This window comes from Roseateles noduli (assembly GCF_050626985.1).
Lineage (GTDB): Bacteria > Pseudomonadota > Gammaproteobacteria > Burkholderiales > Burkholderiaceae_C > Roseateles > Roseateles noduli_A.
This window is the reverse complement of the sequence record NZ_CP192463.1, coordinates 6,558,249-6,613,332: the sequence shown is the minus strand read 5'-3', so window position 1 is coordinate 6,613,332 and position 55,084 is coordinate 6,558,249. Positions and strand designations below refer to the sequence as shown.

At 68.6% G+C, this 55,084-nt stretch carries 52 protein-coding genes (1 of these 52 running past the window's edge); 28 read left to right on the top strand and 24 right to left on the bottom strand.

The genetic code is table 11. The features are described from left to right. Positions 1-119: 119 nt before the first annotated feature. From ACQ4L4_RS28820 to ACQ4L4_RS28810, 3 genes are all read right to left on the bottom strand, one after another. Complete coding sequence (locus ACQ4L4_RS28820) at positions 120-1,385, bottom strand: HipA domain-containing protein (RefSeq protein WP_431102192.1); 1,266 nt, start codon at positions 1,383-1,385, stop codon at positions 120-122. Then, positions 1,382-1,702: a helix-turn-helix transcriptional regulator gene (locus ACQ4L4_RS28815; RefSeq protein WP_431102191.1), complete on the bottom strand. Its 321-nt coding sequence runs from the start codon at positions 1,700-1,702 to the stop codon at positions 1,382-1,384. The genes ACQ4L4_RS28820 and ACQ4L4_RS28815 overlap by 4 nt, the downstream gene beginning before the upstream one ends. Positions 1,703-1,889: 187 nt before the next feature. Further along, complete coding sequence (locus ACQ4L4_RS28810; RefSeq protein ID WP_431102190.1) at positions 1,890-4,322, bottom strand: UvrD-helicase domain-containing protein; 2,433 nt, start codon at positions 4,320-4,322, stop codon at positions 1,890-1,892. Between the two features lie 37 nt (positions 4,323-4,359). Here ACQ4L4_RS28810 and ACQ4L4_RS28805 point away from each other — a divergent pair, with 37 nt between their 5' ends. The 3 genes from ACQ4L4_RS28805 to ACQ4L4_RS28795 all read left to right on the top strand — a co-directional run bounded on the left by ACQ4L4_RS28805 (position 4,360) and on the right by ACQ4L4_RS28795 (position 7,347). After that, positions 4,360-4,815, top strand: coding sequence for a YchJ family metal-binding protein (locus tag ACQ4L4_RS28805; protein WP_431102188.1), 456 nt, complete (start codon positions 4,360-4,362; stop codon positions 4,813-4,815). Between the two features lie 411 nt (positions 4,816-5,226). Further along, entirely contained in the window at positions 5,227-5,913 is a 687-nt protein-coding gene (locus ACQ4L4_RS28800) for a pseudouridine synthase (RefSeq protein ID WP_431102187.1), read from the top strand. 471 nt (positions 5,914-6,384) lie between these two features. Further along, positions 6,385-7,347, top strand: a complete 963-nt coding sequence (locus tag ACQ4L4_RS28795; RefSeq protein WP_431102186.1) for an IS110 family transposase — start codon at positions 6,385-6,387, stop codon at positions 7,345-7,347. 76 nt (positions 7,348-7,423) lie between these two features. On the opposite strand, the gene ACQ4L4_RS28790 is transcribed toward ACQ4L4_RS28795, so the two are convergent. Together ACQ4L4_RS28790 and ACQ4L4_RS28785 are read right to left on the bottom strand one after the other, a co-directional pair. After that, positions 7,424-8,506, bottom strand: coding sequence for a WD40/YVTN/BNR-like repeat-containing protein (locus ACQ4L4_RS28790; protein WP_431102185.1), 1,083 nt, complete (start codon positions 8,504-8,506; stop codon positions 7,424-7,426). 97 nt (positions 8,507-8,603) lie between these two features. Further along, positions 8,604-8,873, bottom strand: coding sequence for a MoaD/ThiS family protein (locus ACQ4L4_RS28785; protein WP_431102184.1), 270 nt, complete (start codon positions 8,871-8,873; stop codon positions 8,604-8,606). A 201-nt stretch (positions 8,874-9,074) separates the two neighbouring features. On the opposite strand from ACQ4L4_RS28785, the gene rarD reads away from it, so the two are divergent. Continuing rightward, the gene (gene rarD, locus ACQ4L4_RS28780) at positions 9,075-9,980 is read left to right on the top strand and encodes an EamA family transporter RarD (protein ID WP_431102183.1); all 906 of its coding nucleotides are present in this window, start codon (positions 9,075-9,077) and stop codon (positions 9,978-9,980) included. Between the two features lie 61 nt (positions 9,981-10,041). Here rarD and ahpF read toward each other — a convergent pair whose 3' ends face one another. The 3 genes from ahpF to lysA all read right to left on the bottom strand — a co-directional run bounded on the left by ahpF (position 10,042) and on the right by lysA (position 13,864). After that, positions 10,042-11,595, bottom strand: a complete 1,554-nt coding sequence (gene ahpF, locus ACQ4L4_RS28775; RefSeq protein ID WP_431102182.1) for an alkyl hydroperoxide reductase subunit F — start codon at positions 11,593-11,595, stop codon at positions 10,042-10,044. A 209-nt stretch (positions 11,596-11,804) separates the two neighbouring features. Further along, the gene (gene ahpC / locus ACQ4L4_RS28770; RefSeq protein WP_067283909.1) at positions 11,805-12,368 is read right to left on the bottom strand and encodes an alkyl hydroperoxide reductase subunit C; all 564 of its coding nucleotides are present in this window, start codon (positions 12,366-12,368) and stop codon (positions 11,805-11,807) included. 233 nt (positions 12,369-12,601) lie between these two features. Continuing rightward, positions 12,602-13,864: a diaminopimelate decarboxylase gene (lysA, locus tag ACQ4L4_RS28765; RefSeq protein ID WP_431102181.1), complete on the bottom strand. Its 1,263-nt coding sequence runs from the start codon at positions 13,862-13,864 to the stop codon at positions 12,602-12,604. Positions 13,865-13,989: 125 nt separating this feature from the next. Here lysA and ACQ4L4_RS28760 point away from each other — a divergent pair, with 125 nt between their 5' ends. Further along, on the top strand, positions 13,990-14,976 hold the full coding sequence (locus tag ACQ4L4_RS28760) for a LysR family transcriptional regulator (protein WP_431102179.1): 987 nt from the start codon (positions 13,990-13,992) through the stop codon (positions 14,974-14,976). A gap of 37 nt (positions 14,977-15,013) precedes the next feature. Here the strand turns inward: ACQ4L4_RS28760 and dxs are convergent, their stop codons facing one another. From dxs to ACQ4L4_RS28745, 3 genes are read right to left on the bottom strand one after another with little or no spacing between them, the layout of a single operon-like run. After that, complete coding sequence (gene dxs / locus ACQ4L4_RS28755; protein WP_431102178.1) at positions 15,014-16,981, bottom strand: 1-deoxy-D-xylulose-5-phosphate synthase; 1,968 nt, start codon at positions 16,979-16,981, stop codon at positions 15,014-15,016. 49 nt (positions 16,982-17,030) lie between these two features. Further along, positions 17,031-17,918, bottom strand: coding sequence for a polyprenyl synthetase family protein (locus ACQ4L4_RS28750; protein ID WP_431102177.1), 888 nt, complete (start codon positions 17,916-17,918; stop codon positions 17,031-17,033). Then, positions 17,919-18,179: an exodeoxyribonuclease VII small subunit gene (locus tag ACQ4L4_RS28745; RefSeq protein ID WP_431102176.1), complete on the bottom strand. Its 261-nt coding sequence runs from the start codon at positions 18,177-18,179 to the stop codon at positions 17,919-17,921. Between the two features lie 295 nt (positions 18,180-18,474). On the opposite strand from ACQ4L4_RS28745, the gene ACQ4L4_RS28740 reads away from it, so the two are divergent. The 4 genes from ACQ4L4_RS28740 to ACQ4L4_RS28725 all read left to right on the top strand — a co-directional run bounded on the left by ACQ4L4_RS28740 (position 18,475) and on the right by ACQ4L4_RS28725 (position 22,148). Further along, positions 18,475-19,593, top strand: coding sequence for an aromatic ring-hydroxylating oxygenase subunit alpha (locus ACQ4L4_RS28740; RefSeq protein ID WP_431102175.1), 1,119 nt, complete (start codon positions 18,475-18,477; stop codon positions 19,591-19,593). Positions 19,594-19,731: 138 nt separating this feature from the next. Next, positions 19,732-20,628, top strand: coding sequence for a DMT family transporter (locus ACQ4L4_RS28735; RefSeq protein WP_431102174.1), 897 nt, complete (start codon positions 19,732-19,734; stop codon positions 20,626-20,628). Positions 20,629-20,634: 6 nt separating this feature from the next. Then, positions 20,635-21,561 carry a sulfurtransferase gene (locus tag ACQ4L4_RS28730; RefSeq protein ID WP_431102173.1) on the top strand — a complete coding sequence of 309 codons (927 nt, stop codon included), beginning with the start codon at positions 20,635-20,637 and terminating at the stop codon, positions 21,559-21,561. A gap of 134 nt (positions 21,562-21,695) precedes the next feature. Continuing rightward, entirely contained in the window at positions 21,696-22,148 is a 453-nt protein-coding gene (locus ACQ4L4_RS28725; RefSeq protein ID WP_377156870.1) for a universal stress protein, read from the top strand. Between the two features lie 53 nt (positions 22,149-22,201). Here the strand turns inward: ACQ4L4_RS28725 and ACQ4L4_RS28720 are convergent, their stop codons facing one another. Next, the gene (locus ACQ4L4_RS28720) at positions 22,202-22,978 is read right to left on the bottom strand and encodes a ZIP family metal transporter (protein WP_377156871.1); all 777 of its coding nucleotides are present in this window, start codon (positions 22,976-22,978) and stop codon (positions 22,202-22,204) included. Positions 22,979-23,066: 88 nt separating this feature from the next. After that, positions 23,067-23,912, bottom strand: a complete 846-nt coding sequence (locus tag ACQ4L4_RS28715) for a dienelactone hydrolase family protein (protein ID WP_431105038.1) — start codon at positions 23,910-23,912, stop codon at positions 23,067-23,069. A 225-nt stretch (positions 23,913-24,137) separates the two neighbouring features. On the opposite strand from ACQ4L4_RS28715, the gene ACQ4L4_RS28710 reads away from it, so the two are divergent. Beyond that, positions 24,138-25,652: an exopolyphosphatase gene (locus tag ACQ4L4_RS28710; RefSeq protein ID WP_431102171.1), complete on the top strand. Its 1,515-nt coding sequence runs from the start codon at positions 24,138-24,140 to the stop codon at positions 25,650-25,652. Positions 25,653-25,881: 229 nt separating this feature from the next. On the opposite strand, the gene ppk1 is transcribed toward ACQ4L4_RS28710, so the two are convergent. Together ppk1 and ACQ4L4_RS28700 are read right to left on the bottom strand one after the other, a co-directional pair. Then, positions 25,882-27,942 (bottom strand): polyphosphate kinase 1, encoded by a 2,061-nt coding sequence (gene ppk1, locus ACQ4L4_RS28705; RefSeq protein ID WP_431102170.1) that lies wholly within the window; start codon positions 27,940-27,942, stop codon positions 25,882-25,884. Between the two features lie 134 nt (positions 27,943-28,076). Then, positions 28,077-28,937, bottom strand: coding sequence for a UDP-2,3-diacylglucosamine diphosphatase (locus ACQ4L4_RS28700; RefSeq protein ID WP_431105037.1), 861 nt, complete (start codon positions 28,935-28,937; stop codon positions 28,077-28,079). 81 nt (positions 28,938-29,018) lie between these two features. Between ACQ4L4_RS28700 and ACQ4L4_RS28695 the strand changes: the two genes are divergently transcribed. Next, positions 29,019-29,951 (top strand): hypothetical protein, encoded by a 933-nt coding sequence (locus ACQ4L4_RS28695; protein WP_431102169.1) that lies wholly within the window; start codon positions 29,019-29,021, stop codon positions 29,949-29,951. After that, on the top strand, positions 29,948-31,696 hold the full coding sequence (recJ, locus tag ACQ4L4_RS28690; RefSeq protein ID WP_431102168.1) for a single-stranded-DNA-specific exonuclease RecJ: 1,749 nt from the start codon (positions 29,948-29,950) through the stop codon (positions 31,694-31,696). Before ACQ4L4_RS28695 ends, recJ begins: the two co-directional genes overlap by 4 nt. 14 nt (positions 31,697-31,710) lie before the next feature. Here recJ and trxC read toward each other — a convergent pair whose 3' ends face one another. Then, positions 31,711-32,169 (bottom strand): thioredoxin TrxC, encoded by a 459-nt coding sequence (trxC, locus tag ACQ4L4_RS28685; RefSeq protein WP_431102167.1) that lies wholly within the window; start codon positions 32,167-32,169, stop codon positions 31,711-31,713. Between the two features lie 188 nt (positions 32,170-32,357). On the opposite strand from trxC, the gene ACQ4L4_RS28680 reads away from it, so the two are divergent. From ACQ4L4_RS28680 to ACQ4L4_RS28665, 4 genes are all read left to right on the top strand, one after another. Further along, a complete protein-coding gene (locus tag ACQ4L4_RS28680; protein WP_377156882.1) occupies positions 32,358-32,819 on the top strand; it encodes a host attachment protein in 462 nt (153 codons plus the stop codon). A 107-nt stretch (positions 32,820-32,926) separates the two neighbouring features. After that, on the top strand, positions 32,927-34,765 hold the full coding sequence (locus ACQ4L4_RS28675) for a bifunctional diguanylate cyclase/phosphodiesterase (RefSeq protein ID WP_431102166.1): 1,839 nt from the start codon (positions 32,927-32,929) through the stop codon (positions 34,763-34,765). A 101-nt stretch (positions 34,766-34,866) separates the two neighbouring features. Further along, entirely contained in the window at positions 34,867-35,733 is an 867-nt protein-coding gene (locus ACQ4L4_RS28670) for a 3',5'-nucleoside bisphosphate phosphatase (RefSeq protein WP_431105036.1), read from the top strand. 133 nt (positions 35,734-35,866) lie between these two features. Then, complete coding sequence (locus ACQ4L4_RS28665) at positions 35,867-36,517, top strand: L-threonylcarbamoyladenylate synthase (protein WP_431102164.1); 651 nt, start codon at positions 35,867-35,869, stop codon at positions 36,515-36,517. A gap of 96 nt (positions 36,518-36,613) precedes the next feature. On the opposite strand, the gene ACQ4L4_RS28660 is transcribed toward ACQ4L4_RS28665, so the two are convergent. From ACQ4L4_RS28660 to ACQ4L4_RS28650, 3 genes are read right to left on the bottom strand one after another with little or no spacing between them, the layout of a single operon-like run. Further along, on the bottom strand, positions 36,614-36,964 hold the full coding sequence (locus ACQ4L4_RS28660) for a RidA family protein (RefSeq protein WP_377156888.1): 351 nt from the start codon (positions 36,962-36,964) through the stop codon (positions 36,614-36,616). After that, a complete protein-coding gene (gene plsY, locus ACQ4L4_RS28655; protein WP_431102162.1) occupies positions 36,961-37,716 on the bottom strand; it encodes a glycerol-3-phosphate 1-O-acyltransferase PlsY in 756 nt (251 codons plus the stop codon). The genes ACQ4L4_RS28660 and plsY overlap by 4 nt, the downstream gene beginning before the upstream one ends. Before the next feature lie 6 nt (positions 37,717-37,722). Then, positions 37,723-38,226 carry an aminoacyl-tRNA deacylase gene (locus ACQ4L4_RS28650; RefSeq protein ID WP_431102161.1) on the bottom strand — a complete coding sequence of 168 codons (504 nt, stop codon included), beginning with the start codon at positions 38,224-38,226 and terminating at the stop codon, positions 37,723-37,725. A 202-nt stretch (positions 38,227-38,428) separates the two neighbouring features. Between ACQ4L4_RS28650 and ACQ4L4_RS28645 the strand changes: the two genes are divergently transcribed. Next, positions 38,429-39,538, top strand: coding sequence for a DNA alkylation repair protein (locus ACQ4L4_RS28645; protein WP_431102160.1), 1,110 nt, complete (start codon positions 38,429-38,431; stop codon positions 39,536-39,538). A 15-nt stretch (positions 39,539-39,553) separates the two neighbouring features. Here the strand turns inward: ACQ4L4_RS28645 and ACQ4L4_RS28640 are convergent, their stop codons facing one another. Beyond that, complete coding sequence (locus ACQ4L4_RS28640) at positions 39,554-40,612, bottom strand: aldo/keto reductase (RefSeq protein WP_431102159.1); 1,059 nt, start codon at positions 40,610-40,612, stop codon at positions 39,554-39,556. Between the two features lie 266 nt (positions 40,613-40,878). On the opposite strand from ACQ4L4_RS28640, the gene ACQ4L4_RS28635 reads away from it, so the two are divergent. From ACQ4L4_RS28635 to ACQ4L4_RS28620, 4 genes are all read left to right on the top strand, one after another. Then, positions 40,879-41,430 carry a DUF2975 domain-containing protein gene (locus tag ACQ4L4_RS28635; protein ID WP_431102158.1) on the top strand — a complete coding sequence of 184 codons (552 nt, stop codon included), beginning with the start codon at positions 40,879-40,881 and terminating at the stop codon, positions 41,428-41,430. A gap of 25 nt (positions 41,431-41,455) precedes the next feature. Then, positions 41,456-41,698 (top strand): helix-turn-helix domain-containing protein, encoded by a 243-nt coding sequence (locus tag ACQ4L4_RS28630; protein WP_088408757.1) that lies wholly within the window; start codon positions 41,456-41,458, stop codon positions 41,696-41,698. Further along, a complete protein-coding gene (locus ACQ4L4_RS28625; RefSeq protein WP_431102156.1) occupies positions 41,685-42,368 on the top strand; it encodes a hypothetical protein in 684 nt (227 codons plus the stop codon). The genes ACQ4L4_RS28630 and ACQ4L4_RS28625 overlap by 14 nt, the downstream gene beginning before the upstream one ends. Before the next feature lie 155 nt (positions 42,369-42,523). Further along, positions 42,524-43,372, top strand: coding sequence for a hypothetical protein (locus ACQ4L4_RS28620; protein ID WP_431102155.1), 849 nt, complete (start codon positions 42,524-42,526; stop codon positions 43,370-43,372). 93 nt (positions 43,373-43,465) lie between these two features. On the opposite strand, the gene ACQ4L4_RS28615 is transcribed toward ACQ4L4_RS28620, so the two are convergent. Further along, positions 43,466-45,232, bottom strand: a complete 1,767-nt coding sequence (locus ACQ4L4_RS28615) for an acyl-CoA synthetase (protein ID WP_431102154.1) — start codon at positions 45,230-45,232, stop codon at positions 43,466-43,468. 222 nt (positions 45,233-45,454) lie between these two features. On the opposite strand from ACQ4L4_RS28615, the gene arsC reads away from it, so the two are divergent. Beyond that, the gene (arsC, locus tag ACQ4L4_RS28610; protein WP_431102153.1) at positions 45,455-45,805 is read left to right on the top strand and encodes an arsenate reductase (glutaredoxin); all 351 of its coding nucleotides are present in this window, start codon (positions 45,455-45,457) and stop codon (positions 45,803-45,805) included. A gap of 15 nt (positions 45,806-45,820) precedes the next feature. On the opposite strand, the gene ACQ4L4_RS28605 is transcribed toward arsC, so the two are convergent. Continuing rightward, positions 45,821-46,315 carry a GNAT family N-acetyltransferase gene (locus ACQ4L4_RS28605; RefSeq protein ID WP_431102152.1) on the bottom strand — a complete coding sequence of 165 codons (495 nt, stop codon included), beginning with the start codon at positions 46,313-46,315 and terminating at the stop codon, positions 45,821-45,823. A gap of 97 nt (positions 46,316-46,412) precedes the next feature. On the opposite strand from ACQ4L4_RS28605, the gene ACQ4L4_RS28600 reads away from it, so the two are divergent. Both ACQ4L4_RS28600 and ACQ4L4_RS28595 read left to right on the top strand, forming a co-directional pair. Beyond that, positions 46,413-47,141: a CPBP family intramembrane glutamic endopeptidase gene (locus ACQ4L4_RS28600; RefSeq protein ID WP_431102151.1), complete on the top strand. Its 729-nt coding sequence runs from the start codon at positions 46,413-46,415 to the stop codon at positions 47,139-47,141. A gap of 191 nt (positions 47,142-47,332) precedes the next feature. Beyond that, on the top strand, positions 47,333-48,259 hold the full coding sequence (locus ACQ4L4_RS28595; RefSeq protein ID WP_431102150.1) for an alpha/beta fold hydrolase: 927 nt from the start codon (positions 47,333-47,335) through the stop codon (positions 48,257-48,259). A gap of 90 nt (positions 48,260-48,349) precedes the next feature. On the opposite strand, the gene ACQ4L4_RS28590 is transcribed toward ACQ4L4_RS28595, so the two are convergent. After that, positions 48,350-48,835, bottom strand: coding sequence for an acyl-CoA thioesterase (locus ACQ4L4_RS28590; RefSeq protein ID WP_431102149.1), 486 nt, complete (start codon positions 48,833-48,835; stop codon positions 48,350-48,352). Positions 48,836-49,057: 222 nt separating this feature from the next. Between ACQ4L4_RS28590 and ACQ4L4_RS28585 the strand changes: the two genes are divergently transcribed. Continuing rightward, positions 49,058-49,921 (top strand): plasmid replication/partition related protein, encoded by an 864-nt coding sequence (locus tag ACQ4L4_RS28585; protein ID WP_431102147.1) that lies wholly within the window; start codon positions 49,058-49,060, stop codon positions 49,919-49,921. A gap of 257 nt (positions 49,922-50,178) precedes the next feature. Here ACQ4L4_RS28585 and ACQ4L4_RS28580 read toward each other — a convergent pair whose 3' ends face one another. Next, on the bottom strand, positions 50,179-50,568 hold the full coding sequence (locus ACQ4L4_RS28580; protein WP_431102146.1) for a DUF4212 domain-containing protein: 390 nt from the start codon (positions 50,566-50,568) through the stop codon (positions 50,179-50,181). Between the two features lie 88 nt (positions 50,569-50,656). Between ACQ4L4_RS28580 and prfB the strand changes: the two genes are divergently transcribed. The 3 genes from prfB to ACQ4L4_RS28565 all read left to right on the top strand — a co-directional run. Beyond that, positions 50,657-51,761, top strand: a protein-coding gene (prfB, locus tag ACQ4L4_RS28575) for a peptide chain release factor 2 (protein ID WP_431102144.1) whose coding sequence is annotated in 2 segments (ribosomal slippage) — positions 50,657-50,737 and positions 50,739-51,761 — 1,104 coding nt in all. Because the reading frame shifts where the segments join, the coding sequence is not laid out codon by codon here. Positions 51,762-51,836: 75 nt separating this feature from the next. Beyond that, on the top strand, positions 51,837-54,560 hold the full coding sequence (gene pepN / locus ACQ4L4_RS28570) for an aminopeptidase N (RefSeq protein ID WP_431102143.1): 2,724 nt from the start codon (positions 51,837-51,839) through the stop codon (positions 54,558-54,560). Between the two features lie 73 nt (positions 54,561-54,633). Then, positions 54,634-55,084, top strand: the start of a protein-coding gene (locus tag ACQ4L4_RS28565) for a class 1 fructose-bisphosphatase (protein WP_431102142.1). Its footprint extends 569 nt past the window's final position; 451 of the gene's 1,020 nt are visible here — the first part of the coding sequence; it begins with the start codon at positions 54,634-54,636; its stop codon lies off the right edge, out of view.

The window sequence follows — 55,084 nt, the reverse complement described above, 5'->3', positions numbered from 1 at the left end:
GCCAAGGCCCGAACGCCTCGCTCTCACTGGGGCCGGAATGATTCGGGGGGTTCCCGGAGGGACGCCCCCCGAGTCGTGGAGTGCCCGCGCCAGGCGCTGGCAGGGGTCTTCGAACGCCTCTACTTCGAGATCTCCGAAGCGAGGCCTGCCTGCCGGTCGCTCTCGCCGAGGATCTGGCTGAGCAGGCCCTCGATCACGGAACGCGGCACTTCACCCGCGAGTTCATCGGCCACCACTTCCGCCTGTGCGCGCACCAGCTCGCACAGGCGTTTCAATTCCAGCGTGATGCTGCGGGGTGCGATGTCGCAATCGCGCGCGAAGTCGGCCCATGCCTGCGCATCGAATGCGCGCGCGTTGTGGGCGCCATGGGCGTCATGGGCGTCATGAGTGCCGCAGGCGAAGCCATGCGCCGGCGCCACCCGCAGCCCCCCGTGATCGACGAAGAACGACAGGTCTTTCGCCGCCGAGCCCTCGCAGCCGATGAGCTGGCGGAACATCGTCCAGCGCAGCAGCGCGCGGCTGTCGACCAGCGGCGTGGGGCTGTGCGCCAGCAGCGAGAAGAGCTGCGCCAGCGACACCCCCTCACGGTCAGCTGGCGGCACGCCGAGTGCCTGGCAGGCGCTGATCGCATGCAGACGCTGCACGCGGCCGTCTTCGAGCCGCTGCCGATCGAAGCGTTCGACCAACAGCACCGGTTCCGGCACGCGGTGCAACTCGACCGGTGTCACGTCCAGGCCCACGCGCGCGGCGAGTCGCAGGCAGAAGAATTCGTCGAAGGGCTGATCGCCCGCCCCTTGCGCGTCGGACGCCGGCTTGAGCACATGCGTCGACGCCATCTGCGGTCCGTCGACGAAGTGCCAGCCGCCGTCCCGCTCAACGTAGACCGCAAGCTTGTCCCGCTCGCCGCCGAGCGCGCCGCGCACCTGTCCGTCCCAGACCGGAAAGGGCAACTCATCGCGATGGCGGATGCGCTCCGACAGTTCGTCGCGTGCGATCGCCCGTTGCACCGGTCCTGCCGGTCGTTGAAGTCCGTCCGCGATCAGCCGCACCGCGCCGGCCAGATCCCGCCCCATGAGGCGCATCGCGCCGAAGCTGTCATCGGCCCTGAGTCCCAGCGCGGCCAAGGTCCGCGACCGGGCGTCTCCGGCGGGCAGCAGATGATCGAAGAACGCGAGCACGGCATCCGCCGTGGACTCGCTGCCCGGCCCGCCGCGCGGCGGCATCGGCAGCGAAGGTGCCAGCGCAAAGGCCAGCACTTCCGAGGTCCATCGTTCGAGGTAAGCCAGCGACAGCCTGCGCGGCGCCTCCGTCTGCCCAAGCGGCGCATCAGCCGCTCTCAGCCAGCCCACTTCATGCTCGTCGAGCCAGACCTCCAGACCGTTCATGCATCGTCATCCAGGTCGGAGAACTTCGAGTCGCGTGCGGTGCGGATCGCGCGTCTGACGACCTCCCGCTGCTGCGACGGGACGGCGAACAGACTCACGCCGAGCGCCCTCGCCGCCTTGAGCACGGTGGACAGGCTGACGCCGCCCTGGCCGGTCTCGATGTTGATCAGCGTCTGGCGCGACATGCCCAGCGCCTCGGCGGCTTCGACCAGCGGCAGCCGCGCGGTGGTGCGCGCGGCGCGGACGGCGGCGCCCAGCGCCAGCGCGTCCTCGATCATCGGGTCGTCGGGCGGATCAATCGGTACAACAGTGCGCATGGAGATTCCAGGATCAAAGACGTATTCGCCGGATCTCCCTCCCGGGCAATCGTGATTCCTGTTTGCTGGAATCTTTATCGCTCACCGCCCATTCTGCGCCTGGAGACACGCCTCCCGGCGTGCTCCGTACGATGTCCGCTCAATCGTTCAGGTCTCGTCCCTGAGCACCGTTCCGACGGTCACCGTCTCAATCGATCGGCGTGAGCTTGGCGACGCTGAGCGCCAGCCACTTCGTGCCGTGCCGGCCGAAGTTGACCTGCGCTCGCGCGTCCGGTCCGGTGCCCTCCAGCGTGAGCAGCACGCCCTCGCCGAACTTGTTGTGGAACACGCCCTTGCCGACGCGCAGTCCGCCGTGTTCGTTGCCGGTCTTCTCGGCCGCCGACTGCTTCATCGCGCTGGGCACCGGCGCCTGCGGGAACGCGGACGGATCGACGCGACCCGCGCCCACCATCGACTTCAGCCCCGAGCCGCGCTGCCACGCCTGCTGGTAGTCCCGCGCGAAGCCGGAGCCGAAGCCCTGGTTGCGCGGCGTCAACCACTTCAGCGTCTCCTCGGGCAGCTCCTCCATGAAGCGGCTCTTGATGTTGTAGCGGGTCTGGCCGTGCAGCATCCGCGTCTGGCAGAAGCTGATGTACAGCCGCTGACGCGCGCGCGTGATCGCGACGTACATCAGCCGGCGCTCTTCCTCCAGCCCGTCCGAGTCGGACAGCGAGTTCTCGTGCGGGAACAGGCCTTCTTCCATGCCGGTGATGAACACCGCGTCGAACTCCAGGCCCTTGGCCGAGTGCACCGTCATCAGCTGGATCGCGTCCTGGCCGGCCTGCGCCTGGTTGTCGCCAGCCTCCAGCGAGGCATGCGTCAGGAACGCGGCCAGCGGCGACATGATCTCGCCGGTTTCCGCGTCCGGCGTGGCGGCCGCGGCCGGGGCGACCGCCGCCGGCAGCCCGTCCGCGATCGCGCCGGGCGAGTGCTCGTCCACCGGCAGCGCCACCGCGTCCTTGCCGAAGCCCTCCTGCGTCACGAAGGCCTCGGCGGCGTTCACCAGTTCGCCCAGGTTCTCCAGCCGGTCCTCGCCTTCCTTCTCGGCACGGTAGAACGCCGTCAGGCCGGAGTGCTCGATGATGTGCTCGATGATCTCGCGCAGCGTGAGCCCGGCCGTGGCCTCGCGCATCGCGTCGATCAGGCCGACGAAGCCCGCCAGGCTCGCGCCGCCGCGACCGCCGACCGCGCCGATGCTCTGCACCAGCGAGCGTCCGCTCGGACGCGCCGCATCCTGCAGCTGCTCGATGGTGCGCGCGCCGATGCCGCGCGCCGGGAAGTTGACGACGCGCAGGAAGCTGGTGTCGTCGTTCGGGTTCTCGATCAGGCGCAGGTAGGCCAGCGCGTGCTTCACCTCGGCCCGCTCGAAGAAGCGCAGGCCGCCGTACACGCGGTACGGGATGCCGGCGTTGAACAGCGCCGATTCGATCACCCGCGACTGCGCGTTGCTGCGGTAGAGCACCGCGATCTCCTTGCGCTCCAGCCCCTGGCGGTGCAGCGCCTGCGCCTCCTCCAGCAGCCATTGGGCCTCGGCGAAATCGCTGCTGGCCTCGTGCACGCGCACCGGCTCGCCGGGACCGGCCTCGGTGCGCAGGTTCTTGCCCAGGCGCCGGCTGTTGTTGCTGATCAGCGCATTGGCCGCGTCCAGGATGTTGCCGAAGCTGCGGTAGTTCTGCTCCAGCTTCACGACCTGGCGCACGCGGTACTCGCGCTCGAAGTCGGCCATGTTGCCCACGCGCGCGCCGCGGAAGGCGTAGATGCTCTGGTCGTCGTCGCCGACCGCGAACACGCCCTGCCCGCGCCCGGGCGGCGCGAACATCTTCAGCCACGCGTACTGCAGCTTGTTGGTGTCCTGGAACTCCTCGACCAGCACGTACTGGAAACGGCGCTGGTAGTGCTCGCGCACGGCCTGGTTGTCGCGCATCAGTTCGAACGAGCGCAGCATCAGCTCGGCGAAGTCCACGACGCCCTCGCGTTCGCACTGGTCCTGGTAGGCCTGGTAGATCTCGACCAGCTTGCGGGTCTGCTCATCGCGCAGGTCGATGTCCTTGGGACGCATGCCGTCCTCTTTTGCGCCGGCGATGTACCAGGAGACCTGCTTGGGAACGAAGCGCTCCTCGTCGAGCTTCATCGCCTTGATGACGCGCTTGACCGCGGACAGCGTGTCGCCCGAGTCCAGGATCTGGAAACCTTGCGGCAAGCCGGCCAGTTTCCAGTGCGCGCGCAGGAAACGGTTGCACAGGCCGTGGAAGGTCCCGATCCACATGCCGCGCACGTTCACCGGCAGCATCGCGGACAGGCGCGTGACCATCTCCTTGGCGGCCTTGTTGGTGAAGGTCACCGCCAGCACCGAGGCCGGCGTCGCATGACCCTGGCTCATCAGCCAGGCGATGCGCGTCGTCAGCACGCGCGTCTTGCCCGAGCCGGCGCCGGCGAGGATCAGCGCGGGCTCCTGCCCCAGCGTCACCGCGGCGTACTGCTCGGGGTTGAGGTTGTCCAGCAGGCCGCGCGGCGCGCGCGGCGTGAACAGGTCCTCTTGCGGCGGGGTCGGGCGCTCGTCGCCGAAATCCTGGGAATTCATCCAGCCATTCTAGAGAGGCTGGCATCATGCTGCCCTCATGAAGACAGAAAAATCCAAGACCGCGGCGAACACGGCAGGCAGGAACAGCCGGGCGGGATCAGAGGTGGCCCCGTGCGCCTGCGGCAGCAAGCTCCCGTATGCATCGTGCTGCGGGGCCCTGCACCGGGCCTTCGCCGAGAGCGGCGCGCTCATCGCGGCGGACGCGCAGGCGCTGATGCGCTCGCGGTACACGGCCTACACGATGGATCTGATCGAGTATCTGCTCGCGACGTGGCATCCGAGCACCCGTCCCGCGTCGCTCGAGCGGGGGGAACAGGACCTGAAGTGGTTGGGCCTGGAGGTGCGTCAGCACACGCGCCAGGACGCGGACCACGAGACGGTGGCGTTCATCGCGCGCAGCAAGGTCGGCGGGCGCGCGCACCGCATGCACGAGGTCAGCCGGTTCGTGCGGGAGCACGGGGCGTGGCTGTATGTGGACGGCCAGATCGACTGACGACCCGCACGGCCGGCGTGCGCCGCACCACCCTGCCCAAGACCAGGACGAACCGGTCCAGGAAGGACCGGTGACCGATGTGAAATTCCTGAGGCATGGCGAACTCCTGCTGGCGACTGTGCGTGCGGACCGAGGGGATCGCGCCACCGACCACCGATGGCGCGGAATGCCTGCTGCGATGATGGACAGTCGACATGACAGGATTTTGGCGAACCACCCTGTGGCTGTCCTCTCCCCCCAAACGGGGAAAAGAGGGCAAAAAGCGCTCCAGGCGTGCGCACACCGTCCCCTTCAGCGATGACATCCCCTGCAGTCCCCAGTTCCGTCTCCGGTTCCATCCCCGCTCCCGATCCAGTTGCCGGCCTCGCATCGCCCTCCGCGTCCCTCGCCCCGTCCGTCGAGCCATCGCGCGTGCTTCGACTGCTTCATCTGGATGAGCACCTCGCGGTGATCGACAAGCCGGCCGGACTGCTCGTGCACCGCACCGCGATCGACGCCCATGAAGAGGACGCCGCGCTGCAGCGCCTGCGCGATCAGCTGGGTCGGCCTGTCTGGCCGGCGCATCGACTGGACCGCGGCACCTCAGGCGTGCTGGTCTTCGCGCTGAGCGCCGAGGTGGCGAGCCTGCTCGGCCAGGCGCTGGCCGAGCGCCGCACCCGCAAGCGCTACCTGGCGCTCGTGCGTGGCTGGCCCGCCGGCGATGCCGGGGTCATCGACCATCCGCTGGCGCGCGACCCGGAGCTGGCCTCCGCGGGCCAGCCGCACCTGGACGCGCAGACCGAGTGGTCCTGCCTGCGGCGGCATGAGGTCCCCGTCACCACCGATCCGCGCTTCGCGACGACGCGGCTCGCCTTGCTCGCGTGCGAGCCGGTGCAGGGACGGCGCCACCAGATCCGCCGGCATCTGAAGCACCTCGCGCATCCGATCGTCGGCGATGCCAACCATGGCAAGGGGCCGCTCAACCGCGCGCTCGCGGCGCACTTCGGTCGGCAGCGTCTGTGGCTCCACGCGCAGCGGCTGACGCTGACGCATCCGGTCACGGGCGCCGGACTCGAGCTCGAAGCGCCGCCCGGGCCGGAGTGGGGGCAATTCCTCTGATCGGCGTCGCAGCACTTCCGCCGCGGCTGGCCCTCACCCCTACCCTTGTATGTAGCAAAGTAGCCCAGGCCGTCACAGGCCGACCAGCCCAGGGTAGGCGCTTCGGCGCCATGCCGAGGGAGAGCGAGGGTCGTGGTGGCCGACCTCATTCGCCATGACGGACAGCCCGAACGGTTGTGAGGTCCATTGAGGCCGTATCGAACGCAAGGAAGGGCGCTGTCATGAGCGAAGAGATCTTCATCGGTATCGACGTTTGCAAGGCTTGGTTGGACGTGGCTCAGGTGCCCGCTCCGCCTTGTATGTAGCAAAGTAGCCCAGGCCGTCACAGGCCGACCAGCCCAGGGTAGGCGCTTCGGCGCCATGCCGAGGGAGAGCGAGGGTCGTGGTGGCCGACCTCATTCGCCATGACGGACAGCCCGAACGGTTGTGAGGTCCATTGAGGCCGTATCGAACGCAAGGAAGGGCGCTGTCATGAGCGAAGAGATCTTCATCGGTATCGACGTTTGCAAGGCTTGGTTGGACGTGGCTCAGGTGCCCGCTCCGCCTGCCGACAAGTCCGGTGCGTTGGCCACGAGGGTGGACAACGACGAGCCCGGACGAGCAGTGCTGGTGTCGCAGCTCAAGAAGCTGGGGCCCACGCTGGTGGTGATGGAGGCCACCGGTGGCTTCGAGGCGGCGCTGGCGGGTGAGCTGTGCGCGGCGGGAATCGCCGTGGCGGTGGTCAATCCCAAGAAGGTGCGCGACTTCGCCCGGGCCGCCGGCGTCCTTGCCAAGACGGACCGGCTGGACGCGAAGGTGCTGGCCGAGTTTGCTCAGCGCATGCGTCCGCAGGTGTACGCGCTGCCGGATGAGACGCAGCAGGAAATCATCGAACTGGTGGATCGGCGAGCGCAGTTGGTGACCATGCGCGCACAGGAAAAGAACCGCTTGTCCACGGTCAAGCACGTGGCGCGCACGAGCGTGCGACAGCACATCGAGTGGCTGGATAAGCGGATCAAGGAGATCGACAAGGATCTGGACGGTCGCTTGAAGGACTCGACGATCTACCAGCCCAAGTACGAGCTGCTGGACAGCGTGCCGGGTATTGGCCGAGTCACGATCACGATGCTGCTGGGACGCCTGCCGGAGTTGGGCAGCTTGGACCGCAAGCGCGTGGCGGCGCTGGTGGGCCTGGCGCCGTTTGCCGACGACAGTGGCAAGCGGCGCGGCCAGCGCTACATCCAGGGCGGACGAGCAGACGTCCGCACGGCGATGTACATGGCTGCGCTCACGGCCAAACGATGCAACGGGCCCATCAAGGCGTTGTACGAACGCCTGCGCTTGGCGGGCAAGCCCTTCAAGGTCGCGATGACTGCATGCATGCGCAAGCTGCTGATCATCCTCAACGCCATCCTCAAAACCGGCCAACCCTGGAGAAACGCCGAAGGCGCTTGACACGGTTGCTCTCCCGCAAGCGGGAGAGGGGGTAAAACGGCGCTGCTCTCCCAAAAGCGGGAGAGGGGGTCAGCATTCAGCCGAAGCGCACGGCGTAGATCGGCGGCAGGTGCGCGGACACCAGCGACCAGCGGTCGCCGGCATCGTCCGTGGCCCACAGGTTGCCTGTCGTGCTGCCCATCAGCAGGCGCCGGCCGTCGTCGTGCGCGGCCAGACCGTGGCGGTAGATGAGGTCGTAGCAATGCGCCTGCGGCAGGCCGTTGCGCAGCGTCTCGAAGGTCCTGCCGCCGTCGCGCGTGCGGTTCACCACCAGCGCGCCGTCGACGGGCAGGCGCTTCTCGTCCTTGATGCCGGGCACGAACCACGCCGTGCCGGGATCCCCCGCATGCGCGGCCACCGCGAAGCCGAAGCCCGACAGCGGCGGCTTGATCTCGCTCCAGTTCGCACCGCCGTCGACCGAGCGCCAGACGCCGTTGTGATGCTGGCACCAGAGCACGTCCGGATCCGCCGCGCTGGCGACGATGCGGTGCGGGTCCTGCGTGTTCTCCTCGCCCTGCTGTTCGGGCGGCAGGAAGTCGGCGCGCATGCCCTTGGCGCTGATGTGCCAGGTCGCGCCGCCGTCCTCGCTGCGCCAGGCGCCGCCGCAGGAGATGCCGAGCAGCAGCCGCTTCGGATCACGCGGATCGACGTTGATCGAATGGATGCCCGGCGCGTCGTAGCCGCCACCGAACCAGCCCAGCCGCTCGGGCATGTGCCACAGCGTCTCGACGAGCTGCCAGGTCTCGCCCTGGTCGTCGCTGACGAAGAGGCCTCCGGGGATGGTCCCCGCCCACAGCCGCCCGTCGCCGCCGCGCTCCAAAGCCCAGATCTGCTGAAGCTTCCAGGGCGGGCCCTCGGCGCCTTCCGGCTGCTCGGGGAAAGCCGGCGCCGTGAGTTCACGCCAAGTGATGCCGCCGTCGTCCGACGCCTGCAGCTTGGCCCCGAAGTGCCCGAGATTGAGCGCGGCGAACATCCGTCCGACGCCCTGTGGCGCGGGCAGCACCATGCTGATCGGGTCCCCCACGAAGCTGTGGCGGCCGATCGACCATCCGCCGTTGGCGGGATCGTTCCGGAGTTCGAAAAGGCCCTTGCGGGTCGCGGCCCAGGCGGTGGTGGTCATCGGTGTCTCCTTGCGATGGCTGGCGTTGCGATGGCGGACCTCAACTCTCACGACGTTTGAGCGTCGCGGTTCTCGACACGACGGAGAGCGGCATTGCTCAGCCGCCGGACAGCGCCTGCAGCACGTAGACCTTGGACTGCGGCGTCAGCGGGTCGCTGAGCGCTTGGCGATCCCGCGCGCGGTGGCCGTCGATGAACACGGCGACATGCGTACGCAGGTGGCCCTGCTCGTCCAGGATGTAGCCGCGCAATCGCGGATTGCAGTCGAAGGCGAGCGTCAGCGCCTCCCCCAGCGTCCCGGCGTCGCAGTCCAGCTGGGGGGTGTCGACGAAGCGATGCAGTTGCGAGGTGAATTCGACATGCGCCATGGGGTGCGATCCTGCGACGAAGCAGCCCGCATGAACAGTGGGGCCACCGAGCACGACGAACGGGCGCCCGTCCTTTCGACAACGCCGTGAGCCCGGTGCGGGCAGAATCGCGGGCCACCCTCAGGCGGCCACCACGCGGCCAACACGGGGCCCTTGCGCGGCCCTTGCGCCGCTTCTTGCGCGATTCCCGAAGCTGGACCCATGACCAACGCCCCCTCGACCGCCGCCGACACCCGCCACGCCCGCATCGGCATGCTCTACGCCGCGCTGGCCTACATCGCGTGGGGCCTGTTCCCGCTCTACTTCAAGCGGCTGAGCGACGTCAGCGCGTTCGAGGTCATTGCGCACCGGACGCTGTGGTCCATGGTCTTCGTCGCGATCGTCCTGACGGCGCTGCGCCGCTGGGCGTGGCTGGTGCCGGTGCTGCGATCGCCGAAACTGCTCGGGACCTGCGCCGTGTCGGCGCTGCTGCTCTCGACCAACTGGCTGGTCTATGTGTGGGCGGTGCAGCAGGGGCACGTCGTCGAGGCCAGCCTGGGTTACTTCATCAACCCGCTGGTCAACGTGGTGCTGGGCTTCGTATTCCTGCGCGAGCGGCTGCGGCCGGTGCAGTGGCTGGCGATCGGGCTCGCCGCGGCCGGCGTGATCTGGCTGACGGTCACCGCCGGACGGTTGCCGTGGATCGCGCTCGTGCTGGCGCTGAGCTTCGGGGTCTACGGGCTGATGCGCAAGACGGCGCAGCTCGGCGCGCTCGAGGGACTGACGCTGGAAACGCTGATCCTCTCGCCGTTTGCCGCCGTCGCCCTGGTCTGGTGGACGCACCAGGGCACCAGCGCGCTCGCGACCGGCGACGCCGGTCACATCGCCTGGCTGCTGCTGGCGGGACCGCTGACCGCTGTGCCGCTGCTGCTGTTCGCCGCCGGTGCGCGTCGCATCACGCTGACGACGCTCGGCCTCGTGCAATACCTGTCCCCGACGATCCAGTTCCTGCTCGGCGTCTGGCTGTATCACGAGCCGCTCGCCGGCGCGCGGCTCGTCGGCTTCGTGCTGATCTGGTCGGCGCTGGCCGTCTACAGCGCGGAGAGCCTCTGGCGCAGCCGGCGGTGATCGCCCCCCAAAACGACTGACGCCCCTTTCGGGGCGTCAGTTCAGAGGAGCGCGTTGCTCGTCAGTTGCGGATCAGATGATCGAAGGCGCTGAGTGCCGCCTTCGCGCCGTCGCCGGCCGCGATGATGATCTGCTTGAACGGCACCGTCGTCGCGTCGCCCGCGGCGAACACGCCCGGCACCGAGGTCTGGCCCTTCGCGTCGACGATGATCTCGCCGTGACGCGACAGCTCCACCGTGCCGCGCAGCCACTCGGTGTTGGGCACCAGACCGATCTGCACGAACACGCCTTCGACCTCGACGCGCTTGGCTTCACCGGTGGCGCGGTCGATGTAGTTCAGGCCGTCGAGCTTGCCCGCCGTGCCGGTGAACTCGCTGGTCTGCGCCTGCTTCAGGATGACGACGTTGGGCAGGCTCTCCAGCTTCTTCACCAGCACCGCGTCCGCGCGCAGCTGGTCGCCGAATTCCAGCAGCGTCACATGCGACACGATGCCGGCCAGGTCGATCGCCGCCTCGACACCGGAGTTGCCGCCGCCGATCACCGCCACGCGCTTGCCCTTGAACAGCGGACCGTCGCAGTGCGGGCAGTAGGCCACGCCCTTGTTCTTGTACTCCTGCTCGCCCGGCACGTTGACGTTCCTCCACCGCGCACCGGTCGAGATGATCACCGTCTTGCTCTTCAGCGATCCGCCATTGGCCAGCTTCAGCTCGACCAGCCCGCCCGGCGTGGCCGCCGGAATCAGCTGGTCCGCGCGCTGCAGGTTCATGACGTCGACGCCGTAATCCTTGACGTGCGACTCCAGCGCCATCGAGAACTTCGGACCGTCGGTCGACAGCACGGAGATGTAGTTCTCGATCGCCAGCGTGTCGTTGACCTGGCCGCCGAAACGCTCGGCCGCGATGCCGGTGCGGATGCCCTTGCGGGCCGCATACACCGCCGCCGCCGCGCCGGCCGGGCCGCCGCCGACGATCAGCACGTCGTACGGGTCCTTGGCCGACAGCTTGGCCGCGTCCTTCTCCGCCGCGCCGGTGTCCAGCTTGGCGGCGATCTCCTCGACCGTCATGCGGCCTGAGCCGAACTCCTGGCCGTTCAGGTAGATCGTGGGCACGGCCATGATCTCGCGGGCGTTGACTTCGTCCTGGAACAGCGCGCCGTCCACGACCACCGTCTTGACGCGCGGATTCAGCACCGACATCAGCGACAGTGCCTGCACGACGTCCGGGCAGTTGTGGCAGGTCAGGGACATGTACACCTCGAAGAGGTAGTCCCCGTCCAGGCCCTTGATCTGGTCGATGGTGGACTGTTCCACCTTCGGGGGATGACCGCCCGTCCACAGCAGGGCCAGCACCAGCGAGGTGAACTCATGGCCCAGGGGAATCGCCGCGAAGCGCAGGCTCTGTGCCGTGCCCGTGCGCTTCAGGCTGAACGACGGCTTGCGCGCGTCGTTGCCGTCGAGGTTCAGCGTGATCTTGTCGGACATCGCGGCGATGTCCTGCAGCAGCTGCTTGAGCTCTGCGGAGCTCTCGGAGTCGTTCAACGAGGCTTCGATCTCGAACGGCAGCGTCACCCGCTCCAGGTAGGCCTTGAGCTGCGCCTTCAGGTTGTCGTCCAACATCGTTGCTTCCTTCCAATTTTCTTAAGCGACTTCGAGAACCGGCCTCCCTGTCAGATCAGAGGGGCGGCCGAACACACGCCCGCGGACCGGATCGGTCCACGCGCGGTGCTTCTGCAGTGAGGGGGAGAGGAACGTCCTCATCCGGATCACCGGTCCGGGGGAAGGTCGATCCGGATGGATCGCCTGCTTCCCCCGCCAGGGCGAGATCCTTAGATCTTGCCGACCAGGTCCAGCGACGGGGCGATGGTCTTGTCGCCTTCGTTCCACTTGGCCGGGCAGACCTGGCCCGGGTTCTTGGCGACGTACTGGGCAGCCTTCAGCTTGCGCAGCGTTTCCTTGACGTCGCGGGCGATCGCGTTGTCATGCACTTCCAGGGTCTTGATGACGCCGTCCGGATTGATCACGAAGGTGCCGCGCAGGGCCAGGCCTTCTTCCGGGATGTGCACGCCGAAGGCGTTCGTCAGCGCGTGCGTCGGGTCGCCGACCAGCGGGAACTTGGCCTTGCCGACGGCCGGCGAGGTTTCGTGCCACACCTTGTGCGAGAAGTGCGTGTCGGTCGTGACGATGTAGACCTCGGCGCCCAGCTTCTGGAACTCGCCGTAGTTGTCAGCCGCGTCTTCGACTTCCGTCGGGCAGTTGAAGGTGAAGGCGGCCGGCATGAAGATCAGCACGGACCACTTGCCCTTGAGCGACTCTTCAGTGACCTCGATGAACTTGCCGTTGTGGAACGCTTGGGCCTTGAAGGGTTGGACTTGGGTGTTGATCAGGGACATTGCTTCGTACTCGCTGTCAGGTTGATGGGATGGACGGAATGATAGGGGGCTGAGGCTATCGGCGGGTTTGAATTCCCCAATGCAGCCTATTGCCTATCCCTATTGAGTCAAACTATCAAAAATCGTTTGTGCGATAGCAAAAACTTCATGACTCCGTCACAACCCGCGTGAGCGCGGGCTGTTGCCTGATGTCTCCTGGTGCCGCGTCCGGTGCTTCTCCGCACCTGAAACGTTCACAGCGCCTCAAGCGCGAGCAGTTCCTCGACCGTCTGGCGGCGACGGATCAGGCGGTCCGAACCGCCGTCGACGAGCACCTCGGCGATCAGCGGCCGGCTGTTGTAGTTGCTGGACATGGAGGCGCCGTACGCACCCGTGTCGTGGATGACCAGCAAGTCGCCGACCTGCGCTTGTGGCAATTCCCGCGCCAGCACCACGCCCCCTTCCGCCTGCGTGAACACGTCGCCCGATTCGCAGAGCGGACCAGCGACCACGGTCTCGCGCGTCGGCCGACGCTGGCCGTCCGCGGGAATCAGGCTCATCGCATGGAAGCTGCCGTACATCGCCGGTCGCATCAGTTCATTGAAGCCGGCGTCGACCAGCAGGAAGTGCTGCCGTCCCTGGGCCTTGACCGCGCGAACCTCGGCGAGCAGCACGCCGGACTCCGCCACCAGATAGCGGCCCGGTTCGATCTCGAGTGCCAGGTCGTGGCCGATCACGCCCGCCGCTTCCTTGCGCGCGGCATCCCACAGGCTGAAGTAGTGGGCGGTGTCGATGGACTCGCCGCCCTCCTGGTAGGGGATCGACAGCCCACCGCCGGCCGAGAGCGCGTGCAGGTCCAGGCCCCGCGCCTTCACGATGCGGACCAGGTCGACCATCGCGCCGCTGACGCGCCCCAGGTGGTCGTAATCGACGCCCGAGCCGATGTGCATGTGCAACCCGATCAGCGTCAGCCCGCGGCGCGCGATGACCGCCAGCGCGTCCGTGAGCTGCTCATGCCAGATGCCGTGCTTGCTGTGCTCGCCGCCCGTGTTGGTCTTGTTGCTGTGGCCGTGGCCGAAGCCGGGGTTCAGCCGCAGCCACACCGGGTGACCGGGCGAGACCTCGCCGAGTTGCTCCAGCATGTCGATCGAGCCGGCGTTCACCGGGACGCGGTGTTCGACGACGGTCTTGAGCGTCTCGCGATCCAGCAGGTCGGCCGTGAACACGATGTCCGAGTGCACCGCGTCCGCACCCGTGCCGACGGTGAAGCCGGCGGCGAAGGCGCGCAGCAGCTCGCCGCGCGACACCGAATCGACCTTCACGCCCTGTTCCCGCATCAATCTGAGGATGTGGGTGTTGGAGCACGCCTTCTGGGCGAAGCGCACCGTGTCGAACCCGCCCAGCGCCGTGATGCGCTCGCGGATGATGGCGGCGTCGTACACCCACAGCGGGGTGCCGTATTTCGTGGCGAGCGCTTGCAACTGCTGTTCGCGGGCGGGGGTCAGGGCTTGCGGCATGTCAGGAATCCTTCAGACGGATGCAGATCGGAACTGCCGCAAGCATCCCTCCGGCCAGCCATTCAATCAAATGCTTTGTTTTGGCTGTCGGATTCACAATTGATATGCTCTGATATCCTTCCGCGATGTCCCTGCCGATCACGCACCGCCACATCGAAGTCTTTCGCGCCGTCATGACCGCCGGTAGCGTGACCGGCGCCGCGCAATTGCTGTTCACGTCTCAACCGACCGTCAGCCGGGAGCTGGCGCGGATGGAATCGCTGCTCGGCTACGCCCTGTTCGACCGCACCCCGGGGCGAGTGCGCCCGACCGCGCGGGCGCTGGCGCTGTTCGACGAAGTCCAGCGTGCCTACCAGGGCCTGGACCAGGTTGTCGCCCGCGCCCAGGCGCTGGGGCGCGCCGAAGATGAACGCCTGCGCGTCCTGACGCTGCCGGCGCTGGCGCACGCGCTGCTGCCGGACGCGAGCGCCGATTGGCTCGGCCGGCACCCCCAGGCGGAACTGACGCTGACACCGCAGGAGTCACCGCTGCTCGAGGAATGGATGGCGGCCCAGCGCTTCGACATCGGCCTGAGCGAGGTCTCCGTCGCCGTGCCCGGCACGCGCAGCGAGACGCTGGCTGAGCTCGACGAGGTGTGCGTGCTCCCCGCCGGCCATCGGCTGCTGGAACGGCAAGTCCTGACCCCACAGGACTTCGAGGGCGAGCGCTTCGTCAGCCTGTCCGTCGAGGATCCCTACCGCCGCCAGTTCGATGCGATCTTCGCAGCCGCCGGCGTGCGGCGGCGTCTGCAGATAGAGACGCACAGCGCGATCGCCGTTTGTTCACTGGTTCAGAAGAACCTGGGCATCGCGCTCGTGAATCCGCTGACGGCAAGGGCCTGCGCCGGCCCCGCCCTGCACCTGCGGCCGTTCTCGGTGTCGGTACCCTTCCGCATCCAGGCCTTGTGGCCGCTGCACCGCGCCACGCATGCGCTGACGCAGGATTTCATCGACGCGGTGAAACGTGCCCTCGCGCCTGCGATGGCCAGCCAAACCGCCAGCCAAGCCTCCAGAGGGCAGGGCCTGCCGGGCGCACCGCGCGCGCAGACCGCCGGAAAAGCAAAACGGCGCTGACCGCGAGGCCAGCGCCGTTCCATGAAGCGCGGGTGGCTCAGGCGGCCTTGATCGCCACCGGTGCCGGCGTCGCAGTCGCGGTCGACAGAAAACGCTCGCGGATGGAACGCTCGATGCCGGCGGCGTCCAGGCCGCACTGCGCCATGAGCTTGCCGGGCTCGCCGTGCTCGACATATTCGTCAGGCAGGCCCAGCTGCAGCACGGGCAGCGACAGACCTTCGGCCTGCAGCGCTTCCAGGACCGCGCTGCCGGCGCCGCCCATGACGCAACCGTCCTCGATGGTCACCAGCACATCGTGCGTGCGGGCCAGTTCCTTGACCAGATCGACGTCCAGCGGCTTCACGAAACGCATGTTGGCGACGCTCGCGTCGAGCGCCTCCGCCGCTTTCAGCGCCGGATGCAGCAGCGTGCCGAAGGCCAGGATCGCAATACGCGGCGCGTGCGCCGCGCCGCGACCGCCGGCCGCAGACTGCGACGAGGTCCGGCGCATCTCGCCCTTGCCCCAGGGCAGCGCGACCATTTCCTTCTTGATCTCCGCACCGATGCCCGCGCCGCGCGGATAGCGGACCGTCACCGGACCGTCGTGCAGGTGGCCGGTGTACAGGGCCTGGCGGCACTCGTTCTCATCCGACGGCGTGATCACGCTCATGTTCGGAATGCAACGCGTGAAGGCGATGTCGTAGTTACCGGCGTGGGTCGCGCCATCGGCGCCGACCAGGCCCGCGCGGTCCAGTGCGAACAGCACCGGCAGGTTTTGCAGCGCCACGTCGTGGACCATCTGGTCGTAGCCGCGCTGCAGGAAGGTCGAATAGATCGCCACCACCGGCCGCAGGCCTTCGCAGGCGAGGCCGCCGGCGAAGGTCACCGCGTGCTGCTCGGCGATGCCGACGTCGTAGTAGCGTGTCGGGAAGCGCTTGTGGAACTCGACCATGCCCGAGCCCTCGCGCATCGCCGGCGTGATGCCGACCAGCGTCGGATCGGCCTCGGCCATGTCGCAGAGCCAGTCGCCGAACACCGTCGTGAAGGTCTTCTTCGCCGGGGAGGTCGACGGCTTGATGCCTTCGGCCGGATTGAACGGCGTCGGGCCGTGGTACTTGACCGGGTCCGCTTCCGCCAGCTTGTAGCCCTGGCCCTTGCGCGTGACCAGGTGCAGGAACTGCGGGCCCTTCTTGTCGCGCAGGTTCTCCAGCGTGGGGATCAGCGCGTCCAGGTCATGCCCGTCGATCGGGCCGACGTAGTTGAAGCCGAATTCCTCGAAGATCGTCCCGGGCACGAACATGCCCTTGGTGTGCTCCTCGAAGCGGCGCGCGAACTCGTACAGCGGCGTGTGCTTCAGCACCGACTTCGCGCCCTCGCGCGCGGCGGCGTAGAACTTGCCGCTCATCAGCCGGGTGAAATACTTGTTCAGAGCACCGACCGGCGGGCTGATCGACATGTCGTTGTCGTTCAGGATCACCAGCACGTCGCCGAGCAGGCCGCCATGCGCGACGCCGGCGTTGTTCAGCGCCTCGAAGGCCATGCCGGCGGTCATCGCGCCGTCGCCGATGATCGCGACCACGCGGCGCGACTCGCCCTTGATCCGGGCCGCCATCGCCATGCCGTGCGCGGCGGAGATCGAGGTGCTCGAATGCGCGGTGCCGAAGGTGTCGTACTCGCTCTCGTCGCGGCGCGGGAAGCCGGAGATGCCGCCCTGCTGGCGCAGCGTCGCCATCGCGTCGCGGCGGCCGGTCAGGATCTTGTGCGGGTAGGTCTGGTGACCGACGTCCCACACCAGCCGGTCGCGCGGCGTGTCGTAGACATAGTGCAGCGCGACCGTCATCTCCACAGTGCCCAGGTTCGACGACAGATGGCCGCCAGTCTTGGACACGCTGTTGAGGATGTGCGCGCGGACCTCGTCCGCCAGTTGCGGGAGCTGACCGCGGGACAGCCGGCGCACGTCCGCGGGGCTCTCGATGGTGCCCAGCAGGGTCTGCGCGGCCGTCGCGTTCGGTGGGTTGTCGCTCATGGCGTCGCCTCTCCTTGTTGCCGGATCCTTGCGGGATCCGAGCAGGATCTCAGTTGTCGCGCTCCACCACCTTGTCAGCCAGCAGGCTGAGCCAGGCGGTGTCGGCCAGACCGCTGCCGGAGAGCGCCTGATGCGCCTCGTCCCGCAGGCGGAGCGCGTACGCGCGGGCGGGCTCGAGGCCCAGCACGCTGACGTAGGTCGGCTTGTTGTTGTCCTGATCCTTGCCGGCGGTCTTGCCGAGCACGTCGCTGTCCTGCGTCACGTCCAGGATGTCGTCGACGACCTGGAAGGCCAGGCCGATCGCCGCGCCGTAGCGGCTCAGCGACTCCCACGCGGCCGGCGTGATCTCACCGCACGCGGCGCCCATCAGGACGCTGGCCTGCAGCAGCACGCCGGTCTTGCGGCGGTGCATGTCTCGCAACTGGGCTTCGTCCAGCGGCTTGCCGATGCTGGCCAGGTCGATCGCCTGGCCGCCGGCCATGCCGTCGTAACCGCTGGCGCGCGCCAGCAGCCGGCACAGCCTGGCCTGCAACGCGGGGGCGACGCCCTCGTCCGGCGTCAGCACGTCGAAGGCCAGCGCCTGCATCGCGTCGCCGGCCAGCATGGCCTGCGCCTCGCCGTACTGCACATGCAGCGTGGGCTTGCCGCGGCGCAGGACGTCGTTGTCCATGCAGGGCATGTCGTCATGCGCCAGCGAATACGCGTGGATCAACTCCACCGCGCACGCCGCGCGCATCGCGGCCTCGCGCTGGCCGCCCGCGGCGTCGGCCGCGGCCAGCACCAGCAAGGGGCGCAAGCGCTTCCCGGCGCCGAGGACGGCATACCGCATCGCATCGCCGAGGCCGGCCGGCGCCGCTTCGGGCACCCAGGCCTCCAGCGCCTGCTCGACGTCCTCGAGCGACTGCTTTACCCAACGTTCGAAAATACCCGCATCCACTTATTCATCTCCCCAAGCCTGCGCACTCCCACCCTCAATGACCTGTACTTGTTGTTCGACGGCCTGAAGTCGCGCGCGGCAATATTTGAGCAAGGCGGCTCCCCGCTGGTAACTGGCCAGTAACTGGTCCAGCGGCAGTTGCCCGGCCTCCATGGCCTGCACCAGACGCTCCAACTCCTCGACCGCCAGCTCATAGCTGGCGGGCTCCTGCTCCTGGATCGCGGGCTGCGCCGTCTTGGCGCTGGCGGAAGGCTTGCTCATTTCAAAACGCGAAAAGACTGATTGTAAGCACCGCCACCACCCTGCCCGCCTTCCGACTGTCGGGGGATGTGAGCGTGCCGCCACAGGCGTCAGCGGGTGTTTCGGGCGCTGGGTGATGCCTGGCACCCGCTCGTTTCCCCTCCAGAGGCGGGCCGGGTACAATCACCGGTTCCTTTGCCCGCTGCTATGCCCTAAAAGGGCCGGCGGGCTTTTCATTCAGTCCCCATACCGGCCCGTCCAATCTGGGGGGCGGCCGTCACGGTTGACATTGGAGTCTTGGAGACCCTCTTGGATCATGTCCGACCTGAGCATCCCTCTCAGCGCGCTTGAACGCAGCACGGCCCCCAGCCACCTCCAGCTGCCCGTCACCTCCTACTTCGACGAGGACCTGTTCCGCCGCGAACAGGAACTGATCTTCCAGCATGGCCCCCGCTACCTCGGTCACGCGCTCGCCGTGCCCGAGGTCGGCGACTACTACGCCCTGCCGCAGGAAGGCGAAGGCCGCGCCATCGTGCGCAGCGCGCAAGGCCTGGAACTGATCTCCAACGTCTGCCGGCATCGCCAGGCGGTGATGCTGCGCGGCCGCGGCAACACGCGGAGCAACATCGTCTGCCCGTTGCACCGCTGGACCTACGACCTCAAGGGCGAACTGGTCGGCGCGCCGCACTTCAAGCAGGACCCTTGCCTGCACCTGAACCGCTACAAGCTGCGCGAGTGGAACGGCCTGCTGTTCGAGGACAACGGCCGCGACATCGCCGCCGACCTGGCGAAGCTGGGCCCGCGCGGTGCGCTGGACTTCAGCGGCTACCAGCTCGACAAGGTCCACGTCCACGAGTGCGACTACAACTGGAAGACCTTCATCGAGGTCTATCTGGAGGACTACCACGTCGGCCCGTTCCACCCGGGCCTGGGCCAGTTCGTCACCTGCGACGACCTGGCGTGGGAATTCGGCCGCGACTACTCGGTGCAGACGGTCGGCGTGAACAAGGCGCTGGCAAAGCCGGGCTCCGAGGTCTACGCCAAGTGGCACGACCAGGTGCTGGGTTTCTCGGGCGGCCAGTCCCCGGACCAGGGCGCCATCTGGCTGACCTACTACCCCAACATCATGGTGGAGTGGTACCCCAACGTGCTGGTGGTGTCGACGCTGTTCCCCAAGGGGCCGCAGAAGACGACCAACATCGTCGAGTTCTACTACCCCGAAGAAGTCGTGGCCTTCGAGCGCGACCTCATCGACGCGCAGCAGGCCGCCTACATGGAGACCTGCATCGAGGACGACGAGATCGCGCTGCGCATGGACGCCGGGCGCAAGGCGCTGATGGAACGCGGCGACAACGAGGTCGGCCCCTACCAGACCCCGATGGAAGACGGCATGAAACACTTCCACGAGTGGTACCGCGGACTGATGAAGCGCTGACGCCGTGTCGACGGCGCGCTGACGCCCCACCCCCTTCGCATCGATCCAGGTGCGCACAACGCCCCGCTCTTGCGGGGCGTTCGTTTTTGCGGCTCCGCGCAACAGGCCGGACCGACCTTCGGCGCGAGAATCGGCGGCATGTCTGCACCCCTTCTGATGGTGTTGGCGACACTGCTGTTCGCCACCATGGGTGTCTGCGTCAAGTTGGCTTCGGCCTACTACGGCGCGGGCGAGATCGTCATGTACCGCGGCCTCGTCGGCACGCTGTTCCTGTTCGCGCTGTCGCGGGCGAAGGGGCTGTCGCTGAAGACCAGCGTACCGGCGATGCACTTCTGGCGCAGCCTGTCGGGCGTGATCGCGCTGTCGCTCTGGTTCTTCGCGATCAGCAAGCTGCCGCTCGCCACGGCGATGACGCTGAACTACATGTCCTCGGTGTGGATGGCGCTGTTCCTGATCGGCGGCGCAGTGCTGATGGGCGCGGCCAAGGTCGATCCGCGGCTGATCATCACCGTGCTGCTGGGCTTCGTCGGCGTCGGGCTGGTGCTGCAGCCGGCGATGGAGGATCAGCAGGTCTGGCACGGCCTGGCCGGGCTGGCCTCGGGGATGCTGTCGGCGATGGCCTACCTGCAGGTGACCTCGCTGGGTCGCGCGGGGGAGCCGGAATTCCGCATCGTCTTCTACTTCTCGATGGGTGGCGTGGTCGCCGGCGCGCTGACGACGATCGTGTCGCACGGCGGCTGGCACACCCACACCTGGACCGGCGCGGCGCTGCTGCTGGCCGTCGGCGTGCTGGCCACCGCCGCCCAACTGCTGATGACCCGCGCCTACGGCACCGGCAAGCCGCTGGTGAACGCGTCGCTGCAGTACCTGGGCATCGTGTTCTCGGCGTTGTATGGTGTGCTGATCTTCGGTGACCTGCTGGGCCTGCTCTCGTGGATCGGCATCCTGCTGATCGTCGTCGCGGGCCTGGGGGCGACGCTGCTGCGCGCCCGGAACACGCCGAAGGACGCCCAGCACTCGGTCCAGGAATCTTGAACGGCCATGACGACTCCAGCGACGCACCCGGTTTCTCCCTCGACGTCCCCCGGGACCGCCCCCGCCGGAGCGGGTCTTGACGGCCTGATCACGGTCGAGCAGTTGCAGGCGCTGATGAACTCGTCGACGCCGCCGCTGATCGTCGATGTCCGCTTCGACCTGGCCGACACCGCGGCGGGCGAGCGCGCCTACGCGGCCGGCCATGTCCCCGGCGCGTTCTATCTGCACCTGGACCGCGACCTCAGCGGTCCGAAGCAGGACGCCTTCGGCGCCTTCCGCGGGCGACACCCGTTGCCCGAGCGCGAGGCCTTCGCCGCGCGTTTGCGGGATCTCGGCATGACACCGGGCCGGCAACTGGTCGCCTACGACGCCGCCGACGGCATGTACGCGGCACGCGTGTGGTGGATGCTGCGCTGGCTCGGCCATGCGCAGGTGGCCGTGCTGGACGGTGGATTCGCCGCCTGGCAGCAGGCCGGCGCCATGGTGTCGACGGACGTCCCCACCGCCGCACCGGCCGCTTCCGCCTCCTTCGAACCGCGCGCGCCACTCGAGACGCCGTGGTCCGCGCAGGAACTGCTCGCCGGCCTCGGCCGGGTCCGCCTGATCGACGCCCGTGCGGGCGAACGCTTCCGGGGCGAAGTCGAGCCTCTGGACACCCAGGCCGGTCACATCCCGGGCGCGACCAACCGGTTCTTCAAGTCCAACCTGACGCCGGAGGGCCGATTCAAGCCCGCCGCCCAGTTGCGCGAAGAATTCAGCGCGCTGCTCGGCCCGCATGGCGCGGACGGGACGGTGCACCAATGCGGATCGGGGGTCACCGCCTGCCACAACCTACTGGCGATGCACCATGCCGGACTCCCGGGCAGCCGGCTCTACCCCGGCTCCTGGAGCGAATGGAGCGCGAACCCGCGCTTCCCGCTGGCAAAGGGCTGACGCGGTCCCTTATTGACAATGCGCATGGCGCGAGCACCATGGGAAGGTCAGACTGCGAAGGCAAGCCCTGACCCCGCCTGTGGTGGGGGTCGGGTCCACTCAGCCCTACCCCGTTCGCTCGAAGGAGGCTCGCCATGTTCCAGCGCATCCTGATTCCCACCGACGGTTCCGACATCACCGCCAAGGCGATCGACACCGCCATCAAGCTGGCAAAGTTCCACGACGCCCGGCTGTTCGCCATCAGCGTCAAGGAGCCCTTCCCCTACAGCGCCGTGTCGGAAATGCAGCCGACGCCGCCGCAGGAGTTCTTCGACGCCCAGGAGCGCATCGCGCAGGAGCGCCTGGCGCAGGTGCTTGCACTGGCGCAGGCGCAGGGCCTGGAGATCGAGGCCCACAGCGTGGAGGCGCTCCACCCCTGGGAAGCCATCATCGAGCACGCCAAGCGCGTCAACGCCGACCTGCTGGTGATGGCCACGCACGGCCGGCGCGGGCTGCAGGCCCTGTTGCTCGGCAGCGAGACGCAGAAGGTGCTGACGCACTGCGCCTTCCCGGTGCTGGTGGTGCACGGCGAAGGCGCGCCGCAGTGATGACCCGTCCGTGGCCTTGACTGGAGCGCCCTCCCGGGCGCCTCCGGCCGGCTTCAGTGGGCGTGTTTTCCGCCCACGACGATCAGCACGAACACGATGCCCACGCCCAGCCACAGCAGCTGCAAGGCGGTGTCCTTCCAGGGCAGCCGACGCTGCAGTTGCGGGATCAGGTCGGCGACCGAGACATAGACGAAGCTGCTCGAAGCGGCCACCAGCAGGTAGGGGAACAGCTGCTGCCAGGGCCCCACGACGTAGTAGCCGACCAGTCCGCCGACCACCGCCGCCATCCCCGACACGGCGTTGAAGAACAAGGCCTTCTTGCGTGTGAAGCCCGCGTTCAGCAGCACGATGTAGTCGCCGACTTCCTGCGGAATCTCGTGGGCCACGATCGCCATCGCGGTGACCCAGCCCAGGTGGTGGTCCGCCAGGAAGGCGGCGGCGATGATGATCCCGTCGCAGAAGTTGTGGATCGAGTCCCCCACCAGCACCGACAACCCACCCCGGCCCGCCTGCTCCTGGTCGAAATGGTGATGGTGGTGGTGCCCGTCTCCCTCATGGTGGTGGGTGTGACGGTACAGCTCGGCCTTCTCCAGCAGGAAGAAGAACATCAGCCCGCCCAGCAGCGCCAGGAACAGGTTGTGCGGATCCGCCCCGCTCTCGAATGCCTCCGGCAGCACGTGCAGCAGCGCGGTCGACAGCAGCACGCCGGTGGACAGACTCACCAGATGCTTGACGATGCGGCTCAGCAGGCCGACCGTCAGCATCGCCGCGATCGTCACGGAGGCAAGACCGCCGGCGAAAGTCACCAGCAGGATGTAGGTCAGGGTCATGGATAAAAAAGGCGCACCACTGGGGGTGCGCCGGTTGGGGTTCTGAAAATTGTCTCAGACTCGTCAAGCCCCCTGCTTCGGAGGACGTTCAAACCCCGTGCTGCTTGAACCAGGCTTGGCAACGTGCCCAGCTGTCCTTGGCGGCCTCGGGCTTGTAGGTGGGACGGTAATCGGCGTGGAAGGCGTGGTCAGTGTCCGGGTAGACGACGAACTGGCTGGCCTTGGCCGCGGCACTGCCCTCTCGCTTGATCGCCTCCTGCATCGCGGCGACCGTCGACACCGAAATCCCGTAGTCCTTCGCGGCGAACAGGCCCAGCACCGGGGCGTTCAACTGTCCCACCAGATCGATCGGATGCTTCGGCGTCATTGCATTCTTCTCGCCCTGCACCCAACCGTACCAGGCCACGCCGGCCTTCACCGCCTTGCTGTGCGCCGAGTACAGCCACACGATCCGGCCGCCCCAGCAGAAACCGGTGATCGCCAGCTTCGAGGTATCGCCGCCCTGCTGCTTCGCCCAGGCGATTGTCGCGTCCAGGTCGTTCATGACCTGCGCGTCGGGCACGTGCCGGATGACCTCGCGCCACACCGTGGCGATGTCCGAATACGCCTTCGCATCGCCCTGCCGCGCGAACAGGTCGGGCGCGATCGCCAGATAGCCCAGCTTCGCGAAGCGGCGCGCGACGTCGGCGATGTGCTCGTGCACGCCGAAAATCTCGCTGATCACCAGCACGACATGCGCGTTCTTCTTGCCCGCCGGCTGGGCGACGTACGCCGGCATCTTGAAGTCGCCGACGGGGATAGCCACCGGACCCGCATCCAGGCCTTGCGTGTCCGTGGTGATCGTCTGCGCGGACACCGGCAGCACCGCGGCCGCGAAACCGCTGCCCACCGCCGTGCCGACGAAGGCCCGCCGGCTGAAGGTCCGGCCCGGCATCAGCGTGTCGATGTCATCGCGGATCGCGTCGGCCTCTTCAGGGGACAGGCCGGCGGCGCCTTCGGCGCGTGAATCGGAATTCGTCATCTACGGCTCCTCGGTTGGGATGCGTTGTCGACGGAACGCCGGATGCTAGCGCGGGTGCCGTGCGACAGCACGATGAACCGCAGGATGAAAGCACTTCGTTCCCGGAGACGACCCCAAACACCCCGACAATCGGCCCCCATGACGCAAGCGCAAGTTCCCCTGATCCTGGCCGCCATCGACATGGGCTCCAACAGCTTCCGTCTGGAACTCGCCCAGTTGCAGCACGGGCAGTACCGCCGGCTGGACTACCTGAAGGAAACGGTGCGCCTGGGCGCGGGTCTGGATGCGATGAGCATGCTGACCGAGGAAGCGACCGAGCGCGGCCTCGCCTGCCTGCGCCGCTTCGCGGAACGCCTGTCGGGCCTGCCCGGCCGGCAGGTACGTGCGGTCGCCACGCAGACGCTGCGCGAGGCGCGCAATCGCAACGCCTTCCTCGCGCGGGCGCAGGAGGTGCTGGGCCACCCGATCGAGGTGATCTCCGGCCGCGAGGAGGCCCGTCTCATCTACGCCGGCGTCGCCCGGCTGCAGACGGCCGAGGACCCGCGCCTGGTCATCGACATCGGCGGCCGCTCGACCGAGATGATCCTCGGCCGCGGCCCGCAGCCGGTGAGCACGGAATCCTTCCAGATCGGCAGCGTCAGCCTGTCGATGCGCTTCTTCCCCGAGGGCCGCTTCACGGCCGAAGCCTTCCGCGCCGCGCAGGTCGCCGCGGGCGCGGAGCTCGAGGAAGCCATCACCCAGTTCTCGCGCCAGTCGGCGCAACCGCGCTGGAAGCAGGCGCTGGGGTCGTCCGGCACGGTCGGCGCCGTCGCGCAGATCCTGGCCGCCAACGGCGTCAGCCCCGACGGCTCCATCACACTCGACGGTCTGCGCTGGTGCATCGAGCAGTGTCTGGTCGCCGGCCGCGTCGATGCGCTCAAGCTCGCCGGTCTGAAGGAAGACCGCCGCGCCGTCGTCGGCGGCGGCCTGTGCATCCTGTACACGCTGCTCACCCACTTCGACATCGACCGCCTGCATCCCGCCAAGGGCGCGCTCCGTCAGGGCGTCATCTTCGATCTCGCGGAACGTCTCGATCCGCGTCTGCTCGCCGCCGGCCGCGACATGCGCGAACAGTCCGTCGCCGAGCTGCAGCGCCGCTTCGCCGTCGACCGCGAACAGGCCGGCCGCGTGCAGTCGCTGGCGCAGCGTCTGCACGCGCAGCTGTCCCCCAAGGCCGAGGAAGAACATCGTCGCGAGCTCTCGTGGGCCGCCGCGCTTCACGAGATCGGCATGATGGTCTCCCATCACGACCACCATCGGCACAGCGCCTATCTGCTGTCGCATGTCGACGCGCCAGGCTTCTCGCAGAACCAGCTGCGGCGCCTCGGCGACCTCGCGCTCGGGCAGCGCGGTGGCTTGCGCAAGCTGGAGGAGCAGTTGCAGGAAGAACCGATGGTCTGGCAGTTGCTCGCGCTCCGGCTCGCCGCCATCAAGTGCCACGCGCGCAGCAACGTCGATCCGGCCGATATCAAGATCCGCCGCGATGGCATGGGCGTCACCATCGAGATGCGCAAGGGCTGGGCCGATACACATCCCCGCGCTCACTTCCTGCTCCGGGAGGAGCTGGAAGCGTGGGCCAAGGTCGGGAAGGTCCAGTTGGCGCTGGAAGCCTGACGTCACCGGGCGTCACCGGGCGCGACAGGCATGGCCTGGGCCGGCGCCGGGCGTCGAGCAGGCGCCAACTCGCTTTGCTCACCTGCGGTTCGCGCCGCTCAGACAGACGGCGCCCAAGTCAGTTTTTTGGAGCTCGACTTCGTCGCCGGCCCAGGCCATGCCCGTCCAGCGGGAACGAGGACTTCGTCTGGGGTCAGCTTCGTTTGGGGGCAGCGTCGTCTGGGGGCAGTCAGAGCTCTTCGCGGTAGAGGCGCATCAGCGCCTGTTGCGCACAGACGCTGTTCGGGTTGCCCTCGGTGCCGATGCGTTGTGACGTGCCGTCGGGGCCCAGTTGCCAGGCGTCGAGGGTGTCGTACAGGTAGGGCGTCAGGCCTTCGTCGATCACGCGCTGGCGCAGCTTCGCGTCCGTGATCGGCCACGCCACCTCGATCCGTCTCAGCATGTTGCGCGCCATCCAGTCGGCACTCGACAGGTACAGCGCCTCCTGCTCGTCCTTGCCCCATCGGAAATAGAAGATCCGCGAGTGCTCCAGGAAACGCCCCACCACCGAGCGCACCAGGATGTTGTCCGTCTCGCCCGGCAGGCCCGGCGGCAGCATGCAGGCACCCCGCACGATCAGGTCGATCTTCGCGCCAGCCTTGCCCGCACGGATCAGGCCATTGATCAGTTCGGCATCGGTCAGCGCGTTGATCTTCAGGACCACCCGCGCAGTCTCGCCGCGCCGGGCCGCTTCCTCGACCTGCGTCAGGAGCTCGCACATCGTGCGGTGCAGGTTGAATGGCGCCAGCAGCAGCTTCTTCGGCGCCTTGAACTTCGACAAGGACGCCAGCTGGCTGAAGACCAGGTCCATGTCGGCCGTGATCTCCGGGTCGGCCGTCAGATACCCGAGGTCGGTGTAGAAGCGCGCCGTCTTCGGGTTGTAGTTGCCGGTCGACAGATGCCCGTAGCGGCGCAGCTTGCCGCCCTCGCGGCGCGTGATCAGCATCAGCTTCGCATGCGTCTTCAGGCCGACGATGCCGTACACCACCTGCGCGCCGACCGCCTCCAGCCGCTCCGCCCAGTTGATGTTGGCCTCCTCGTCGAAGCGCGCCTTCAGCTCCACGACCGCCAGCACTTCCTTGCCGCGGCGTGCCGCCTCGATCAGCAGGTCCGCCAGCACCGACTGGCTGCCGGTCCGGTAGATCGTCTGCTTGATCGCCAGCACGTCCGGATCCTCGACCGCCTCTCGCAGCAGTTGCACCACCGGATCGAAACTCTCGAACGGGTGATGCAGCATCACGTCGCCCTTTGTCCGCAGCTTGTCGAAGATCGACTTGCCGCGCGGCAGCCGGCCCTTGGGCCAGCTCGGCTCGTAGGGCTGGAAGCGCAGGTCCTCGGCGTCGGTCTGGTCGATCAGCTCGTTCAGGCGCACGAGGTTGACCGGTCCGTTGACCCGATACAGCGCCGCTTCCGGCAGATCGAACTGCTCGAGCAGGAAACGCGACAGTTCCTCGGGGCAGGTGTTGACCACCTCCAGCCGCACGGCGCGCCCGAAGTGCCGCGTCGTCAGGCCGGAGCGCAGCGCGTGGCGCAGGTTGGCGATCTCTTCCTCGTCGACCTCCAGGTCGGAGTCACGCGTGACGCGGAACTGCGAGAACGCCTCGACATGCCGGCCCGGGAACAGCTCTTCCAGATGCGCGCGGATGACGCTGGTCAGCAGCACGAAGCTCTGCTTGCCGCCGCTGATGGCCGGCGGGACCTTGATCACGCGCGGCAGCACGCGCGGCACCTTGACGATGGCGATGCGGTTGTCGCGCCCCAGCGCGTCCTTGCCCGACAGCCGGGCGATGAAGTGCAGCGACTTGTTGCCGACCTGCGGGAACGGATGCGCCGGGTCCAGGCCCACCGGGACCAGCAGCGGACGCACCTCGCGCTCGAAGAACTTGGCGACCCACGCGCGGATCTCGTCCGTGCGGTCGGCGTGGTTCAGGATCTGGATGTTGTGCTCGCGCAGCGCGGGCATGACCTGGTCGTTGAAGATCCCGTACTGCTCGTCGATCAGGTCGTGGGCGGCGCGGCCGACACGCTCAACGTCGCGCGGCGTCACCAGCCCGCTGCCGTCGCGCTGCACGTCCAGCATGTCGGCGAAGCGCACCTCGAAGAACTCGTCGAGGTTGCTGGACACGATGCAGATGTAGCGCAGCCGCTCCAGCAGCGGCACGTCGACGCGCTGGGCCTGGGCCAGGACGCGCCGGTTGAACTCGAGGATCGCGTTTTCGCGGTTGAGCAGCGGAACGTCAGGCAAAGTCATGGACTGATTCTATGAAGCTGGTGTGACAGTCAGGTGACCCTCTTTCGGGCGGGTCACACCCCGTTGCACCGCGGTCGAGGATGAGGTCCGTCCCCCGTCAGGACGACGGAGCCCCCCGCCAGGGTCGGGTCGTGTCAGGCCGGCTGGCGCATCGCGGCGGCCAGCGCTTCGGCAGTCCCCTGATCGGCGATCAGGCGCTGGCGCTCGGCCCAGTCCAGGATCTCGAGGTGGCCGTCCGCATGCTCGACCAGGGCGGTGAGGCTCTCGACCCAATCGCCGTCGTTGGCGTAGGTGATGCCGTCGATGTCGCGCAGCTCGGCATGGTGGATGTGGCCGCAGACGACGCCCTGCACACCGCGCTTGCGGGCCTCGCGGGCCAGCGCCTGCTCGAACTCGCCGATGAACGAGACCGCGCGCTTGACCTTGAGCTTCAGGTATTTGCTGAGGCTCCAGTACGGCAGGCCCATGCGCGCACGCAGCGAGTTGAGGTGGCGGTTCAGCTTCAGCGTGAACTCATAGAGCGTGTCGCCCAGATGGGCGAGCCATTTCGCATGCTGGATGACGCCGTCGAACAGGTCGCCGTGCGTGACCCAGAACTTGCGGCCGTCGGCGGTCTCGTGGATCCACTCGTGCGCGACCTCGATGCCGCCGAAGCTGTGCTGCAGGTACTTGCGGGCGAATTCGTCGTGGTTGCCCGGCACGTAGATCACGCGGGTGCCCTTGCGCGCCTTGCGCAGCAGCTTCTGGACGACGTCGTTGTGCTCCTGCGGCCAGTACCAGCTGCGGCGCAGCTGCCAGCCGTCGACGATGTCGCCGACGAGGAAGAGCTGCTCGCATTCGACCTCCCTGAGGAAGTCGAGCAGCGCCCGGGCCTGGCAACCCGGCGTACCCAGGTGCAGATCGGAGATCCACACCGTGCGCACGCGGATCGACCCGCCCTCGTCCGCCTCGGCGGCATCGGCCTTGAGCGGTTCGTTCGAAACAGCGGCGGCCATGAGGGTGTCGGTCAGCATGGCCCCACAGGTTGCCGACCCTGGATGAAAGCTTGATGACCGGACCGCCGATAATCCCCCGCCATGCACCTGATGATCCCCTTCGCCAGCTCGCTGGACCCTCATTTCGAGGGCGCCCTGCGCGAGCTGGAGCTGCCGAACCTGAGCCGCCTGCTCGGGTTGCTGGCCCCGGTGGAGGATGTCGGCGACGCCGACGAGACCTCCCCGCTCCCCCCGCACGACCTTTTCCTGGCGCGACGCCGTGGCGTCGCCGACGACCATCCGCCGATCGCCGCCTGGCGCGTGCGCGCCGCCGGGCAGGATCCGGCCGACGCCGCCTGGGCGCTGCTGACGCCGGCCCACTTCGCCGTTGGCACCGAGGGCGTCACCGCGCTCGGTCCCGAGACGCTCGATCTGGACGAGGCGGAATCCCGCGCCTTCCTCGACGCGCTGTCGACCGTGCTGTTCCCCGCCGCCGAGGGCTGGCGGACCGCCTGGTTGTCCACCGGCGAATGGGCGATCGCCCATGACGAACTCGACGGCCTGGAGGCCGCCAGCGCGGATCGCGTGCTCAACCGCGGTGTCGAGACCTGGTACCCGCGCGCCCGCCGCCTGCGCACGCTGCTCAACGAGGCGCAGATGCTGCTGCACGACCATCCCCTCAACCAGGCCCGCGAGGAGCGTGGCCTGCGCCCGCTGAACGCCGTCTGGATCGGCGGCGGCGCCCGTGAGCGCGGCAATGCCTTGCCTGCCGGACTCCTCATCGACACGCGCCTGCGCGCGCCGATGCTGACCGGCGACCTGTACGCGTGGAGCGAGGGATGGAAGGCGCTGGACCAGGGCCTGATCGAGCAGGCCTTGAACGCCGCGCGCGCGGGCGAGCCGGTCTCGCTGACCCTGAGCGGCGAGCGCCTGGCCCGCACCTGGAGACGCCAGCCGGCCAGCGGCTGGCAGCGGCTGAAGGAACGATTCGCGACGCCGAGCGCCGCCGTCGCCACCGCCCTGGAGCCTCTGTGAGCAGTCCCCGCATCCTGACCCGCGACGTTCCGCCGGACTCCGCCCACGCACTGCAGGAAGCTGGCTTCTCGCCGCTGCTGTCGCGTCTCTTCGCGGCGCGGGGCGTGCTGTCCCGCGATGAGCTCGACCCCGACCTGAAGCACCTGCTGCCGCCCGAAGGTCCCTTGGGCATGCTCGGCATCGACAAGGCCGCGGTGCTGCTGGCCGACGCGATCTCCGGGGGTGAGCACATCTGCATCGTGGCGGACTACGACTGCGACGGCGCCACCGCCTGCGCGGTGATGCTGCGCGGACTGGCGCTGCTCGGCGCGAAGCCGGGCACGGTCAGCTACGTCGTGCCCGACCGGGCGGTCCACGGCTACGGCCTGACCCCGACCATCGTCGAGCTGGCGCTGAAGCACGAACCCAAGCTGCTCGTGACCGTCGACAACGGCATCGCCAGCCATGCCGGCGTCGCCTTCGCGCGCGCGCTCGGGCTGAAGGTCCTGGTCACCGACCACCACCTTCCCGCGGTCACCGCCGACGGCCAGCCCACCGTGCCCGACGCCGACGCGCTGGTGAATCCCAACCAGCCGGGCTGCCCCTTCCCCGGCAAGAGCCTCGCCGGCGTCGGCGTGGCGTTCTACGTGCTGACGGTGCTGCGGGGCGAGCTGCGCCGCCGCGGCGCCTTCGGCGAAAACGCGCCGCCGCGGCTCGACGGCCTGCTCGACCTGGTCGCGCTGGGCACCGTCGCCGACGTGGTGCGGCTCGACGCCAACAACCGCCGGCTGGTGGCACAAGGCCTGCGGCGCATGCGCGCCGGCCGCATGCAGCCGGGCGTGCAGGCGCTGTTCACCGCGGCGAGCCGCGACGCGTCGCGCGCCAACAGCTTCGACCTCGGTTTCGCGCTCGGCCCGCGCATCAACGCCGCCGGTCGTCTGGACGACATGACGCTGGGCATCACCTGCCTGACGACGGACGACAGCGAGCAGGCGCTGGCCCTCGCGCGCGAGCTCGATCGCATCAACCGCGAGCGTCGCGAGATCGAAGCCGGCATGCAGGAGCAGGCGCTCGCGCTGCTCGAACGCCTGATGACGGATCCGCGCCTGAACGGCGCGCCGCCGCCCGCGCTGGCGCTGTTCGACGCCGACTTCCACGAAGGCGTCGTCGGCATCGTGGCCTCGCGGATCAAGGACCGGCTGCATCGCCCGGTCTTCGTCTTCGCCGAGGGCGCGGACGGCCAGCTCAAGGGCTCGGGCCGCTCGATCCCCGGCTTCCATCTGCGCGATGCGCTGGACCTCGTGTCAAAACGCCACCCGGACCTGCTGCGCAAGTTCGGCGGCCACGCGATGGCGGCGGGCTGCACGCTCGCGCCCGGCGGCGTCGAGGCCTTCGCCGCGGCCTTCGAGGACGTCGCGCGCGAATGGCTGGACGAAGCCTCGCTCACCCGCACGCTGCGCACCGACGGCCCGCTGCCGCCGGAGGCCTTCTGCGCCGAAACCGTCCAGGAGCTGGAAGCGCAGGTCTGGGGCCAGGCCTTCGAGGCGCCGCTGTTCTGCGACCGCGTGCAGGTCGTGAACCAGCGCATCGTCGGCGAGCGCCACCTCAAGCTGCGCCTGCGTCAGGGGGCCTGGATCCGCGATGCCATCTGGTTCGGCCACACCGAGCAGTTGCCGGAGCAGGTGACGCTGGCGTATCGCCTGAGCCTCGACGAATTCCAGGGCCAGCAGCGCGTGCAGATGGTCGTGGAGGCGATGGCCGAGTAGGTCGGCCGGGGCGCTCAGCCGAGCAACTGCTTGCGCACCCACTCCACGATCGCCGCCGCCGGCATCGCGCCGGACTCCCGGGCGATCTCCTGCCCGTCGAGGAACAGCAGCATCGTGGGAATGCTGCGGATGCCGTAGCGCGCGCTCTGCTGCGGCGCGGCCTCGGTGTCGAGCTTGACGAAGCGCACCTCGGGCAGCATGGCGGCGGCTTTCTCGAACTGCGGCGTCATCATCCGGCAGGGGCCGCACCACGCCGCCCAGCAGTCGACGACGACCGGCAGTTCAGTGCCGGCGATGAACTTGTCGAACACCTCCGGCGTGAGGTCCACGGCCTCCGGCCGCATCAACGGCGTGCCGCAGCGTCCGCAATCGGGCGCCTCGCCCAGGCGCTCGCGCGGCACGCGATTCTTCGCGCCGCAGGACGCGCAGACGATATGGAGGCTGAGGGCGGCGGAGCTGTGGTCGGTGTCCATGGCGGTCTCGTGTCGAAGGGCCGGCGCGATCTACCGGCGGGCAAGCGATGTTCCCTGCTTCGTGCCTGTCTGCAAAGGGTTCCGAAGGGGTTCAAAGGGGTCAAAGGGGGGCCACACCGGGCCGACGCCGACCGGGGTACGACGATTGCCACCCTTCCCTCGACGAGAACTCAATCGAAGGAACCGAGATGACTGCATACAAGGACGACGGGAAGCTCTGGGTGCTGGTGGCCGACGAGGGCGTGGCGCGCCTGCTGAAGCTGCCGGAGGAAGGTGGCGACCTGGAGGACGTCACGACGCTGACCGATGCCGCCGCCCACGCGAACAACGCGGACCTGCGCCGCGACGCCGAAGGCCGGCGCGGCAACAACGTGACCTCGTCGGCGAGCGTCGATGAATCGCATCAGGAGGCGATCAGCTTCGCAGCGCGCGTGGCCAAGACCCTCGATGACGGCTACAACAACGGCGAGGTGACGCAGTTGCGCGTCGTGGCCGCCCCGCGCTTCCTGGGCCTGCTGCGCAAGGCGCTGAGCCCGCAGATCACCAAGCTGATCATCGACGAGACCAACGTCGACGTCGTCCACGAAAGCCTGGGCGCGCTGACGACGCGCCTGTTCCCGGAGCGGGACTTCAGCAAGCAGAAGCCGTGAGGTCGTTCACACCTGACCCCTGCTGTAACTGTTTGTCAAATCGATGACATAGAGGCCACCCAGAATGGGGACACCACGCGGCGCACCGTCCGCCGTGGTGTCCTCCCATGCCGACCACCCATCTGCAACCGCCCGACCCGTTGAGCATCGCCCTGTCCGCCATCATTCGCGATGGCGCGCTGGACATCCACTTCCAGCCCCTGGTCGAGGTCGAGCGCGCGAACATCCTGGGCTACGAAGCGCTGACGCGCGGGCCGGCGGACACCCCCTTGCATTCGCCGCTGGTGCTGTTCGAGACCGCCGCGCGCCTGGGCCGGCTCGTGGAACTGGAGCGGCTGGTCGTGCGCCGCGCGCTGCGCCGGTTCAAGGAACTCAAGCTCCCCGGCCAGCTCTTCCTGAACCTCACCGCCGACACGCTGCTCGCCACCAGCGACCGCGGCGCGCTCATCGCGCGAGAGTTCGCGCAGCTCGACCTGCCTGCGTCGCGCGTCGTCATCGAGCTCACCGAAACGCGGCCCATCCTCGAGCCCGAACGCCTGCAGGACAGCATGCGCAGCCTGCGGGAGCTCGGCTTCGTCGTCGCGCTGGACGACCTGGGCGAGGGCTTCGCGAGCCTGAAACGATGGATGGACATCCGGCCGGACTTCGTCAAGATCGACCGCCACTTCATCGACGGCATCGCGCAGGAACCGCTCAAGCAGCAGTTCGTGCGCTCGATCCTCGAGATGGCCGCCAGCTCCGGCTGCACCGTCGTCGCCGAAGGCCTGGAACAGCTCAGCGACCTCACCGTGCTGCGCCGCCTGGGCGTGCCGGTCTGCCAGGGCTACCTGCTCGCGCGTCCGAGCGCCGCGCCGCGCGCCGCGCTGCGGGCCGAGGTGGACGCGCTGCTCGCGCCCGAGCACCGCCGCCGCAACGCCGACTGGATGCGTCTGCCGCCCGACGCGATCACGACCGCCGCGCAGCTGGCCCGCCGCAGCCACACCGTCACGCCCAAGCTCAACTGCCAGACCGTGGCCGACATGTTCCAGCGCGACGAGCAGCTGTTCTCGATGCCGGTGCTGGACGAATCGAACCGCCCGATCGGCATCCTGCGCTCGCTGCAGGTGCTCAAGCGCAGCGCCGAGCGCTACTTCATGGACATCCACGAGAAGCGCTCGTGCACCGCGCTGATGGACCCGCAGCCGCTGATCTTCGACGCGGGCACCTCGCTGCGCGAGATGAGCGACGCGATCTCCAGCCTCGACGACCGGCTGATGGTCGACGGCTTCATCGTCACCCGCAACGGCGAATATTTCGGCACCGGCCGCAGCACCGACCTGCTGAAGGCCGTCTCCGACCTGCAGGTCCACAGCGCGCGTTACGCCAACCCGCTGACGCTGATGCCGGGCAACGTGCCGACCGACCAGCACCTCGACGCGCTGCTGCACGAGGGCCGCGAGTTCGTCGTCGTCGCCTGGGACATCGACCACTTCAAGCCCTTCAACGATGTCTACGGCTACGCCGCCGGCGACGACATCATCAAGCTCTGCGCGCAGATCCTGCAGGACGCCGCCGACCCGGCGCTGGACTTCGTCGGCCACATCGGCGGGGACGACTTCGTGATGGTGCTGGGCTCGCCCGACTGGACCGCCCGCATCACGCGCGTCTGCCGCGAGTTCGACCGCCAGATCCGCCCCTTCTTCTCGGCGGAACACCAGGCGCTGGGCGGCTACGTGACGCTGAACCGCCAGAACCAGGAGTCCTTCAACCCGCTGCCGACGCTGAGCGCCGGCGTGATCCAGGTGCAGCCCGGCGCCTTCGACAGCGTGCGCGCGCTGTCCGCCGCGTTGGCCGAGCCCAAGCACGTCGCCAAGTGCGGCACCGGACCGAGCCGCTACTTCGTCGACCGCCGCCGATCCAGCGCCGGCGTCACGGACATGGCGCCGCTCCTAGAATCGACGGGGTGAATACACCTTCCCCCGTTCTGCCGGCTCCGCCGGTTTCCTCCGCCCCCACCGACGCGCCGCCGGCTTCCGCCGCCGCGTCCGGGCAGATTGCGGTGCCTGCGCTGCACGCGCAGACGAACGCGGACCTCCACTGCCACTCGACCGTCTCCGACGGCACGCTGTCGCCGGAAGCGCTGGCCGCGCGCGCCAAGGCCAACGGCGTCGAGCTCTGGGCGCTGACGGACCACGACGAGGTCGGCGGCCAGCAGCGCGCCATGGCGGCCGCGCGGGCGGCGGGGCTGCCCTACCTGACCGGCGTCGAGATCTCCGTGACCTTCGCCGGCAAGGTCGTGCACATCGTGGGGCTGGGCTTCGACCATGAAGATCCGCGCATCGTCGCCGGCCTGCGCGCCACGCGCGGCGGCCGCGGCGCGCGGGCGAAGGAGATGTCGGACGATCTGGCCAGGGCCGGCATCCACGGCGCCTATGAAGGCGCGCTCAAGTTCGCCGGCAACCCGGAACTGATCTCCCGCACCCACTTCGCGCGCTTCCTGGTGGAAACCGGCCAGTGCTCGGACGTGCCCGAGGTCTTCCGCCGCTACCTCACCGAAGGCAAGCCCGGCTTCGTGCCGCACCGCTGGGCGGCGCTGCGCGACGCGGTGGGCTGGATCGTCGACGCCGGCGGGCTGGCCGTCATCGCGCACCCGGGCCGCTACGGCTTCACGCCGACCGAGGAGTACGCGCTGATCACCGAATTCATCGCGCACGGCGGCCGCGGCATCGAGGTCGTCACCGGCAGCCACACGTCGGGCGACATGGTCCAGTACACCGACACGGCGCTCGAATTCGACCTGCTCGCGTCGCGCGGCTCCGACTTCCACAGTCCGGAGGAGAGCCGCGTGGACGTCGGCAAACTCGACCAGCACCTCTCCGGCCGCCTGAAACCGGTGTGGGGCGCGCTCGAGCACCGCATCCACTGGCCGGCCTGATCCCGCCGATTGCTGCGGACCGCCGGGGATCGCTTCGGATCCCCGGGCGTCGCGGCAGGGATCCCCGGAATCATCCGCCGGCGCAGACCGGCTCCATGATCGGCTCGCACGCCGATTGCCACAGGTGAGGACCATGGCCCAGATCTTCGAAGTCCATCCCGACAACCCGCAGGCCCGTTTCCTGCGCCAGGCGGCGCAGATCCTGAGCCAGGGCGGCATCGGCGCCATCCCGACCGACTCCAGCTACGCGCTGGTCTGCCAGCTCGACGACAAGGCCGCCGCCGAGGCGCTGCGCCGCATCCGCGGCGTCGACGACAAGCACCACATGACGCTGCTGTGCCGCGACCTCAGCGAGCTCGGCAGCTACGCCCGCGTCGACAACAAGCAGTACCGGATGATCAAGACGGCCACGCCGGGGCCGTTCACCTTCATCCTGGAAGCGACCAAGGAAGTGCCGCGGCGGCTCTCGCACCCGTCGCGCCGCACCATCGGGCTGCGCGTGCCGGACCACCGCGTCACGCAGGACCTGCTCGCGCTGATCGGCGGCCCGCTGCTGGCCACCACGCTGATCCCGCCCGGCGAGCATGAGCCGATCAACGACCCCGAAGAGATCACCGCCCGCTACGACAAGCTGATCCAGCTGATCATCGACGCGGGCGCCTGCCCGATGAAGCCCACCACCGTCGTCGACCTCACGGCCGAGCCGCCGGTGCTCGTGCGGCGCGGCTGCGGAGATCCGGCCTGCCTCGGCCTGGAACTCCAAGAGGCCGAAGCCGACGAGTGACTCGCGAGCGGGTGCTACGCCCGTTCGAGGCACCAAGCAAAACGCCGGCGCGAAGCCGGCGTTTTGCATGAAGAGGCCCGCAGGCCTCGCGGAGGCTCAGACCGCCGCGGTGATCACGATCTCGATCTTCCACTCGGGCTTGGCCAGCTTGGCCTCGACCGTCGCGCGCGGCGGCGTGTGGCCGGCCGGCACCCAGGCGTCCCAGGCGGCGTTCATGCCGGCCAGGTCCTTGACGTCGGCGATGTAGAGCTGCGCGCGCAGGATCTTCGTCTTGTCGCTGCCGGCGCGGGCCAGCAGCTTGTCGATCATGGCCAGCACCTGTTCGGTCTGGCCCTTGACGTCGGCGGTGGCGTCTTCCGGCACCTGGCCGGCCAGGTAGACCACGCCGTTGTGGATGGCCATCTCGGAGAGACGCGGGCCGACGTCGAAGCGTTCGATGTTGCTCATTTGCTGTGCTGGTTGGACTTGCTGGAAGGCTTGCTGAAAGGCTTGTTGGAAGCCCTGTGACCGCGCTTGGGATCGTGCCGATGGGCGCGCGATTCCTCGTGGCGGTGGGACTTGGCGGCCGGCACGACGGGGACGGGGGCCGATTTCTGACCGAGCTTGCTTTCGGTCCCTGCCATCAGCTTCCTGATGTTGGGCGCATGGCGCCAGATCAGCAGCAGGCTCATCAGCGCGATGGCCGGCAGCTCGGGACCGACGTCCCAGACCAGCATCTGCAGCAGCGGCGCGCCGATGGCGGCGGACAGCGACGCCAGCGACGAGTAGCGGAACACGGCCGCCATCACGATCCACACGCCGAGCACGGACAGGCCGAGCCATGGATTGATCGCCAGCAGCACGCCGGCCGCGGTCGCGACGCCCTTGCCGCCGACGAACCTGAAGAAGACCGGCCACAGGTGCCCGATGAAGGCCGCCAGCCCGACCAGCGCGGCGGTGCCCTCCTCCAGGCCGTACGGCTCGCCGAACTTCAGCACCAGCAGAACCGGGACGTAGCCCTTGAGCGCGTCGAAGACCAGCGTCAGGATCGCCGCGGCCTTGTTGCCGGAGCGCAGCACGTTGGTCGCGCCCGGGTTGCCGCTGCCGTAGCTGCGCGGATCGGACAGGCCCATCAGCCGGCTGACGATCACCGCGAAGGACAGCGAGCCGATCAGATACCCGGCCACGACAGCCAACAAGGGAAACAGGACACTTTGCATGGGGCGCTATTCTGCCCCGGACTTCAGCGCGCACTCGACCGGGCGGGCCGCGAGCAGCTCCGTCAAAACCCGGGGTTCGATGCTGACCAGGTAGCCGCGACGCCCGCCGTTGATCAGGATCCGGGGCAGCGCCAGCACGGTGGCCTCGACGAAGACCGGCATCGCCTTGCGCGTCCCGAACGGCGAGGTGCCCCCGACGAGGTAGCCGCTGTGGCGCTGGGCGACGTCCGGCTTGCAGGGCTCGACCTTCTTGCAGGGGATCTGCCGGGCGAGCTCCTTCAGGCTGACGGTGCAGTCGCCGTGCATCAGCACGATCAGCGGCTGCGCCTTCTCGTCCTGCATCACCAGCGTCTTGACGACCTCGTGCTCGGGCACGCCGAGCTGCTTGGAGGACTCGCCGGTGCCGCCGTGATCGACGTAGTCGTAGACATGTTCCCCGAACGCGACCTTGTGCTGGCGCAGCATCTGCGTCGCCAGCGTTTCGCTGACATGGGCGGATTTCTTGCTCATGCCGTGATTCTCCGCGCTGCCCACGCCCGATGCTTGTACGAGCTTGCTGCGGGCGCCGCGGACGCTGCGCGAGCCGCCCGTTCAGCGCCTGAAGTGCGAGTGGTGCGGGTGGTGCGAGTGGTGCGGACGGCGCCAGGCCTGCTGACAGCCCATGGCGGCGCGCGCGCTACGCTGCGGCGCACTTCGTGTTCACCGAGCCCCCATGACGGACACCGCCTCGACCTCCAGCTACAACCTCAAGGACCTGATCGGCGACACCGCGCTGCGATCGCTGGCATCGGTGTTCGCGGAGTCCGCGCCCGGCTTCCAGCGCAAGCGCTTCCTGGCCGTGGCGACCGAGGGGCTCGAACCGCTGTCGATCATGCAGCGCGTGCACCGCGTGGCCGAGGCGCTCGACGCCGCGCTGCCCGGCAGCTTCGCGGCGAAGCTCGATGCGGTGGTCGCCGCGGCGCCGCGCACCGGCGGCGCTTTCGTGAACATGGGGCTGTGCGATTTCGTCGCGAGCTACGGCCTGCACGACCCTGCCGCGTCGCTGAAGGCGCTCAAGCGGATGACCGCGCATGGCAGCGCCGAATTCGCGATCCGGCCCTTCCTGCGCCAGGACCTGGCCGGCACGCTGAAGACGATGACCCGTTGGACCACCGATCGCGACGAGCACGTCCGCCGCCTGGCCAGCGAGGGCTGCCGCCCGCGCCTGCCGTGGTCGTTCCGGCTCGACGCGCTGGTCGCCGACCCGGCGCCGCTGGCGGCGATCCTGCAGGCGCTGCGTGCCGACGACAGCCTCTACGTGCGGCGCTCCGTCGCCAACAACCTGAACGACATCACCAAGGACCATGCGGACTGGGTCTTCGCACACGTGGCCGGCTGGGACCTGGCCGACGAGCGCAGCGCGTGGATCGTCAAGCATGCGTTGCGCTCGCGGATCAAGCAGGGCGATGCGCGGGCGTTGAAGCTGATCGGCGCCAGCGAGGGCGCGCTGGCCGTCGTCGAAGGGCTCGCGATCGAGCCCGCACGCGTCGCGATCGGCGGTGAGGTCGAGATCGCCTTCGAACTGCGCTCCACCGCCGAGGCCACGCAACGCCTGGTCGTCGACTACGCCGTGCACTACGTGAAGAAGAACGGCCGTGCGTCGCCGAAGGTCTTCAAGCTGAAGACGGTGGAGCTCGAAGCGGGCGCGTCGACGCCGATCCGCATCCGTCGCGCGCTGCGCAACTTCACGACGCGCACGCATTACGCGGGCACGCACGCGATCGAGGTGATGGTCAACGGCCAGAAGCTGGCCGGCGGCACGTTCGAGCTGCTGATCGAGTGAACGGCGAAGGGGCGCTCACTGCGCCGGGTCGCGGATCTCCCAGCGGATGCGGTCGATGCGCGCGAGCGTGTCGGCGTCCAAGGTCCGGCCGATGGCGGCGATGTTCTCGTCCAGTTGCGCGGCCGTCGTGACGCCGATCAGCGTGCTCGCGGTCAACCAGCGCGCGTTCACCCAAGCGATGGCCAGCGTGGCCGGCGACAGGCCCAGCTCCGCCGCCAGCGCGTTGTAGCGACGCGCCGCGGCCAGTGTCTCCGGCCGCGCCCAGCGCTGCTTCTTCATGCTGTCGAAGATCGCCAGCCGGCCCGGCTTGGCGGGATCGCCCAACCCGAGCTGGTCGTACTTGCCCGTCAACGAGCCGAAGCCCAGCGGCGAATACGCCAGCAGCCCGACCTGATGCCGATAGAGCGCCTCATCGAGGCCGTTCTCGACGATCCGGTTCACCAGGCTGTAGGGGTTCTGCACGCTGACGATGCGCGGCAGACCGTGCTGCGCGGCCAGGTGGACGAACTCGCCGACGCCGTACGCGGTCTCGTTGGACAGGCCGATGTGGCGGATCTTCCCGGCGCGCTGCAGCTGCGCGAGCGCTTCCAGCTGTTCCTGAATCGACGCGACCGGCTTGTCCTTCGCCGGCTCGAAGTAGACGCCGCCGAACATCGGCACATGCCGCGCCGGCCAGTGGATCTGGAACAGGTCGATGGTCTCGAGCTGCAGGCGACGCAGGCTGTCCTCGCAGGCCTGCACGATCTGCGCGCCGGTCAGGTCCAGGCTGCCGTCACGGATCCAGTCGTAGCCGCGCGAGGGGCCGGCGACCTTGGTCGCGACGACGACCCGCTCGCGCATCCCCGGCCGCGCCTTCAGCCAGCGGCCGATGATCTCCTCGGTCCGGCCGAAGGTGTCGGCGCGCGCGGGCACCGGGTACATCTCGGCGATGTCGAGCAGGTTGATGCCGGCGGCCACCGCGCGATCGAGCAGCGCCTGGCTGCCCGCCTCGTCGACCTGCTCGCCGAAGGTCATCGTGCCCAGGCCGATGCGGCTGACCGAGAGGTCGGACTGTCCGAGGGTGATGCGTTCCATCTTGTTCTCCGTGACGATGCGCGGCGCGATCAAGGATCAAGGATCAAGGGTCGGGGATCCAACACCTGCCAGCCGGCCTGAAGCAACGGCCAGGGTCCGAGCGCCGCAACCAGCCAGTTTGCATGACGCGGCGCCGCGTCGCCGCTCGCGGGGATGACGGCGGGGCGATCGCCGCGCGAGCGCCCGCCCTTGCCTTTACACAGGGGGCCGTTGTGGCGGATAAATTATTGTTTTACAGTAATTTATTGCCATCCAACGGTAAGACCATGAACGCTCCCTCCTTCCCTGCCGGCCTTCAGCGCATCCGCTGGATCGCCCACTGCGTGCGCGCGATGGCGTTGATCGCGATGGCGGTGGTGGTCGGTTTCCACGCGATGTTCTGGACCAACCGCGGCATGGTCGAGCGCACTGCGCGCAAGGAGTGGAACCTGGACTTCCCCATGCAATTCGACGCGGTCTCGCGCGCCGGGGGGCTGGCGGTCAACCTGCCGCTGGCGCTGCTGTCGCTGTATGCGCTGGTGTGCCTGTGGCGCCTGTTCGGCGCCTATCTGCGCGGCGAGGTCTTCACCGATGCCGCGACCCACGGCCTGCGGCGCCTGGGGCAATCGGTGACCGCGATGGCGCTTGTCATGCCGCTGACCGACACAGCCACCGTCCTCGCGCTGACGCTGGGCAACCCGCCCGGTCAGCGGATGCTGGCCGTGCATCTGGGCAGCCAGCACTACATCGTGCTGCTGCTGGGCCTGGTGCTGATCGCGATGGCGATGGTGATGCGCGAGGCCCAGCGCATGGCGCAGGAGAACGCCGAGTTCGTCTGAACGGACCGGCCCAGGAACCCCGCCCATGCCCATCGTCGTCCGACTCGACGTGATGCTCGCGCAGCGCAAGATGCGCTCGAAGGAGCTCGCCGAGGCCATCGGCATCACCGAGGCCAACCTCTCCCTGCTCAAGTCCGGCAAGGTGCGCGGGGTGCGCTTCGACACGCTGTCGCGGATCTGCGCCGTGCTGCAGTGCCAACCCGGCGACCTGCTCGCCTGGGAGCCGGGCGACGAGCCCGAGGACGGAGGCTCCGATGGCGGCGCGTGAGGCCCGAGATCCTCTCGATCCTCGTGCCCCGCGTGGACAGCAGCGCGGCCTCCGTCCACGCGCGCTCGCGATCGGCGCGGTATTGCTGCTGCACGTCGCGCTGGTCGGCTGGCTCCAGCATGCGTGGCACGGGGCCGACGCCCACCGGGAGCAGCGCAGCTCGGCCCTCCGCATGGTGACGATCCAGTTGCCGCCGCTGCCGAAGCCGTCGCAGAAGACGAGACCGGTCGCCCAGTCTCCGGATCGTCAGGCAAGGCCTGACCCCGACATGCCGTCCCCGCAGACCGCCCCGACGCCGCCGTCAGCGCGTGTCCAGGCGCCGCGACCCGAGGTCGACCGCCACGAGGAAGAACCGCGCTCCACCGTGGTGGTCGCCGCGCCGGCGCCGGCCTCGGCGGCCTCCGGTGCGACCGGTCGGGACCTGATGTACGGTGCGGCGACGCAGCGCGCGGTCCGCCAGTCGACGCGGGGCCAGCCGCTGCTCGCCGAGCGGGCGGACCAAGCCAGCCTCGCGCCCGACAAGATCGATGCGTCGACGAAGCTCGGCAACGAGATGATGAAAGGCGCCAGCGGCGACTGCCTGAAGGGCGAGTTCGCGGGCGGCGGCGCGGGCCTGCTGAGCGCGCCGTTCTGGCTGCTCGCCGAGGCGCGCGGCAAGTGCCGGCGATGAGCGCGGAAGCGCGCTCGCGTCATGGCCCGATCGATGACACCCCGATGCGGGACACGCGTCGTCAACCCACACCGGCCGCGCACCGTTCAGCGCAGATCGCGTTTTGCGACACAGGGCTTGCGGCGCAGGTCCTGCGACACAGGGAGAGAGTCGAAGTGAAGCCCCAGCAGTTCACCCGCGCGGCGCGCCGCGTTCCAGTCGTCGCGATCGCCATCGCCGTGATGAGCACCCTCGCCGCCTGCGATCCGGTCGCCGCGGCGACCGCCTCCGAGACGTCGGCGGCCGTCGCGGCCGCACCATCGGCTTCCGGCGCGGTCGCCCTGCCCACGGTGCAGAGCGACATGAAGCGCGGCGCCTCCTTCCCCTACAAACGGCTCAACGAGCTGCTGTCGAAGTTGCGCACCGAGGGCGAAGGCCTGTTCGTGAGCCGCTTCGTGCTGACCGACGCGAAGGACACGACCAAACCGCCGCCGGCCGGCACCAAGCTCGCGCTGATGAGCGACGACGACTACATCCCCATCCCCCTCGACGACAAGGGCCGCTTCGACCTGCCGACCTTCCCCGAGCAGCAGGCCAAGGACATGGACTTCGGCACCAACGTGCCCAAGGGGGATCTGGGCGTGCGGCTGAGCATCGACCTCGCGACGCCGCCGGAGATGCTGGACATGGCCACGGTGCGCCGCATCGTCGCGGTCGGGCAGCGGCTGCGCACCGAGCTGCTGCCCTGGTACGTGCGCTGGATGTTCCCGCAGATCGACGGCGTCATCGTGTGCAGCGACCAGCCGCAGTGGAATCTCGACTGGATGGAGGGCGGCCAGCACCTGCGCCTGCCGCTGTCCTCCGAGGCCCAGCAGCGCGAGCCCGAGACGCCCAAGGGCAAGCCGTCCCGCGCCTGCACCGTGCTGACCGGCCAGGAGCAATGGCCCGACGCGGCGCTGCTGCAGCCGCAACCGGGCGCCAACACCAAGCTCTACGTGAAGCTGCGCAACACGCGCGCAAGCTGACCGGGCTTGCTCTCTCGCGGTCCCGGCCTTACTCCCTCTCCCGCTTGCGGGAGAGGGCGGGGGTGAGGGCCAGCGGCCCAGGCAGTCAACGGATCAGACAGCGCGTCCCGTCGCGCGGTCCGCTTCCAGTTGCCGCAGCACGCGGCGCTGCACCTTCCCGGTGGTCGTCATCGGCAACGCGTCGAGGAACTCGATCTCCTTCGGGTACTCGTAAGGCGCAAGCCGCTGCTTGACGAAGTCCTGCAGCTCCTCGGTCAACGCGGCCGACGGCTGCCGGCCCGGCGCCAGCACGACGAAGGCCTTCACCAGCGCACCCCGCTCGGCATCGGGCTTGGGCACGACGGCGGCGTTGGCGACGGCCTCATGACGCACGAGGCAGTTCTCGATCTCGCCCGGGCCGATGCGATAGCCCGCGACCTTGAACTGGTCGTCGGAGCGCCCCTGATACCAGAGGTAGCCGTCCTCGTCGGCGAGGGCGAGGTCGCCGGTGCGGCACCAACTGTCCGCGGGATCGCCGGTGAACTTCGCGGCGGTCGCCGCCTCGTTGCGCCAGTAGCCGAGGAAGAAGATCGGATCCGGCACGCCCTGCGCGTCGCGCCGATGCACAGCCACTTCGCCGATCCGTCCGGGCGGACAGACCTGCCCTTCGTCATCGATGACCGCGACGCGGTGGCCCGGATAGGCGCGGCCCATGCTGCCGGGCTTGGCCGGCCACAGCCGCGCGCAGTTGCCGACGACGTAGTTGATCTCGGTCTGCCCGAACATCTCGTTGATCGTCACGCCGAGCTCGCGCTGCCCCCAGTCGAAGACCGCGTCGCCGACGGCTTCGCCCGCGCTCATGACGGCCTGCAGGTGCAGCGTGTAGCGCTCGGCGGGATGCGGCACGGCCTTCATCATCGCCTTCAGCGCGGTCGGGAACAGGAACGTATGGCTGACGCGGTAGTGCTGCATCAGCTCGAAGGCCTTCTCCGGGGAGAAGCGGCCCTGGTAGCCGAGGATGGGCCGGCCGAAGCACAGCGACGGCAGCAGCGCGTCCATCAGGCCGCCGGTCCAGGCCCAGTCGGCGGGGCTCCAGAACACGGCCTCGCTGCGCACGGTCGGATCGTGCGGATCGAAGCCGAACCAGTTCTGGCTCGCGATGAAGCCGGTGAGGTTACCGAGCAGCGCGCGCTGCGGCAGCAAGGCGCCCTTGGGCGCGCCGGTCGTGCCGCTGGTGTAGATCAGGATCGCCGGGTCCTCGGCCGCGTTGTCGCGCGCGGCGAAGCGCGCGTCCTCGGCCTGCAGCACGGCCATCCAGCCGGCTTCGCCCTCGTGGGCATCGGACTCGCCGACGACCAGCACGTGGCGCAGCGCCGGGCACGATGCGCGCACCGAGCGCAGCGCGTCCAGCGCGCCGCCCTCGACGATCGCGACGCAGGCTTCGCTGTCCCTGAGTCGGTACTCGAGCGCATCGGGCCCGAAGAGCATCGACAGCGGCATCGCGACCGCGCCGAGCTGATTGATCGCGATGTGCGCGACGGCGGTCTCGAAGCGTTGCGGCAGCACGAGCGCCACGCGGTCGCCGGCCTCGACGCCCAGGCGCTTCAGCGCGTTGGAGAGCCGGTTGGCCGCGCGCTGCAGCTGGCCGAAGGAGTACTGCGCGCGGCAGCCGCTGTCGCTGTCGAAGAAGACGGCGGGCGCATCGGGCGTCTCGCGGGCCCAGCGTCCGCAGCAGAGCTCGGCGATGGCCAGGCGCTCGGGCACCTGCCAGCGGAAGGCGCCATGGACCAGCGCATAGGCGTCGGGCGCGGCGCGAGTCGCCGCGCGGGGCACGGTGATGCCGTCGGCCGGGCCGGCGTCCTTGGCGGTCTTGCCGGTCATCGGGTCTCCATCCTGGAACAAGAGCGTGGATGCTAGCGAGCGGGTCCGGGGCGGGCGTCATGGAAAGCCCGTAGCGCCATGTCGGTGCCTGGGAGGATCGCGATGCCCGCGGGAGGTGCATGGGCAACGGCGGTCGATCCGAATATCGATATCCGAATCGCGAAGGTGAACGTGGGCGCGCTGCGGAAGCCGCGGGCCGGGACGCCTCCTACACTGGGCCGCATGAGCCTCAAGATCCTGCACAACCCCCGCTGCTCCAAGTCGCGCGAGGCGCTCGCGTTGCTGGAGTCCCGTGGCCTTCGGCCCGAGGTCGTCGAGTACCTGGCGACGCCGCTGACGCTGCCCGAGCTGCAGACGTTGCACCGGCAGCTCGGCACGCCGGTGCGCGCGATGGTGCGCGACAACGAGGACGACTATCGCGAGTTCAACCTCGCCGATGCGTCGCTGACCGACACGCAGCTGCTGCAGGCGATCGCGGACCGTCCGAAGCTGCTGCAGCGGGCGATCGTCGTGCAGGGCGACCGCGCCTTGATCGCGCGTCCGCCGGAGCTGTTGAACGACTGGTTGAAGTGATCGGCCGGGACTGGATCAACCCTTGAAGCGCGCGAGCGCATCGCCGGTCAGACGGCACAGCCGCCAGTCCGGCATGATGGTCGCGCCCATCTTTTCGTAGAACCGGATGGCGTTCTCGTTCCAGTCGAGCACGCACCATTCGAAGCGGCCGTAGTCGCGCTCGATCGCGATCTGCGCGAGTCGCGTCAGCATGCGCTTGCCCAGACCCGCGCCGCGATGCGCGGGCTGCACGTACAGGTCCTCGAGGTACATCCCCGGCTTGCCGAGGAAGGTCGAGAAGTTGGTGAAGGTCAGCGCGAACGCGACGACCGCGCCGCTGTCGTGCTCGGCAACCATGGCCTCGCAGACGGGGCGCTCCCCGAAGAGATGCGGGAGCAGCTTCTCCGGCGTCACGTCCATCAGGTGCGACAGGTTCTCGAAGTCGGCGAGCTCGCCGATCAGGCCGACGATGGCGCCCAGGTCGTCGGGGCGCGCGGGGCGGAGGGTGTAGGGGTCGGGCGTTGCGGTCATGTCGGTATTCTGTACGCCAAGCTCCTCAGGCCTGTGCGGCTTGCAATCGCAGGCGTCCCACGGGAGCATCTGCACGACAACGGGTGGCGCCAACAGAATGACCAGAGACTTCCCCTTCTACAACGGTGAACCCATCGCCCTGCGCCCTGCTCAATGGGCGTGGCTGATGCTGGCCGTGGTGGCGGGCTTCTTGACGCTCTACCTGCCGATCGGCGAGTCCTCGCCGCTCCTGGCCTTCGTCCCGGCCGTCCTCTTCCCCGCCATTCCCTTGCTTGCGCTGCGTGCCATGGCGGGCCGGCATTGGCGGGCGCTGTTCCAACGCGTGGGCATCCAGGCGATCGCGATCGCGGTGGGGATCGCCCTGCTCAATCTGGTCGTCACGGTCGCCCTGGGCCTGCTGACCACCCGCTTCTTCGGCGTGAGCGCCAATCCCGTCTTCGACGTCCTGGCGCATGAGTCGACCGCGGACCGATGGCTCTTCGCCCTGAGGACCCTGCCTCAACTGCTGGGTGAGGAAGTGCTGACGATGCTGCCCTTCCTCGCGCTGATGACGCTCTTCACGACGCGCGCGGGTTGGTCCAGGCGGGCCGCGATCGTGGCCGCGTGGTTGATCTCCGCGCTGATTTTCGGCCTGGCCCATCTGCCCACCTACCAATGGAACTGGGTGCAGTGCGTGGTGGTCATCGGCTCGGCGCGTCTGGTCCTGTCGCTGGCCTACCTGTGGACCCGCAACCTCTGGGTGTCGACGCTGGCGCATGTGCTCAACGACTGGACCTTGTTTGCTGCAGGTCTCCTGCTGCTGGCGTCGGGGCACGCATCGGCGTAAGGGCCTTCGCCTTCGACTTCGATTTCGAACACTCGCGGCGCTGAGAGCCTGGCCTGCATCACTGCCCTGGGCCATGTTCGAGCCTTCGGTCGAGTCCTCCGACTCGCCGACGCCGTCGCGGAGGAGGAAGCGGGCACCATTGTCTCCATGGCGAAAGCGCCCTTCCCCGCGCCGCACTACAGTCGCCGTCCATGAGCACCGACTCCAATACCGCGCCCTCTTCCGAGTACACCGTCCGCCGCCCGCATCGCAGCGAGTTCATGACACTGCGCGGCCTGCGCCATCACGTGCTGCGCTGGGGACCGGAGCCCCATGGGCAGCGACCGCTGCTCGTGATGGTCCACGGCTGGATGGACGTCGGCGCGTCGTTCCAGTTCATGGTGGACGCGTTCCGCGAGGACCGCAGCGTCGTCGCCATCGACTGGCGCGGCTTCGGGCTCACCGATGCCAACGGAAGCGATGCGTACTGGTTCCCGGACTACCTCGGCGATCTGGATGCGCTGCTCGATGCCGTCAGTCCTGACGCACCGGTCGACCTGCTCGGCCACAGCATGGGCGGCAACATCGCGATGACCTATGCGGGCGTGCGGCCGCAGCGGCTGCGCAAGCTCGTGAACCTCGAAGGCTTCGGGCTGCCGGACACGACGCCCGACATGGCGCCGGCGCGGCTCGCGAGCTGGCTCGACGAACTCAAGGAGCCGCTCAGCCTCAAGTCCTACGACAGCGTCGAGGGCGTCGCGCAGCGGCTGATGAAGACGAATCCGCGGCTCTCCGCCGACAAGGCCGCGTGGCTCGCGCCGCACTGGTCGCGGCAAGGCGACGACGGGCGCTGGCACATCCTCGGCGACCCCGCGCACAAGCGGACCAATCCGGTGCTGTACAAGAAGGCCGAGGCCCTCGCCTGCTGGTCGCGCATCGAGGCGCCCACGCTGTGGGTCGAGGGCAGCGAGACCCAGCTCTCGCAGTGGTGGGGCGACCGCTATCCGCGCGAGGACTTCGAGACCCGGCTCAGCGTCGTGAAGGACCTGCGGCGCGTCACGCTCCAGCATGCGGCGCACATGATGCATCACGACCAGCCCGAGGCGCTCGCGCGCGCGGTGCAGGAGTTTCTCGGCTAGTCGTCGCCCATCTCACTGCCACGACCCCGGCCCTCACCCCTGTCCTCTCCCCCAAGCGGGAGAGGGAGCAAGCGAGGGCGAGGTTCGCGCCTAGTCTTGCGAGACCACCGCCGCCTGATACGCCGCGATGAACTCCGGCGGCATCCGCTTCGGGCGGCCGCCGCTGATGTCGATGCACACCAGGTCCCAGCGGCCGCGCATCAGCGTCTGGCCGTCGCTCGCGCGGCGCAGCTGGAAGCGGCGCTCCATCGCGAGCTTGCCGTCCCCCGCCGTCAGCCAGGTGCCCAGCACCAGCGCCTCGCCTTCGAAGGACGGCAGCAGATAGTCGTAGCCGCCGTGGCGGATCGCCATCGCGCGGTCGAGGCGGCGGTAGTCCTCGATGTCCAGCCCCAGCGCCACCGAGTGCGACCACGCCACCTGCTCGCACCACTTCACGTAGACCGCGTTGTTGGTGTGGTTCAGTCCGTCGATGTCCGCCGGTTGGGGGCTCACCACCAACCGATGGGGGGACGGGTAGTCCCAGCCGCTGGACAACGGGTCGACCGGCGCGGGAATCGCTTCGTTCATCTCGCTCATCGGGGGGCGCTCATCTGGGGGTGGGTTCCGTGGGATTTCCGACGCTCGTGCTCGGGGTGCGACAGGTTAGCGTCGCGAGTTAGGCAGAATGCCGCCCTTTTCCGGCGTCGTCCGTCGCCCGTGCGACCCGCGCGCCAGTCGCACATTCCGAACACCGCGCGGCAGGGTCATGCCCTGCCAGCGCCTTCGCCTCTTGTCCCTGCCGTCCCGCTGCCCGTCCCCATGAACATCATCGTCACCGAAGAACTCAAGGCCTACATCGATCCGCTGACCGAGGACGAATACGCCGCGCTCGAGCGCAGCATCCTCGCCGAGGGCTGCCGCGACGCGCTCGTGCTCTGGGGCGACATCCTCGTGGACGGCCACAACCGCCACGGCATCTGCACCAAGCACGGCATCCCCTTCCAGACGGTGCAGAACACCCGCTTCAAGTCGATGGAAGACGTCCACCTGTGGATGATCGACCAGCACCTGGGCCGTCGCAGCGTCTCCGACTTCCAGCGCGGCGTGCTCGCCCTGCGCAAGAAGGAGATCATGGAAGCGCGCCGGCTGGCCGTGCTCAACGACCCGGCCCCGGAGGCCCCCGCCCCCGACGCCGGCGCCACGCCCGTGCCTGAGGCCCCGCCGCTGAAGAGCCGCGAAGCGATCGCGCGCGCCGCGCGCATCAGCAGCGCCACCGTGACGCAGATCGAGAAGATCCAGAAAGCCGCCGCGCCCGAACTCGTGGCGGCCGTGAAGTCGGGCGAGGTCTCGATCAGCGCGGCCGCCGTGATCGCCGACCTGCCCGCCGAGGAGCAGGCCGCCGCCGCCGCCGGCGGAAAGAAGGAACTGCGCCAGGCCGCCAAGCGCGTGCGCGAGTCCAAGGTCGGCAAGAAGGCCGCGGGCGACGCCGTCGCCGAAGTGGCCGTGGAGCTGCTGGGCGTGCCGACGAACGAGGACGGTGAACTCGAGGCCGATCCGGCCGTCGCGCTGCTGCGCGCGCAGGTCGGTGCGCTGCAGGACGAGAACATCAAGCTGCGCGCGCAAGTCGCGGAACTGCAGGCGCAACTGGCCGCGGCGAAGCAGGACGCTTCCTCGCCCTTCTGATCCTTTGCCTCCGCCGTCGGCACAAGCCGGGGTGGGGTCTCCTCATACGTCTCGCAGGCTCCACAAATCGTCGACCCCACCCCGGCTTGCGCCGACTCGAACCGAGCCCCCGCACGACGCATCGTGAAAGTCCTCGGTAACAAATCCGGGGAAGGGCGGCAGTGGTTGGGGACGGTGAGGTGTGGGGTTTCAGCCCTTGCGGCTGGGGCCCCATACCTCGGCGGCCAACGCCCAGGCCAAAGCAGGTGGGCGGTCGATCAGAACCCCGTGATCGGCCCCGAGCGCTCCTTTTCCGGTCGCCGCGACTCCACCTCATCGAAATACGGTGCCGGGTCTTGCACCCCCGCCTCCGCCTCCCGGCGGTTCATGACGGTCGCATAGATGACGACGATCGCCACATAGACGATCAACGCCCCCTGCGAGCCCACCCAGAAGCTGAACGGCCAGCCGAAGAAATCGAAGCTGAGCACGCGCGCGAAGTACGCGACGCCGAAGGTCACCAGCGCCCACACGACGAGCAGCATCAGCGTCAGCCGCCAATTGCCGCGGCGCACCCACCGGCGCCGGGCGCGGAAGGTTCCGGACGGGGTGCCGGAGGGGGTTCCGGACGGGTAACCCGCATCGGGGACAGGCGGTTTCGGACGCATCCCGCCATCTTAGGGAGCCCGTTCGCGTCAGCATGAGAAAATACCCGGCTTCGGGCCCCTCTCAGGGGCTCCACCCTTCGAGCGAATCATGGACATCGAACAAATCAATGCGATCGGCAACACGCTGACCGATCTGCAAGCGCGTACCGACGCGCTAAGGGGGTACCTTTGACTACGACCGCAAAGCGCTGCGGTTGAATGAAGTCAACGCCGCCCTGGAGAACCCCAACGTCTGGAACGACCCCAAGCGGGCCCAGGAGCTCGGCAAGGAAAAGCGCACGCTGGAACAGGTCGTCGAGACGATCAACCACCTGACGTCCAACATCGCCGACAACCTCGAGTTGTACGAGATGTCCAAGGACGACAACGACATCGCCGGCATCCAGACCATCGAGGCCGAGTCCGTCAAGCTGGCCGAGAAGGTCGAGGAACTCGAGTTCCGCCGGATGTTCAACAACCCGGCCGACCCGCTGAACTGCTTCATCGACATCCAGGCCGGCGCCGGCGGCACCGAGGCCTGCGACTGGGCCGGCATGCTGCTGCGCCAGTACCTGAAGTATTGCGAGCGCAAGGGCTTCAAGGCCGACGTCGAAGAGCAGACCGACGACGAGATCGCCGGCATCAAGAGCGCCACCATCAAGGTGGAAGGCGAGTACGCCTTCGGCCTGCTGCGCTCCGAGTCGGGCGTGCACCGCCTGGTCCGCAAGAGCCCGTTCGACTCCTCGGGCGGCCGCCACACCAGCTTCGCCTCGCTGTTCGTGTATCCGGAAGTGGATGATTCGATCGAGATCGACATCAACCCGTCGGACGTCCGCACCGACACCTACCGCGCGTCCGGCGCGGGCGGTCAGCACATCAACAAGACCGACTCGGCGGTGCGCCTGACCCACATCCCGACCGGCATCGTCGTGCAGTGCCAGGACGGCCGCAGCCAGCACAGCAACCGCGACGTCGCCTGGAAGCGCCTGCGCTCGCGCCTGTACGACCATGAGATGAAGAAGCGCATGGCCGAGCAGCAGAAGCTCGAGGACAGCAAGACCGACGTGGGCTGGGGCCACCAGATCCGCTCGTACGTGCTGGACCAGAGCCGCATCAAGGACCTGCGCACCAACGTCGAGATCTCCAACACCCAGAAGGTGCTGGACGGCGACCTCGACGCGTTCATCACGGCGTCCCTCAAACAGGGCGTCTGAGAAAAACAATGAGACCCATGCCCCGGTGCTCGATCCCCGGCCCGGGGCTTCTTCATTCCTACAAGGAAGTCCGTCATGCGTGAAGGCACCGCCACCCTGATCCGCCGCGCCGATTACGTCGCGCCGATCTTCTGGATCCGCACCGTCGACCTGTGCTTCGACCTCGATCCGGCCAAGACGCTGGTCGCCAGCAAGATGCGCCTGGAACGCAACGCCGCGGTGCCTCACGGCCCCCTGCGCCTGCATGGCGAGGAGCTCAACCTGCTGCGCGTGCTGATCGACGGCGAGAGCGTGTCCTTCCGCCAGGAAGGCCATGAGCTGATCATCGACAACGTGCCGGACGCGGACTTCACGCTCGAGATCCGCAACACCTGCTGCCCCGACAAGAACACCACGCTGTCGGGCCTGTACACCTCCGGCGGCAGCTTCTTCACGCAGTGCGAGGCCGAGGGCTTCCGCCGCATCACCTACTTCCTGGACCGCCCCGACGTGATGGCGGTCTACACGGTGACGATGCGCGCCGACAAGGCCAGATACCCGGTGCTGCTGTCCAACGGCAACCTGGTCGAGTCGGCCACGCTCGACAACGGCCGCCACCTGGCCAAGTGGCACGATCCGTTCCCCAAGCCCAGCTACCTCTTCGCGATGGTCGCCGGCGACCTCGTCGCGCGCGAGCAGCGCATCCGCACCCGCGGCGGCAAGGACCACCTGCTGCAGGTCTACGTCCGCCAGGGCGACCTGGAAAAGACCGAGCATGCGATGAACTCGCTGATCGCGTCGGTCGTCTGGGATGAAGCGCGCTTCAACCTGCCGCTGGATCTGGAGCGCTTCATGGTCGTCGGCGTGTCCGACTTCAACATGGGCGCGATGGAGAACAAGGGGTTGAACATCTTCAACACCTCGGCGCTGCTGGCCTCCCCCGCCACCGCGACCGACGCGGACTTCGCCCGCATCGAGTCCATCGTCGCGCACGAGTACTTCCACAACTGGACCGGCAACCGCGTCACCTGCCGCGACTGGTTCCAGCTGTCGCTCAAGGAAGGCCTGACCGTCTTCCGCGACCAGGAGTTCAGCCAGGACATGGCCGCCACGCCGAGCGCGCGCGCGGTCTGCCGCATCGAGGACGTGCGCGCGCTGCGCGCCCGCCAGTTCCCCGAGGATGCCGGCGCGATGGCGCACTCGGTGCGCCCCGACGAGTACGTCGAGATCAACAACTTCTACACCGCGACCGTCTACGAGAAGGGCGCGGAAGTCGTCCGCATGTACCAGACGCTGGTCGGTCGCGACGGTTTCGCCAAGGGCATGGCGCTGTATTTCGAGCGGCATGACGGCCAGGCCGTGACCTGCGACGACTTCGCGCAGGCGATCGCGGACGCGAACCCGGGCTCGCCGCTGACGACGCGCCTGGATGCGTTCAAGCGCTGGTACGCGCAGGCCGGTACGCCGCGCCTGCAGGCACGCGGCGTGTACGACGCGGCCGCGCAGACCTGGACGCTGACGCTGACGCAGTCGAGCGCGGCCTCGCAGGGCCAGACGGCCAAGCTGCCGCAGGTGATCCCCGTGTCGCTGGGTCTGCTGTCGCGAGACGGTCAGTCGCTGCCGCTGATGCAGCAAGGCGTGGACGACGTGGTGGGCGGCGCCGCCAGCGCCACCGACACCGAGCGCGTGCTGGTCCTGGACCAGGTCGAACAGTCCTTCGTCTTCGTCAACGTGCCGTCCGAGCCGGTGCCGTCGCTGCTGCGCGGTTTCTCGGCGCCGGTGGTGCTGGACGACGGCCTGGGCGACGCCGAGCTGCTGGTGCTGCTCAAGCATGACAGCGACGCCTTCAACCGCTGGGAGGCCAGCCAGCGCCTGGCGCTGAACCGCATCCTGGGCGCCGTGCGCTCGGGCCAGCCGCTGGTGCTGGACGCGGCCTACATCGACGCGATGCGCGCGGTGCTGCGTCATCCGGAGCTGGACCCCGCCTTCAAGGCGCTGGCGCTGCAACTGCCCGACGAGGCCTACATCGCCGAGCAGCTCGACGTCGTCGATCCGCAAGCCATCCATGCCGCGGTCGAGGCGGCGCAGACGCAGCTGGCGTCGGCGTTGCAGGCCGACTGGGCCTGGGCCTTCGACGCGCATCAGGTCACGACCGGCTACAACCCGGACCCGGTGCAGAGCGGCAAGCGCGCGCTGGTGAACCTGTCGCTGGCGATGCTGGTCCTGAACGCGACCCGCAGCGGCGACGGCGTGTGGCCGGGTCGCGCGTACCAGCGCTTCAAGGACGCGACCAACATGACCGATCGCATGGGCGCGCTGTCCGCGCTGGTGCAAGCTCATGCCGAGCTGGCCGACAGCGCGCTGGCGCGCTTCCACGCCCAGTTCAAGGACGAGGCGCTGGTCATCGACAAGTGGTTCGCGCTGCAAGGCCGCGCGGCCGAGCGCGACGGCAAGACCTTCGCCAAGGTCAAGCAGCTGATGAAGCATCCCGACTTCACGCTGAAGAACCCGAACCGCGCGCGCAGCCTGATCTTCTCGCTGGCGATGTTCAACCCGGCCGCCTTCCACCGCGCCGATGCGGCGGGCTACGTCTTCTGGGCGGAGCAGGTGCTGGCGCTGGACGCGATCAATCCGCAGGTCGCCGGTCGGCTGGCGCGCGTGATGGACCGCTGGACCGCGCTGGCGCAGCCGTATCGCAGCGCCGCCCGTGAAGCGATCGCCCGCGTCGCCGCCAAGCCGGACCTGTCCAACGACGTGCGCGAGATCATCGAGCGCGCGCTGGCCTCGGACACCTCGGCCACCGCGGACACGCAGCCCTGATTCCGCGCCCGGAGCGGTCCGCGCGCCGGGCCGTTCCGCGGCGCACGAGATTTGCAACCATCGGAGTCGTTTCATGAGTCAACGCGTCAGCCTGACCCAATACCTCGTCGAGCAGCAGCGGCTGCACGGCCACATCCCCCAGCAGCTGCGGCTGCTGATCGAGGTGGTCGCGCGGGCCTGCAAGCGCATCGCCATCAGCGTTAACAAGGGCGCGCTGGGTGACGTGCTGGGCACGGCCGGGTCCGAGAACGTGCAGGGCGAGGTCCAGAAGAAGCTGGACATCATCGCCAACGAGGTGCTGATCGAAGCCAACGAGTGGGGCGGCCACCTGGCCGCGATGGCCTCGGAGGAGATGGAGAGCATCCACCTGGTGCCCAACCGTTTCCCGCAGGGCGAGTACCTGCTGATGTTCGACCCGCTGGACGGCTCCAGCAACATCGACGTGAACGTGTCGATCGGGACGATCTTCTCGGTGCTGAAGAAGCCCGAGGGGGCCAAGGGCATCAGCGAGGAGGACTTCCACC

Bases quoted from the DNA above. Each gene is read 5' to 3' on its own strand.
- ACQ4L4_RS28695 (WP_431102169.1), top strand. From the start codon at position 29,019: ATGCACCTGATGATCCCCTTCGCCAGCTCGCTGGACCCTCATTTCGAG.
- plsY (WP_431102162.1), bottom strand. From the start codon at position 37,716: ATGCAAAGTGTCCTGTTTCCCTTGTTGGCTGTCGTGGCCGGGTATCTG.
- trxC (WP_431102167.1), bottom strand. From the start codon at position 32,169: ATGGACACCGACCACAGCTCCGCCGCCCTCAGCCTCCATATCGTCTGC.
- ACQ4L4_RS28580 (WP_431102146.1), bottom strand. From the start codon at position 50,568: ATGCGTCCGAAACCGCCTGTCCCCGATGCGGGTTACCCGTCCGGAACC.
- ACQ4L4_RS28735 (WP_431102174.1), top strand. From the start codon at position 19,732: ATGTCTGCACCCCTTCTGATGGTGTTGGCGACACTGCTGTTCGCCACC.
- ACQ4L4_RS28740 (WP_431102175.1), top strand. From the start codon at position 18,475: ATGTCCGACCTGAGCATCCCTCTCAGCGCGCTTGAACGCAGCACGGCC.
- ACQ4L4_RS28585 (WP_431102147.1), top strand. From the start codon at position 49,058: ATGAACATCATCGTCACCGAAGAACTCAAGGCCTACATCGATCCGCTG.
- ACQ4L4_RS28680 (WP_377156882.1), top strand. From the start codon at position 32,358: ATGACTGCATACAAGGACGACGGGAAGCTCTGGGTGCTGGTGGCCGAC.
- ahpF (WP_431102182.1), bottom strand. From the start codon at position 11,595: ATGTTGGACGACAACCTGAAGGCGCAGCTCAAGGCCTACCTGGAGCGG.
- ACQ4L4_RS28805 (WP_431102188.1), top strand. From the start codon at position 4,360: ATGAAGACAGAAAAATCCAAGACCGCGGCGAACACGGCAGGCAGGAAC.
- ACQ4L4_RS28720 (WP_377156871.1), bottom strand. From the start codon at position 22,978: ATGACCCTGACCTACATCCTGCTGGTGACTTTCGCCGGCGGTCTTGCC.
- ACQ4L4_RS28815 (WP_431102191.1), bottom strand. From the start codon at position 1,702: ATGCGCACTGTTGTACCGATTGATCCGCCCGACGACCCGATGATCGAG.
- ACQ4L4_RS28630 (WP_088408757.1), top strand. From the start codon at position 41,456: ATGCCCATCGTCGTCCGACTCGACGTGATGCTCGCGCAGCGCAAGATG.
- ACQ4L4_RS28760 (WP_431102179.1), top strand. From the start codon at position 13,990: ATGTCCCTGCCGATCACGCACCGCCACATCGAAGTCTTTCGCGCCGTC.
- ACQ4L4_RS28715 (WP_431105038.1), bottom strand. From the start codon at position 23,912: ATGCCGGGCCGGACCTTCAGCCGGCGGGCCTTCGTCGGCACGGCGGTG.
- pepN (WP_431102143.1), top strand. From the start codon at position 51,837: ATGCGTGAAGGCACCGCCACCCTGATCCGCCGCGCCGATTACGTCGCG.
- ahpC (WP_067283909.1), bottom strand. From the start codon at position 12,368: ATGTCCCTGATCAACACCCAAGTCCAACCCTTCAAGGCCCAAGCGTTC.
- ppk1 (WP_431102170.1), bottom strand. From the start codon at position 27,942: ATGACTTTGCCTGACGTTCCGCTGCTCAACCGCGAAAACGCGATCCTC.
- ACQ4L4_RS28785 (WP_431102184.1), bottom strand. From the start codon at position 8,873: ATGGCGCATGTCGAATTCACCTCGCAACTGCATCGCTTCGTCGACACC.
- ACQ4L4_RS28730 (WP_431102173.1), top strand. From the start codon at position 20,635: ATGACGACTCCAGCGACGCACCCGGTTTCTCCCTCGACGTCCCCCGGG.
- ACQ4L4_RS28640 (WP_431102159.1), bottom strand. From the start codon at position 40,612: ATGGAACGCATCACCCTCGGACAGTCCGACCTCTCGGTCAGCCGCATC.
- ACQ4L4_RS28600 (WP_431102151.1), top strand. From the start codon at position 46,413: ATGACCAGAGACTTCCCCTTCTACAACGGTGAACCCATCGCCCTGCGC.
- ACQ4L4_RS28665 (WP_431102164.1), top strand. From the start codon at position 35,867: ATGGCCCAGATCTTCGAAGTCCATCCCGACAACCCGCAGGCCCGTTTC.
- ACQ4L4_RS28710 (WP_431102171.1), top strand. From the start codon at position 24,138: ATGACGCAAGCGCAAGTTCCCCTGATCCTGGCCGCCATCGACATGGGC.
- ACQ4L4_RS28595 (WP_431102150.1), top strand. From the start codon at position 47,333: ATGAGCACCGACTCCAATACCGCGCCCTCTTCCGAGTACACCGTCCGC.
- ACQ4L4_RS28660 (WP_377156888.1), bottom strand. From the start codon at position 36,964: ATGAGCAACATCGAACGCTTCGACGTCGGCCCGCGTCTCTCCGAGATG.
- ACQ4L4_RS28790 (WP_431102185.1), bottom strand. From the start codon at position 8,506: ATGACCACCACCGCCTGGGCCGCGACCCGCAAGGGCCTTTTCGAACTC.
- ACQ4L4_RS28795 (WP_431102186.1), top strand. From the start codon at position 6,385: ATGAGCGAAGAGATCTTCATCGGTATCGACGTTTGCAAGGCTTGGTTG.
- dxs (WP_431102178.1), bottom strand. From the start codon at position 16,981: ATGAGCGACAACCCACCGAACGCGACGGCCGCGCAGACCCTGCTGGGC.
- rarD (WP_431102183.1), top strand. From the start codon at position 9,075: ATGACCAACGCCCCCTCGACCGCCGCCGACACCCGCCACGCCCGCATC.
- ACQ4L4_RS28675 (WP_431102166.1), top strand. From the start codon at position 32,927: ATGCCGACCACCCATCTGCAACCGCCCGACCCGTTGAGCATCGCCCTG.
- arsC (WP_431102153.1), top strand. From the start codon at position 45,455: ATGAGCCTCAAGATCCTGCACAACCCCCGCTGCTCCAAGTCGCGCGAG.
- ACQ4L4_RS28645 (WP_431102160.1), top strand. From the start codon at position 38,429: ATGACGGACACCGCCTCGACCTCCAGCTACAACCTCAAGGACCTGATC.
- ACQ4L4_RS28700 (WP_431105037.1), bottom strand. From the start codon at position 28,937: ATGGCCGCCGCTGTTTCGAACGAACCGCTCAAGGCCGATGCCGCCGAG.
- ACQ4L4_RS28605 (WP_431102152.1), bottom strand. From the start codon at position 46,315: ATGACCGCAACGCCCGACCCCTACACCCTCCGCCCCGCGCGCCCCGAC.
- ACQ4L4_RS28745 (WP_431102176.1), bottom strand. From the start codon at position 18,179: ATGAGCAAGCCTTCCGCCAGCGCCAAGACGGCGCAGCCCGCGATCCAG.
- ACQ4L4_RS28625 (WP_431102156.1), top strand. From the start codon at position 41,685: ATGGCGGCGCGTGAGGCCCGAGATCCTCTCGATCCTCGTGCCCCGCGT.
- ACQ4L4_RS28810 (WP_431102190.1), bottom strand. From the start codon at position 4,322: ATGAATTCCCAGGATTTCGGCGACGAGCGCCCGACCCCGCCGCAAGAG.
- ACQ4L4_RS28725 (WP_377156870.1), top strand. From the start codon at position 21,696: ATGTTCCAGCGCATCCTGATTCCCACCGACGGTTCCGACATCACCGCC.
- ACQ4L4_RS28590 (WP_431102149.1), bottom strand. From the start codon at position 48,835: ATGAGCGAGATGAACGAAGCGATTCCCGCGCCGGTCGACCCGTTGTCC.
- ACQ4L4_RS28820 (WP_431102192.1), bottom strand. From the start codon at position 1,385: ATGAACGGTCTGGAGGTCTGGCTCGACGAGCATGAAGTGGGCTGGCTG.
- ACQ4L4_RS28650 (WP_431102161.1), bottom strand. From the start codon at position 38,226: ATGAGCAAGAAATCCGCCCATGTCAGCGAAACGCTGGCGACGCAGATG.
- lysA (WP_431102181.1), bottom strand. From the start codon at position 13,864: ATGCCGCAAGCCCTGACCCCCGCCCGCGAACAGCAGTTGCAAGCGCTC.
- ACQ4L4_RS28635 (WP_431102158.1), top strand. From the start codon at position 40,879: ATGAACGCTCCCTCCTTCCCTGCCGGCCTTCAGCGCATCCGCTGGATC.
- ACQ4L4_RS28615 (WP_431102154.1), bottom strand. From the start codon at position 45,232: ATGACCGGCAAGACCGCCAAGGACGCCGGCCCGGCCGACGGCATCACC.